Here is a 56,753-nt window from a genome sequence, read left to right as displayed (position 1 = left end):
GCCGCGCGAGTCGTTGACCACGATCGGCGTCTTGTCGATCTGCCGGACCAGGTCGAAGGCGCGGGCGAGCGCCTCGTCGCCGGTCTGCGGGCCGCGGATGATCTCGACCAGGCGCATCTTGTCGACCGGCGAGAAGAAGTGCAGGCCGATGAAGTCGCCGGTGCGCTGGACGCCTTCGGCGAGCACGCCGATCGGCAGGGTGGAGGTGTTGGAGCAGAGCAGCGCGTCGGGGGCGACCACGCCCTCGATCTCCTGGAACACCTTGTGCTTGAGCTCGGTGTTCTCGAAGACGGCCTCGATCACCGCGTCACAGCCGGCCAGGTCGGCGGCGTCGGAGCTGGGGGTGATCCGGGCGAGCAGGGCGTCGCGCTTGGCCGCGGTGGAGCGGCCACGGGCGATGGCCTTGTTCAGCAGGTTCTCGGAGTAGGCCTTTCCGCGCTCGGCGGCCTCGGCGCTGACGTCCTTGAGCACGACCTCGATGCCGGCCTTGGCGCAGGCGTAGGCGATGCCGGCCCCCATCATCCCGGCGCCGAGCACCGCGACCTTGCGGACCAGCCGCTTCTCGACGTCCTTGGGGCGCCCGGCACCGGAGTTGACCGTCTGCATGTCGAAGAACAGCGCCTGGATCATGTTCTTGCTGGTCTGCCCGCAGGCCAGCTCGGTGAAGTACCGGGCCTCGATCACCATCGCGGTGTCGACGTCGACCTGGCTGCTCTCCACGGCCGCTGCCAGCACGTTGCGCGGGGCCGGGTAGGGGGCGCCGTTGAGCTGCTTGCGCAGGTTGGCCGGGAAGGCCGGCAGATTGGCGGCGAAGGCGGGGGTGGCGGGGGTGCCGCCGGGGATCTTGTAGCCCTTGACGTCCCAGGGCTGGACGGCGGTCGGGTTGGCCTCGATCCAGGCCTTCGCCCGTGCGGTCAGCTCCTCCGGGGTGTCGACCAGTTCGTGCACCAGTCCGTGCTCCAGCGCCTGCACCGGGCGGTATTGGCGGCCCTGCAGCAGGAACTTCAGCAGGGCGTCGGTGATGCCGAACAGCCGCACCGTGCGGACCACACCGCCGCCGCCCGGCAGTAGGCCGAGGGTGACCTCGGGCAGGCCGAGCCGGCTGGCGGGGGTGTCCAGCGCGATCCGGTGGTGACAGGCGAGGGCGATCTCCAGTCCGCCGCCGAGGGCGCTGCCGTTGACGGCGGCGACGACGGGCTTGCCGAGGGTCTCCAGCGTGCGCAGCGAGCGCTTGATCCGCATGGACTTCTCGAAGACGGCCTCGGCGTCCTCGGGGCGGGCGGCGGAGAGCATGCGCAGGTCGCCGCCGGCGAAGAAGGTCTTCTTGCCGGAGGTGATCACCACGCCGCGCAGCGCGTCCCCCAGGCTGGTCAGCCGCTCGACCACGGCCTCGAAGTCGGCCGTGAAGGCCTCGTTCATGGTGTTGACGGACTGGGTGGGGTCGTCGAGGACGAGGGTGACCACGCCGTCCTGGTCCTGCTCCCAGCGGATGGTGGTGGTGTCGCTCATGAGTTCAAGGTCTCCAGGTCTACCGAGGGAGGGAGGGAGTCAGACGCGCTCGACGATGGTGGCGACGCCCATGCCACCGCCCACGCACAGGGTGATCAGGCCGTAGCGCAGGTCGCGCCGCTCCAACTCGTCGACGACGGTGCCGAGCAGCATCGCGCCGGTGGCGCCGAGCGGGTGGCCGAGGGCGATCGCGCCGCCGTTGACGTTCACCTGGTCGTGCCGGAAGCCGAGTTCGCCGATGAAGCGCAGGGCGACCGCCGCGAAGGCCTCGTTGATCTCGACCAGGTCGATGTCGGCGGCGGTGAGCCCGGCCTTGGCGAGTGCCTTGCGGGTGGCCGGGGCGGGGCCGGTGAGCATGATGGTGGGCTCGGAGCCGGAGACGGCGGCGGAGACGATCCGGGCGCGCGGGCGCAGCCCGTACCGCTCGCCGACCTCGCGGTTGCCGATCGCGACGAGCGCGGCGCCGTCCACGATGCCGGAGGAGTTGCCCGCGTGGTGGACGTGGTCGATGGCCTCGACCCAGTGGTACTTCTGCAGGGCGACGGCGTCGAAGCCGCCGGCCTCGCCGATCGCGGCGAAGGACGGCTTGAGGCCGGCCAGGGTCTCGACGGTGGTGCCGGGGCGGATGAACTCATCGCGCTCCAGCACGACCAGGCCGTTGCGGTCGCGGACCGGGACGACCGAGCGGTCGAACAGGCCGTCGGCCTGGGCCTTGGCGGCGCGGGCCTGGGACTCGGCGGCGAAGGCGTCGACATCGGTGCGGGAGAAGCCCCCGATGGTGGCGATGAGGTCGGCGCCGATGCCCTGCGGGGCGAAGTTGGTCTCGTACGAGGTCATCGGGTCGGCGAACCAGGCGCCACCGTCGGAGGCCATCTTGACCCGGGACATCGACTCCACGCCGCCGGCCAGGATCAGGTCCTCCCAGCCCGAACGGACCTTGGCGGCGGCCAGGTTGACGGCCTCCAGGCCGGAGGCGCAGAAGCGGTTCTCCTGGACGCCGGCCACCGTGTCGGGCAGACCGGCCGCGATGGCGGCGATCCGGGCGATGTCGGAGCCCTGGTCGCCGACCGGGCTGACCACGCCGAGCACGATGTCGTCGATCGCAGCCGGGTCCAACTCGGGGTAGCGCCGGCGCACTTCGTGGATCAGGCCGACGACCAGGTCGATCGGCTTGGTGCCGTGCAGCGAGCCGGTGGCCTTGCCGCGGCCGCGCGGGGTGCGGATCGCGTCGTAGACGTACGCTTCGGTGGTCACGATGGGAATGCCTTTCGGGGCGAGGGTTCCTGCGGGTCCGGGGGGAGGGTTCCTGCGGGCCCGGGGGCGGTTCCTGCAGGTCCGGGAGGGGAGGGTTCCTGCCGGTCCGGGGGCGGTTCCTGCCGGCCGCCGCCGGCGGGGCCTCCGCCTTCCGGGGGCCTGGAGAGCTGGGGTGCCGGGCGGCGGGGCTCAGCCGAGGATGGAGCGGCCGACGATCTCCTTCATGATCTCGGTGGTGCCGCCGTAGATCGTCTGGATCCGGCCGTCGGTGAACGCCCGGGCAACCGGGAACTCGCTCATGTACCCGTAGCCGCCGTGGAGTTGGAGGCACCGGTCGGCCGTGCGCTTCTGCAGTTCGGTGGCCCACCACTTGGCCATCGAGGCGTCGGCCGGGGTGAGCGCGTAGCGGTTGTGCTCGGTGATGCAGCGGTCGACGAAGGTCCGGGTGATCGCGCACTCGGTGGCCAGTTCGGCGATCTCGAAGCGGACGTGCTGGAGCTTGGCCAGCGGACGGCCGAAGGCCTCGCGCTGCTTGACGTAGTCGGTGGTGATCTCCACCAGGTACTCGGCGCCGGCGATCGCCGCGGCGGCGATGGCCAGCCGCTCCTGGGCGAGGTTCTGCATCAGGTGGACGAAGCCGCCGTTGAGCTCGCCGAGCAGGTTCTCCTTCGGCACCCGGACGTCCTCGAAGAACAACTCGGCGGTGTCCTGGGCCTTCTGGCCGATCTTGTCCAGGTTGCGGCCGCGCTCGAACCCGGGCGTGCCGCGCTCGACGGCCAGCAGGCTCAGCCCGTGCGCGCCGCCCTCGGGCGTGGTCCGGGCGACCACGATGACCAGGTCGGCCAGGATGCCGTTGGAGATGAAGGTCTTGGCGCCGTTGAGCAGGAAGTGGTCACCCTGGTCGACCGCCTGGGTGCGGATGCCCTGGAGGTCGGAGCCGGTGCCCGGCTCGGTCATCGCGATCGCGGTGATCAGCTCGCCGCTGCAGAAACCCGGCAGCCAGCGGCGCTTCTGCTCCTCGGTGGCCAGCGAGGTGAGGTACGGGCCGATGATGTCGTTGTGCAGCCCGATCGCCAGTCCGGAGGCCCCGGCCCGGGCGAACTCCTCGGCCAGCACGGCGGCGTAGCGGAAGTCCGGGGCGCCGCCACCGCCGAACTCCTCGGGCACGGCGATCCCGAGCAGCCCCTGTCGGCCGGCCGCCAGCCAGACCGAGCGGTCGACGATGCCCGCCTTCTCCCAGCGGTCGTAGTGCGGCAGCACCTCCTTGGCGAGGAAGGCCTTCACGGTGGCCCGGAAGTCCTCGTGCTGCTCGGTGAAGATCTCGCGCTGCAACGCTACTCCCCTTGTTCTGCTGTGGAGTTGACGGATTCGGTGTCGCCGGCCGCGGGGTGGAGCGCCGGAACGCCCCAGTCCCGGGCCACCTCGGCGGTGTCCACCCCCGGCCGGGCCGGCGGGCGGCGCAGCGCGGCGGGGGTGGCGGAGAAGCGCGGGGCGGGGGCGGGCTGGGTCACGCCACCCGCCTCGACGTACGTCCCACGCGCCAACAGGTGCTGTTCGCCCGCTGCTTGACGCATCGTCAGCACCGGCTCCACGCAGGCGTCCGAACCGGCGAAGACGGCCTCCCACTCGCCCCTGGTCCGGGTGGCGAAGCGGGCCGCGATCAGCGCGCGCAGTTCGGGCCAGCGGGCGAGGTCGTACTGGCCGGGCGCGTCCGGGCCCAGGTCCAGCAGTCGGGCGAACTCGGCGTAGAACCGGGGCTCCAGGGCGCCCACCGCGAGGTGGCCGCCGTCGGCGGCCCGGTAGATCGCGTAGAACGGCGCGCCGCCGTCGAGCAGGTTGACGCCCCGGCGGTCCTGCCAGTGGCCGGCCGCGAGCAGGCCCCACAGCATGCTGCCGAGGTGCGCCGCGCCGTCCACGATCGCGGCGTCGACCACCTGCCCGGCCCCGGTCGCGCGGGCGTGGTGCAGCCCGGCGAGCAGGCCGACGACCAGGTAGAGCGAGCCGCCCGCGTAGTCGCCGAGCAGGTTCGCCGGGATCCCGGGCGGCGCGTCGGCCCCGCCCGGCGAGGCGACCAGCCCGAGCACCCCGGCCACCGCCGCGTACCCGAGGTCGTGCCCGGCAGTGGCGGCCCGCGGCCCCTGCTGCCCCCAGCCGGTCATCCGCCCGTACACCAGCGCCGGGTTGCGCGCCAGGCACGCCTCGGGGCCCACCCCGAGCCGCTCCGCCACACCGGGCCGGTAGCCCTCGATCAGCAGGTCGGCCCGCTCGACCAGGTCCAGCACCAGGCCGGGCCCCTCGGGCGACTTGAGGTCGACCAGCACCGACCGCTTGTTCCGGTTGGTGAGGTCGTACGCCGGATCGGTGCCGAGCGGCGACGGCTCCGGGCGGTCCACCCGCACCACGTCCGCCCCGAGATCGCCCAACAGCATCGCCGCGAACGGCCCCGGCCCGATCCCGGCGAGCTCGACCACTCGCACACCCGCCAACGGCCCGGGGCCACCCGCACCGGCCGCTGGACCGCTTGTGTCACGCACTGGCCTGTCACGCACTGGCCGCAGAACCCTTCGGGGTTTGACAGTAAAGCTGTAACACTCGCGATGATAGGCAAGCGACCCGTCGGTAACAAGACCTCGGCCCCGGCCCCGTGTCGCCAATTCACCCGTGCCGAACCTCTGATGGAACCGGCGACTCCCAGTGCAACCGCCACCACGTAGGGTGCGTCGGCGTACTGACGGAGGGTGCCTGTACGGTCGTCATGCCGCGAAGGGCACACGAACCCTTTGCCGAGTCGGGGAGGACTGATTACACATGGGCAGCCCGTACTTCACCACCGGACCGGTCGCCCCGGCGACGGACCCGATGCCGAGCACGCCGAAGAAGTCGCCGTACGCCCCGCCGACGTCGGCCGATGGCGGCAGTACGGTGCCGCCGTTCCCACTGCTCCCCCCGGGCCGGCCCACCACCCGGCTGGACACCCCGTACGAGCTCACCGCATCGGCCGGGCTGGCCCGGCAGATCGCCACCGACCTCGACGACGCCAACGCCAAGGCGGGGCCCGGCGCGCACAGCCTCACCGAGTACGCGAGCACCGCGTCGACCCGGATCCGCGGCTTCTCCTTCGGCGGCGCCCTCACCGACAGCACCGAGCGGTGGCTGCAGCAGTGCAAGGCCCTGCACGGCAAGGTCGACAACGCCGCCACCAGCCTCGACCGGACCCGCGAGTACTACCACGGCAACGAGATCACCACCGTCGCCGATCTCCGCGCCACCCGCTAGCCAGCACAGGGGGAACACACCGATGGTGTCCTTCAAGGAACTGCACGAGGCCGACTTCTCCGGGGTCTCCGACGCCGCCGAGGCATGGGCCGGGGTCGCCAAGGCCCTCACCGCCCTCGACGGCCGGGTCGCCAAGGACCTCACCGGCACCGCCCAGCGGGCCGGTTGGAAGGGCGAGGCCGCCGACGAGGCGACCAAGGTGATGCAGGGCATCGACGGCGACTTCAAACAGGCCTCGGCCGTCGCCACCGCCCTCGCCGCGATCATGAAGACCGCCGCCGAGGACTTCGCCGCCGCCCGCCGCGACCTCGACACGGCTCTCCACGACGCCCAGACCGAGGAACTGACCGTCTCCGCTGACGGCGCCGTGAGCTGGAGCCTGCCGAAGGGCGCCAGGAACGACCCCGACAGCGCGACGCTGGCCCGGGACCTGGACGCCAAGGCCAAAGCCATCGCGGCCCGCCTCACCAAGGCCGTCGAGAAGGCCTCGCTCGCCGACCAGCGCGCCACCGTCGACCTCCGGGCCGACATCGGCACCAGCACCACCGCCTTCAACCCCACCCCGGGCGGCGGCGGCCCGGTCGCCGACGCCAAGCGGGCCACCGACCTGATGGCGAAGGGCGGCAGCCTCTCCGACGACCAGCTCAAGCAGCTCCAGACCCTGCTGGCCGCCAACGCGGAAAACAAGGACTTCGCCACCACCCTGCTCAACGGCCTCGACCACGGCGGCAAGACCGGCCCGGAAGCCTTCCTGGAGTACAGCAAGGCCTACGGCGACCTCGCCCACGGCAACCACAACGCCAAGGGCTACCAGGACGTCTACGGCAACCTGTCGGTGGCCCTCGCCACCGCCACCCGCGACGGCGGCATGGGCAAGGACTGGGAGGCCGGACTCCTGGCGGCCGCCCGCCGCCCGGGCGGCTCGGCGGCGGGGTGGAACGACAACTACCCGGCGCTGACGGCGCTGATGAACGCGAAGGGCAGTTTCGACAAGGGCTTCCTGATCAAGGTCGGTACGGATCTGGTCGACTACGAGCGCGGCAGCAAGCTGAAGGGCGAGCAACTCTGGGGCCCTGACTGGAACAACGTCGTCGGCCATCAGGGCGATCCGATGCGGGACCTCATGCAGGTCATGAGCCGCAGCCCCGAGGCCGCGAAGGAGTTCTTCGACCCGGCCGCCGGCAAGAATCTCGACTACCTGCTCAAGGCCCGCCGTTGGCCCGACCAGGGCAATGAGCACAACGAACTGGACACACTCGCCCGGGACACCGCACGCGGGGCGTTCGGTGACGCGCTGGAAGCCGCCACCACCGGTCGTGATCCGCACGGCGACCAACCGCCCGTCCGCCCGCACGACGCGGCCATGGCGCGCATCATGTCCGACACGATCAATCACTTCGGCGGAGATTCGGCCGGCCGTGCGACCGAACTCCCGGCCGCACTGCGCCGCCCGTTCGGCGACATGATCGCCGACTACTCGGCCGACACCTACGAGATCCTCGGCAAGGAACTCGTGGGACACTCCGAGACCAGTGGGTTGACCATCGACCGGGACAAGCTCATCCGGACCATCCGGGGCGTGGCCGAGGATCCGGAGGCGTTCAAGGCCATCCACTACGCCGAGAGTCGGGAACTGGCCCGGCGGCTCGACACCTACCCGGCCGACGCCTTCAAGCCGGACGTCACCGGTCGCCCCAACCCCGGGATCGAGGGCTTCGTCCAGGAGGCCGGACAGGTGCTGGGTGTCCTCAGCGGCACCCAGTCCGACGTCATGACCCGCCATCACGACGATGTGGTGTTCCAGACCAACTGGCAGGCGAAGATGGCCTACCACGCCATCGGCACCCCGCTGACCCCCGTACCGGTGGTGGGCGACCTGGTCCAGCGACTCGTCGACGTCGGCACGTCCGAGTGGGCGAACGGACTCAACTCCGCCCAGGACCAGCAGACCCAGGCGGACCTGTCCAAGATGTTCAGCTCGGGTGAACAACAGCTCAAGAGCATGATCACGGAGCGGGCCGAACAGGCCGGTCTGAGCAAGCCGGAGATCACCGACACCGGAAGCGTGCCGCAGAAGCTCCTCCGCGAGGTGTCCGGCAGCTACGGCACCGGCATCAACGAGACCTACCGGAACGCGCTGGGTGGGCGCTGAGTCGTGGTGAAGACACAACAGACGGCCAACCGGCCCGACGACGGAAGCGGCGACAGGAAGGGCTTCGGCAAGCGCATCGCATCCGCGGCCGACCGGCGCGGATTCACCACGCGGGGGCTGCGGATGCGGGCCGTGGCCGCGGCGTTGGCGCTCTCCCTCGTCCCGGTCGGAGCGGCGGGGTTCACGCTGTACCGGCTGACGAACCTCGGCGGGCCGGGCAGCGTGTGCGAGGGTGCGGCCACGGCGGACCAGGTGCACGATCTCCTGGGATCCGGGCGGATCAACGAGCACCGGGGCCGGAGCCTATCGGCGGCCGCCTCCGACTACAGCTGTTCCGCCTCGGTGAGCTCCGGCCTGTTCGAGAAGACCGAGAAGACCGTGTGGTTCTACCTCGAACGCGACACCAAGGACGGGCCGGGCAGGCTGGCCGCGTCGAACGCCCGGATGTTCTCCGGCGACTCGGCCGGCTCGGTCACCCCGGGCACGGCATGGGCTCTGCTTCCCGAAGGGTGTGAGAAGGGCCTGCGCGCCGAGGTGCACAGCACCGAGCAGGGAGGTGACGAGGCCAGGGCCCGGTTGGCCGTGGGGCTCGCCAACGCGGCCGCCAAGGCGAACCGGTGTGCGGGCGGGACACTGCCGGCACCGAAGGGCCTGTCGGCGGAGGGAGCCGAGACGGACCCGGACTGGACCAACCTCTGCGGCCTGCCCGGGTTCGCGCCCGCCAAGAACCCCGAGGCCCGGTGGCGCATGCCGCAGCAGGTCACCACCGTGTCCGGCCCGATCTGGTCCTGCAAGATCGGCGGGGATCCGAGGCACGACGCGCGGACGCAGGTCTTCGCGATCACGACCGATCCGCGGACCACCGCCCTGACCCGCCAGGACGGCTCCGGGCAGTCCGCTATCGGGCGGGCCCGATGGGTCGCCGCCGGGACACTCGTCACCAGCTGCCAGGGCAAGGACGTCTTCTTCACCGTCGACGGCGGGTACACCGACACCCTGGAAAAGCCCTTCCTCTTCCCCGACCAGAACGACCTGGTACGGCAGTTCCTCACCGCCGGGGGCAAGGCCATCGGCTGCGAGCCGATCCTGTAGGGAAATGGGCGGGCGACTGTCCGGGTAATGGTCTATCGTGCGGGCGAGCCATTACGTACGACATGGGGGAAGCGCCATGACCGCCACCGACCTGCCAGCCACCGACCTGCCCACCACCGACCGCACGATCGTCGCCGTCTCCGAGCGGCTGGTGCTGAGCCGGCCGCAGAACGGGGACGTGGAGGCGATGTTCGCGATCCACGGGGATCCGGAGACGAACCGGTACAACCCGGACGGGCCGCAGCGGGACATCGCGGCGGCGCAGAAGCAGTTGGACGGGTTCGTGGCCGACTGGCCGCGGGACGGGGTGGGGTACTGCATGGTGTCGACCCGGGAGGAGCCGGGGGTGGTCATCGGGGTCGCCGGACTGTTCCTGCACACCCTGGACGGGGAGCCGGTGTTCAACCTGTACTACCGGTTCCGGCCGTCCGCGTGGGGCCAGGGGTACGCGGCGGAGGCGTGCCGGGCGGCGATGGCGGAGGCGCTGCCGCGCTTTCCCGGGATTCCCGTGACGGCGCTGATCAGGGCGGACAACCTGCCCTCGCGTCGGCTGGCCGGGCGGCTCGGGCTGGTGGCGGACCCGGACGGACGGGTGGACCACGAGGACCGGCTGATCCACCGGATGGCCTGAGCTACGGGAGGATCCCCCGCCGGGGGGAGCGGGATCGCCCCCGGGACGGAGGTCACGGACCGGGGCGCGGCGGCAGCGTGGGGGCATGAGGCGCGGAGAAGACGTGGTGCGGGGGGTGGCGGCCGGGATCGCGATGGCCGCCACGGCGCCCTACCTGACCCTGAAACTACTGTGGTTGGCCGGCTCCCACGTGGGCACGCGCGACCCGAAGGCGCTGGACGGCCTGTGGGCGGTCAACCTGCTCACCGTCGGCATGGACGCGGTCGCGCTGCTGCTCGCGCTCGCCTTCCTGCGGCCGTGGGGGCGGCGGGCTCCGGCCGGGCTGGTGGCGTTCCCGATGTGGGTGGCGAGCGGGTTGCTCGGGACGGTCATGGTGGTGGTTCCGCTGGACGTGCTCGGCTCGCTGCTGCTCGGGCCGGAGCACCGGACGCCGGCGCAGCAGGCCGACGACGGCCTGGCGGGGTGGGTGTACGCCGTGGTCTACGGCGGCTTCGGGGTGCAGGGCGCCGCGCTGTTCACCGCGTTCGCGCTCTACGCCCGCCGACGCTGGGCGGGCCTGCTGCGCGGCCGGATCGGCGACCTGCCCGACTCCCCCACCGGCGGGGTGCAGCGGGCGTTCGCCGGGGTGGCCGCGCTGGTCGCGCTGGGGGTCGCGGCGGCCCGGGCGTACTGGGCGGCGGGCGGGACGACGGGACTGCCGCTGCGCCTGGCCGAGGAGTACTCCCGGTCGATGGCGACGATGGACGCGGCGACCGCCGTCACGGCGGTCGCCGCGGCACTGGCGCTGCTGGTGCTGGTGCTCCGGATCGGGCCGCGGCGGCGGCTGCGGGTGCCGCTGCTGGTGGCCTGGACGGGCGCGGGCTCGCTGTTCGGCTGGGGCGGTTTCCTGCTGGTGGCGTTCGGCACGTCGACGGCGGTGCCGGACCTGCCACGGGCGGTGCCGGGGTTCATGGCCCTGGTGGAGGCCGGGCAGTTCACGGCCGGGGTGCTGATGCTGGCCGCGGGCGCGGTGGCCCTGACCGCATGGGGGACCGGGCCCGGCGCCGCTGACGTAGAGTCGCCCGAATGAGGACGGGGGGCGGCCGGATCCGGCGGGTGGGAGCGGCGCTGGTCGGGCGGCGGGCCCGGCTGCGCTGGGTGCATCTGGTGCTGGGCGGCGCGCTGCTGACGCCGTACTACCTGTTGTCGGTGGTGGGGCTCGGGGCGCTCAACCCCAACCAGGGGCACGCGCGCCAACTGCTGCTGGAGCTGCTGGCGCTGTTCACCTCGCTGCCGATGGCCGCGGTCACCGCGCTGGTGCCGACGGTGCGCGGGCTGGAGGGCGCGGCCGCCCGGGCGCTGTGCGCGGTGGCGCGGCCGGAGGAACTGGCCACCGGGCCGTCCCGGTCCTGGGCGGCCCGTCGGCGCACCGCGCTCTTCTTCGTGCTGCACCTGTTCTCCGGCGGGGTGGTCGCCGGGATGACGCTGGCCGGGGCGCCGTTCGCGGTGGTGCTGCTGTTCGGCCTCATCGGGTCCGGGGAGCTCGCCGGCTACTGGACGGATCGTTTCCCCGGCTGGATGTTCACCGGCCCGGCGCTGGGCCTGGCCGTGCTGCTGCTGATCGTCGGGAGCAGTGCCGCCTGCGGTGCGCTGCTGGCCCGCTGGGCGCCCGTCCTGCTCGGGCCGACCCCGGAGGAGCGGCTGGCCGCCGCCGAACGCCGCGCCACCGTGCTGGCCCAGCGCAACCGGCTGGCCCGCGAGTTGCACGACTCGGTCGGGCACGCGCTCAGCGCCGTCGGCATCCAGGCCTCGGCGGCGGCCCGGGTGCTGCGCACCGACCTGGACTTCGCGGCCGAGGCGCTGCGGGCGATCGAGGAAACCGCGCGCGGGGCGGTCGCCGAACTGGACACCGTGCTCGGGCTGTTGCGCGAGGAGGAGGACAGCGGCACCGTCCCGGCCGGGCCGACGCTGGCCGGGCTGGACGACCTGCTGCGCCAACTCGCCCGCACCGGCGTGACGGTGGACGCCGAGCTGGCGCCCGGCCTGGGCGCGCTGCCCGCCGAGGTCTCCCGGGAGGCGTACCGGATCGTGCAGGAGGGCCTGACCAACGTGCTACGGCACGCCGGGGCCGCCCCGGCCGGGCTGCGGGTCCGGCTCGACGCGGGCCGGCTGGAGATCGAACTGACCAACCCGCTGGGCCCGTCCCGCCCGAGCCGCCCCGGCGGCGGGCGTGGGCTGCGCGGGATCGGGGAACGGGCGACGGCCCTGCGCGGCGGGAGCGCGGTGGGGCCGAGCGCGGACGGGACGACGTGGCGGCTGGCCGTCTGGCTGCCGGTGGGAGGGACTGCGGGATGAGCACGGAACGTACGGAGAGCACGGGCATCCGGGTGGTGATCGCGGACGACGAGCGGCTGGTCCGGATGGGCCTGCGGGTGGTGATCGACGCCGAACCGGACCTCTTCGTGGTCGGCGAGGCCTCCGACGGCGCCGAGGTCGTCCCGCTGGTGCGCGAACTGCGCCCGGACGTGGTGCTGATGGACGTCCGGATGCCCGGCATCGACGGGATCCGGGCCACCGAGCAGCTGGTCGGCGGGATGGCCGAGCCGCCGAGGATCCTGGTGGTCACCACCTTCGAGCACGACGACCACGTGTACGACGCGCTGCGCGCGGGCGCGGCCGGGTTCCTGCTGAAGCGGGCGCGGGCGGAGGAGATGGTCCAGGCGGTGCGGCTGGTCGCGCGCGGGGACTCGCTGCTGTTCCCGGCCGCGGTGCGCGAACTCGCGCTGCGGCACGGCGCGGACGGCCGGCGGGGCACCGCCGCGGACCGGGGGCCGATCGGCCGGCTGACCGAACGGGAGGGGCAGGTACTGCGGTTGATGGCCACCGGGCTCAACAACGGGGAGATCGCCCGGCAGTTGGTGGTGAGCCAGGAGACGGTGAAGACCCATGTCGGCAGTGTGCTGGCCAAGTTGGGTGCCCGGGACCGCACTCAGGCGGTGATCGCGGCCTATGAGTCGGGGTTCGTACTGCCGGGCTGATTCGGCGGTGGCGGGAGGGTTGGGAGGGGCGGGAGGGAATCGCACACGGGTTCCATGCCGCCACCCCCACGGAGTAGAGTGCGATATTCCGCTGATCTGTCCGATACCTCCCGTATCGCCTGGAACGAACTGGTGACCGCATGACCGTCCGGACCCGTCCCGCGCTGTGGTGGCGCATGGGCATCGTGCTCTCGGCGGGCCTCGGCCTGTCCCTCGGGACCGCCTCGCTGGTGTACTTCACGGTGCAGAGCAACGTCATCGTGCTCGGCTACTTCATCGGCGCGGTGTACTGGATGGTCAAGCGCGACACCGTGGACGCCCCCGCGCCCCGGCTGCGCGGGGCGGCGACGCTGTACATCCTGATCACCGGGCTGGTCTCGCACATCCTGCTCCAGCACGGCGCCAGCCCACTGCCCGGACTCGTCAGCGGGCCGGACCGGCTGGCGAACTGGTCCTCCTTCTTCCTGCACTACGTCACACCGGTGATGGTGCTGGTGGACTGGCTGGTGCTGAAGCCGCGCAACGCGGCGGCCTGGAAGGACATACCGCTCTGGCTGGCCTTCCCGCTCGGCTACGCGGCGCTCGTGCTCGCCCGCAACGCGCTGTTCGACGACTTCCCCACGCCCTACCCGTACTTCTTCTTCGACCCGACCAGCAAGGGCTACGGCTACGTCTGGGGCCAGATCGCCCAGCTGACGGTCGAGTTCGTCCTGCTCGGCGCCGCCGTCGTCGGGCTGGACCGGCTGGGCACCCGGATAGCCGCGAAGCTCGCCCGCGCATAGTCGACGCCCTCCCCGGCCGCGTGCGGCAGGATCGCGCCCTCGGCCGCTCACCGAGCCACTCCCCCGCGCCTCACCCGGCGAGCTCGTGCGGTGAGCTCGTGCGGTGAGCTCGTGCTCGATGTCCTCGATGTCGAGCGCAGGCAAGGCGCCGATGGCACGGCAGCGCACGGCGGTCGGAAGCGGCGCGACGGATTTCCACCCGCCGTCAAAACGGTTTGCCGTCCATCCCTCCCGAGGCTGTTCGGCCGGGCCGGCGAGTGGACCCACAGGAGGGTACGACGGCGACGCGTCGGATGACGCCCGGGCGGGGCCCGCGGCCGTAGCGTCGGTCGCGCGGCGGCGGAGGGGTTCCGCAGGGGGAGGCCGGGATTCGGCGGAGGCCGGAAATGACGCACAGGGGTATCGGCAGGGCGGTGGCCGCGACGGTCGTGACGGCGGTGCTGGCGACGACCGTCGCCGTGGCGGCGCCGGGAGCGGCCTCGGCGGAGGGGGCGGCCGGGGCACCGGGGCAGAACCGGGCGCAGGCCCAGGGGCGGCAGGGCGGTCCCCTGGAGGGGGTCTGGCGGATGGACGGCTACGGCACGGTGGTCTCCATCGACGGGGGTCGGCTGACCACCTACGACGTGACCGCGCACAGCTGCGTGCCCGGCTGGGTCACCGCGACGCAGGCCGGCCCGCCCGGGCCGGACGGCACCGTCCGCTACGTCATGGGCAACAACGCGGTGGCCCTCACCCCGAAGGGCCGGAACCGGGCCGTCGACCGCGAGGAGGGCGGGGTCGGCACCAAGGACCTGAACCGGATCCCCGCACTGCCACCGCTGTGCACGACCCCGGCGCCGAACGACCCGCTCGCGGTCTTCGACCGGTTCTGGGAGGACTTCGAGGAGAACTACCCCTTCTTCGCGGCCAAGGGGATCGACTGGCACGCCGTCCGGGACGAGCAGCGGCGCCGGATCACCCCGGCGACGACCACCGAGCAGTTGCAGGACGTCCTCGTCGACATGCTCCGGCCGCTCGGCGACGCCCACACCGGGCTGGCGCGGATCGTCGACGGGCAGCCGACCCCGGTGTTCGGCGGACGGCGGCCCGGCTCGACGGTGCGCACCAAGGAGCTGACCACCCGGGCCGGACAGGCCGTCGCCGCCCAGCTCACCGGCCCGGAGCAGCTCTTCGCGGGCGGGAAGCTCGGCGTGGGCCGGCTCCCCGACGACGTCGGCTACCTGCGGGTGGGCAGCTTCGACGGCTACACCGACGGCGACTACCGCAGCCAGGTCGCCGAGCTGGACCGGGCCCTCGACGCCCTGCTCGCCGACCCGGACCGGCTCAGCGGCCTGGTGGTCGACGTCCGGCTGAACGGCGGCGGCTCGGACGCGCTCGGGCTGCACATCGCCGCCCGGCTCACCGACCGCCCGTACCTCGCCTACCGGAAGGTGGCGCGCGACGACCCGGCCGACCCGACGAGGTTCACCCGGCCGGTGCCGGTCCCCGTACAGCCCTCGGACGGCGAGCACTTCACCGGGCCGGTGGCCCTGCTCACCTCCTCGATCTCGGCCAGCGCGGCGGAGACCTTCGCCCAGGCCCTGATGGGGCGGTCCCCGCACGTGACCCGGATCGGCGAGAACACCCAGGGCGTCTACTCCGACGTCCTGATCAAGCCCCTCTCACCGGAATTCGCGGTGGTGCTGCCGAACGAGGAGTACCTCACCCGGGACGGCACCACCTTCGACGGCCCGGGCATCGCGCCGGACCTCCGGACCCCGGTGTACAGCCCCGAGGAGCTGGCCGCGCTCAAGGACTCCGCCCTGAGCACGGCCCGCCGGGTGCTCGCCGAGGACGCCCGGGGCGAGGACGGGCGGTAGCGAGGACGGACGGTAGGGCATGTCCGACACGCCCTACGGGTCGGACACGCCCTACGGGTCCGACTCGCCCTACGGGTCCGACACGCCTCGGCCGCTACATCGGGTCCACCGCCCTCAGCTCGCCGTCCAGCTCCAGCCACCTGGTCAGGCCCAGGCCGCGCAGGAACGGCAGGTCGTGGCTGACCACCACCAGCGCGCCCTGGTAGGCGGCCAGCGCCTGGGTGAGCTGGCGGACGCTGGCGAGGTCCAGGTTGTTGGTCGGCTCGTCGAGCAGCAGTAGCTGCGGCGGCGGGTCGGCCAGCAGCAGGGCGGCCAGCGTCGCCCGGAACCGCTCTCCACCGGAGAGGGTGCCGGCCGGCTGGTCGGCCCGGCCGCCGCGGAACAGGAAGCGGGCCAGCCGGGCGCGGACGGCGTTGTCCCCGGCACCGGGGGCGAACCGCTTGACGTTCTCGGCGACCGTCAGCCCGTCGTCCAGCAGGTCGAGCCGCTGCGGCAGGTGGCGCAGCGGCACCTGGGTGGTGACCATGCCCTCCAGCGGGGCGAGTTCGCCCGCCATGGTGCGCAGCAGCGTGGTCTTGCCGGAGCCGTTGCGCCCGACCAGGGCGATCCGCTCGGGGCCGCGCAGGTCGAGGTCGACGGTGCCGCCGGTGGGCAGCCCGACCTTCTGCAGGGTGAGCACGGTGCGCCCGGCCGGCACGGCGGTGCGCGGCAGGTCGATCCGGATCTCGGCGTCGTCGCGCACCGCCTCCTCGGCGACGGTGAGCCGCGCCTTGGCCTCCTCCAGGCGCTCGGTGTGCATGCCGGTGAGCCGGCCCGCCGTCTCCTGGCCCTTGCGTTTGAGCATCCCGGCGAAGATGTGCGGGTCGTTGCGGGTGACCGAGCGCTTCTTGCCGTAACTGGCGCTGCGGTCCAGCCTGGTGCGGGCGTCGACCAAGTCCCGCTTCTGGCGCTGGACATCGGCCTCGGCGTTGCGCAGCAGCCGCTCGGCCGTCTCCTGCTGGGCCGTGAGGGTGCGCTCGTACTCGGCGAAGTTGCCGCCGTACCAGGTGACTCCGCCGTCCCGCAGGTCGGCGATCTGGTCGACGTGCTGGAGCAGCTCGCGGTCGTGGCTGACGATCACCATGACGCCCTGCCAGCCGGCCACCGTCTCGTAGAGCCGCTCGCGGGCGGCCCGGTCGAGGTTGTTGGTGGGCTCGTCGAGCAGCAGCACGTCGGGGCGGCGCAGCAGCAGGGCGGCGAGCCGCAGCAACACCGCCTCGCCGCCGGAGAGTTCGCCGGTGGTGCGGTCGAGGCCGAGGCTGTGCAGGCCGAGCCGGTCGAGGGTGGCACGGGCGCGCTCCTCGACGTCCCAGTCGTCACCGACGGCGTCGAAGTGCCGCTGGTCGGTGTCGCCGGACTCGATGGCGTGCAGGGCCTCGCGGGCGGCCCGGATGCCGAGCGCCTCGTCGACCCGCACGCCGGTGTCGAGCGTGAGGCCCTGCGGCAGGTAGCCGAGTTCGCCCGCGACCCGGACGGTGCCTCCGGTGGGGGTGAGTTCGCCGGCGATCAGCCGCAGCAGGGTGGACTTACCGGCGCCGTTCAGGCCGATCAGTCCGGTGCGGCCGGGGCCGACGGCGAGGTGGAAGCCGTCCAGGACGGGCTTGCCGTCGGGCCACTCGAACGCGAGGTCGGTACAGAGGACGGCGGTGGTGGGTTGTGCCATGCAAGGCCTCCCGGGTGGTTGCTGAAGGGGTGATGAGCAACACGGGGAGACACCGCGGGTGCGGAACCGGTACGGCCGAACGACAGGACGGCGGCGCTACGAGGCGCCACGGGGCCGTGACTGAGGTCGCACACTCGCACACCACGCGGCAAGCAGGGCCTGCGTGGCGGGGGCGGTGTCCCGGGACCTCAGTAGAGCAACGGCCTTCTCCTTGTCTGGCGGATGACACGGACCACGCTAGGCACCCCGGCGAACGCGTGCAACCGCTTTTCCGGGCCCGCACGGAGCGCCCGTCGGAGCCTGCCGGAGGCCCCGACGGAGGCCCCGTGCCGATCCCGTGCCGATCCGGTGACAGCCCCGTCCCGGCCGGGGCCAGGTGTAAGGAGTTCCTTATCCGCATGGCAGACTCCTCACCTGCCATACCTGCGACCCCGGGGGCCGTACCCGGGGGAACGGGCCGTATGGCGGTAGTCAACAGGGGGATTTGAACTCATGTCACCGATATCCCGGCCGAGCCGTGCCGTGCTGGGCGCTTCCGTCGCCGTGCTGACCATGGTGGCCGCCACCGGTTGCGGGCCGGACAACAGCGACCCGGCCGGTGCCCAGAGCGCCGCGCCGTCGGTCGCGGCCAGTGCCTCCGGGAAGCCGGGCGCGGCTCCGATCAAGCTGCCGACGGTCGAAGAGCTGAAGACCTGGAAGCTCGAGGACTGGGACAAGTGGGCCCAGGCCAACGTGATCACCCCGGCGGCCAAGGGCTACTGGACCCTGCAGAAGCTGCTGAACGCCAAGCCGAAGCCGCTGCCGCAGGCGCCGAGCCAGAGCCCCTCGCAGGCGCCGGCCCAGCCGACCGCGCAGCCGACCGGCGCGGCCCCGGCCCAGCCCACCGCCGCGCAGCCGCCGACCGGCCCGGACCAGCTGCCCTCGGTGGTCGCGGCGAAGCCGGTGGCGCACCCGTTCCCGAAGAACATGCACGTCAACGGCAAGATCTTCTTCAAGGACGGCAACGACGACTACGTGTGCTCCGGCACCGTCGTCTCCGACCCGGCCAACCCGGGCAAGAGCAACCTGGTGTGGACCGCGAGCCACTGCCTGCACGGCGGCAAGGGCAACAAGTACTACACCGACATCACCTTCGCCCCGGCCTTCAACAGCAACGGCGTGCTGAGCAACGGCAACAAGCAGAAGTCCAAGCTGGACGACGCCGAGCCGTACGGCGAGTGGGGCGCGACCGCCGGCATGGTCTCCCCGCAGTGGACCCAGGAGGCCGACCCGGAGCACGGCGGCCCGTGGAGCCAGTACGACTTCGGCATCATCAAGGTCGCCAACCCGGACCCGAACGGCAAGTCGCTGGAGGAGACCGTCGGCGGCTCGGTGCCGCTGTGGTTCAACGCCCCGCGCGACCAGCTCTCCTCCGTCGCCAACTACGGCTTCCCGGAGGCCAAGCCCTTCGACGGCGTCGAGCTGGAGCACTGCGACGGCGGCAAGCCGGCCGCCAAGCCCGGTGACCCGAGCCGTCCGGCGATGCTGATGATCGGCTGCAACATGACCGGCGGCAGCAGCGGCGGCGGCTGGTACGCCACCAAGGACGGCAAGCCGGCCCTGGTCAGCGACACCTCCGTCGGCAACGGCGCCAACACCTACGAGGCCGGCCCCTACCTGGAGGACGTCGCGGCGCACATGTTCGACTACTTCTCCAAGAAGGCCAAGTGACCCGCTGAGCAGGACTCCGGCGGTGCCGCGGCACTGATCGACGAGCGGCCCGGGGGTCGCGGCCACCACGGCCGCGGCCCCCGGGCTTTTCCGGCTCGGGGCCCGCTCCTCCTACAATCGGCCCCATCATGAGCGCCACACTCGTAGTCAAGGACCTCAGCGCCGGCCACGGCGAACGCACCCTCTTCTCCGGCCTGGACCTGGTCGTCGCCCCCGGCGACGTGGTCGGCCTGGTCGGCGTGAACGGCGCCGGCAAGTCGACCCTGCTGCGGCTGCTGGCCGGCCTGGACACCCCCGAGGGCGGCTCGCTGCGGCTCAGCCCGGCGAGCGCCAACGTCGGCCACCTGCCGCAGGAGCCCGACCGCCGCGAGGGCGAGTCGGTGCGCGACTTCCTGGCCCGGCGCACCGGCGTGGCCGCCGCCCAGGCCGCGCTGGACGAGGCCACCGAGGGCCTGGTCGAGGGCCGTCCGGGCGCCGACGACGCGTACGCGGCGAGCCTGGACCGCTGGCTGGACCTCGGCGGCGCCGACCTGGAGGAGCGGGCCGAGGAGGTGGCCGACTCGCTCGGCCTGAAGGTCTCCCTCGACCTGCCGATGACGGCGCTCTCCGGCGGCCAGGCCGCCCGCGCGGGCCTGGCCTCGCTGCTGCTCTCCCGCTACGACGTGTTCCTGCTGGACGAGCCCACCAACGACCTCGACCTGGACGGCCTGGAGCGGCTGGAGTCCTTCGTCAAGGGCCTGCGCGCCGGCACCGTGCTGATCAGCCACGACCGCGAGTTCCTGGCCCGCACCGTGACCAAGGTGCTGGAGCTGGACCTGCACCAGCAGCAGGTCAACCTGTACGGCGGCGGCTACGAGGCGTACCTGGAGGAGCGGGCGGTGGCCCGCCGGCACGCCCGCGAGGAGTACGAGGACTACGCCGACACCAAGGCCTCGCTGGAGGCCCGGGCGCAGATGCAGCGCAACTGGATGGAGCACGGCGTCCGCAACGCCCGCCGCAAGGGCAGCGACAACGACAAGAAGGCCCGCGCGACCCGCGCCGAGTCCACCGAGAAGCAGGCCTCCAAGGCCCGGCAGACCCAGCGGATGATCGAGCGGCTGGACACGGTCGACGAGCCGCGCAAGGAGTGGGAGCTGCGGATGGAGATCGCCGCCGCTCCGCGCTCCGGCTCGGTGGTGGCCACCCTGCGCGCCGCCGTCGCCAAGCGCGGGGACTTCTCCTTCGGCCCGGTGGACCTGCAGATCGACTGGGCGGACCGGGTCGCGATCACCGGGGCCAACGGCGCCGGCAAGTCCACGCTGCTGGCGGCCCTGCTCGGCCGGCTCGAACTCGACTCCGGCAGCGCGGTGCTGGGCTCCGGGGTGGTGGTCGGCGAGGTGGACCAGGCACGCGGATCGTTCCTGGGCGGGGAGCCGCTGGCGGACGCCTTCGCGGCCGCCGTACCGGAGCTCACCGAGGAGGAGGTGCGCACCCTGCTGGCCAAGTTCGGCCTTAAGGCGGTGCACGTGCTGCGCCCGGCGGGCACCCTCTCCCCCGGCGAGCGCACCCGGGCCGCGCTGGCGCTGCTGCAGGCGCGCGGGGTCAACCTGCTGGTGCTGGACGAGCCCACCAACCACCTGGACCTGCCGGCGATCGAGCAGTTGGAGTCGGCGCTCGGCTCGTACACCGGCACCCTGCTGCTGGTCACCCACGACCGGCGGATGCTGGACACGGTGACGGTGAACCGTCGGATCGAGGTCCGGGACGGACGGGTGCACGAGCGGTAGGCCACCCGTCGGACTCGATCGGCCGCTCCCGGAATTGGTCTCTACCTCTTCCCGGAGCGGCCGTCATGTGCTGTGCTGTCGGCCATGGTTGACATGGTTGACAGCGCAGTGGCGGGGACGCCCCACCCGACCGTCCCGCTCATCCCGATGACGGTGCCGGCCCACCAGGCCGAGGCCCGCGGCAAGGCCTTCCACGACGTGATGGCGCAGCGCCGGACCGTCCGCGACTACACCACCCGACCGATCCCGGACGGGGTGATCGAGTGGGCCGTGCGCACCGCGAACACCGCGCCCAGCGGCGCCCACGTCCAGCCCTGGCGGTTCGTGGTGATCACCGACCCGGAGCGCAAGCGGCGGCTGCGCGAGGCGGCCGAGGCCGAGGAGCGCGAGTTCTACGGGCACCGGGCGTCCGAGGAGTGGCTGGCCGCGCTGGCACCGATCGGCACCGACTGGCGCAAGCCGTTCCTGGAGGACGCGCCGGCCGTGATCGTGGTCTTCGAGGTCCACAAGGGCCCCAGCTCGCCGCGCCCGTACTACACCAAGGAGTCGGTGGGGATCGCGGTCGGGCTGCTGCTGGCCTCGCTGCACCAGGCCGGGCTGGCGACGCTGACCCACACCCCCAGCCCGATGCGCTTCCTCAACGAGGTGTGCGACCGCCCGGCGGAGGAGCGCGCCGCCTATGTGATCCCGGTCGGCTACCCGGCCGAGGGGGCGCGCGTGCCGGACCTGCGGCGCAAGGAGCTCGACGAGGTGATGATCCGGCTCTGACGCGCCGGGGCGCACCGGGGACGACCGGCCAGGCGCGCCGGTCCGCACCCGCCGGACGGAGGGTCCCCGGATGCGCCTCCGTCCGGATGTGGCAGGTCCGGGCCAAGGACATAATCGCCGCCATGAGCCCAGCACCGTCGCAGTCCTGCGAGCGCGCCCGGCCGCGGTTCCGCGAGCCCGCCCGGGCGGCGCCGGAGGTGACCGCCGGGCGGCCGCCCGAGCTGTTGCGGCTGCCCGGCGGCCTCTCCCTGCACCGTCGCCGCAGCACCCACGCACCGGCCCTGAACCGGGCCGTGTGCGCCAACCTGGAGCACCTGCGGCCCTGGCTGGAGTGGGCCGCCGAGGCCCCCAGCCGGGCCCGGACCGCCGAGCAGACCCGGGCCGGCACCGCCGCCTGGGAGGCCGGGACGGACTTCATGTACCTCGCCGAGCTGGACGCGGCGCCCGGCCGGGTGGTCGCGGCCCTCGGGCTGCACGGGCGGATCGGCCCGGGCGCGCTGGAGATCGGCTACTGGGTCGCTGCCCGGCACGTCGGCCGCGGCATCGCCACCGCGGCGGCCGGGGCGCTGACCGAGGCCGCGCTGGCACTGCCCGGGATCGCCCGGCTGGAGATCCGCTGCGACCAGGCGAACGGCGCCAGCGCGGCCGTCCCGCGCAAGCTCGGCTACCGGCTGGACCGGGTCACCGAGGCTGCCGTCCGGGCGCCGGGCGAGACCGGGCGGCAGCTGGTGTGGGTCATGGAGCGCCGGGGGCACTGACCCCCGGCGGCCCAGCAGCTCAGCGGCCCGACGGCCCGGCGGCTCAGCGGCTCGACGGCTCGGCGGCTCGGCGGCTCGGCGGGTCAGTAGTAGCGCCCGCCCTCCGCGGCCGGCAGCGCGTCCAGCTCGGCCAGGTCGGCCGTCGAGAGCTCGACGCCGGCCGCGCCCGCGTTGTCCAGCAGGTAGCGCGGCGTCTTGGTGCCCGGGATCGGGAAGACGTACCGGCCCTGCGCCAGCACCCAGGCCAGCGCGACCTGCGCGGGCGAGGCGCCGATCCGCTCGGCGACCGTCCTGACCCGCCCGACCAGCTCCAGGTTGGCCTGCAGCGCGTCCTGCTGGAAGCGCGGCAGCCGACGGCGGAAGTCGTCCTCGGGCAGCTCGTCGAGGGAGGTGATGCTGCCGGTCAGGAAGCCCCGGCCGAGCGGCGAGTACGGCAGGAACGCGATGCCCTGCTCCTCGGTGTACGGCAGCACCTCGGCCAGCGCGTCCCTGGTCCACAGCGACAGCTCGGACTGCACCGAGGCCACCGGGTGCACGGCCTGCGCCCGCCGGATCTCCTCGACGCCCACCTCGGAGAGCCCGATCCGGCGGACCTTGCCGGCCTGGACGGTCTCGGCGAGCGCGCCCCAGGTCTCCTCGATCGGGACGGCCGGGTCGACCCGGTGCAGCTGGTAGAGGTCGAGGTGGTCGGTGCCGAGGCGGCGCAGGCTGTCGTCGATCGAGCGCCGCACGTGCTCCGGGCTGCCGTCGCGGGCCGCGTCCTGGCCGCTGCCGCCGGGGACCATGCCGACCTTGGTGGCCAGGAAGGCGCGCTCGCGGTGGGGGCCGGCCAGCGCCGCGCCGACCACCTCCTCGTTGGTGTAGGGGCCGTACATGTCGGCGGTGTCGATCAGGGTGACGCCGAGGTCCAGCGCCTGGCGGATCACGCCGACGGACTTCTCGTCGTCCCGGCTGCCGACGTCGTAGGCGAAGGTCATCCCCATGCAGCCGAGGCCGATGACGCCGACCTCCGGGCCGTTGCTGCCGAACGGGGCGTTGCGCATGACGGTGCTCCTGTCTGGTTTCCGGCTGGTCCCGCGGCGGGCCGGTGCCCGCGATCGATCATCACTGACGCTCGGTCAATTCCGGTTCCGGTCCGGCCGTTTCCGGCCGGTCCCGGCCTCGTCGCCGAAGGATCGCCGGACGATTCGTATGGTCATCGGTCCACCGTGGAGGTGCGGACGGGGCGCGCGCCTCCAGGTTCACCACCGGGCTCCCGCACCAGGCCGTCAGCCCCGGACGTTCGCCCCCGGACGGCCCGCCGGGCGCCTGCGGACCTCGCCCCGCCAAACCGGCGCGCGGGAGCCCACCCGCGGGCGTTCCGCACCACCGGGCGCCGCCCGTCCGGTCTTGGCACGGCTCGCCGCGACGGTCGACGCTCTGTTCGCGACCGATCAACTCGGCCGCAGCGGAAGTGACCGAAAACGTCACGCAACTCGGGGAGGAACCCATGTCGCTCTCGCGTACCCGCACCGCCGCGCTCGCCCTGGCCGTCGCCGCCGCCACCACGCTGACCACCGCCGGCCTCGCCGCCCCGGCCCAGGCGGCCGGCCACCGCGCGCTCAGCCGCTTCGACGACGGCAGCTTCGAGACCCCCAAGGTCCCGGCGGGCAACTTCACCGAACTGAACGCCGGCCAGAGCATCGGCCCGTGGCAGATCACCGGCGGCAGCGTCGACCTGATCGGCGCGGGCTTCTGGCAGGCCGCCGAGGGCGACCAGTCCATCGACCTCAACGGCGCCGACTCCGGCACCATCGCCCAGACCTTCACCACCGTCCCCGGCACCACCTACTCGGTGACCTACGCCCTGGCCGGCAACCCCGGCGGCGGGCCGGCCGTGCGCACCGGGAAGGCGCTCATCGACGGGCAGGACTTCCAGGACTTCAGCTTCGACGTCACCGGCAAGACCAGGGCCGCGATGGGCTACGTGGGGCGGCAGTTCAGCTTCGTCGCGTACAACTCCTCGACCACGCTGACCTTCCGGAGCACGGTGGGCGGTGCGTTCGGGCCGGTGCTCGACAACGTCCAGGTGAAGGAGTGCAAGCCCTGTTGCGGGAGCTGATCCGCTGATCGGCGGGCCTCCTTAAACCCGCCCTAAAACCTGCCCTCGGAAGGCTTCCGGCAGCCGGGAAGTGCTTGACGTGCACAGCTGGTCTAGTCCAGTTTGATCCTCAGCACCGCGCTCCTCCCCGCACCGGACCAGCCCCCATGCTGCCGCCCGCCCCGCGTCTCCCCCCTTCGCGGCGCGGGCGGCCCCACGTCCCGAGAGGCACCCCCATGCCCAGCGCGCTCCAGCACACCCCCACCCACCGCCGCCCCGCCGGCCGGACCACACTGCTGAGCCTCGCCGCCGCCACCGTGCTCGCCGCCGGCGGCCTCGCCGCCCTCGCCGGGAACGCCGGCGCCGCCGACGCCGACCTGCTCGCCAACGGCGGGTTCGAGAGCGGCGCGCTCGATCCGTGGAGCTGTTCCGCCGCCACCGGCGGCATCGTCAACTCCGGTGCGCACAGCGGGACGTACGCGCTCAAGGGCGCGGTCAGCGCGAGCGACACCGCGCAGTGCGGCCAGACCGTGAGCGTCCAGCCCAACACCACCTACCACCTCAGCGCCTGGGTGCAGGGCCAGTACGTCTACCTCGGCGTCACCGGCAACGGCGTCACCGACCCCGCCGTGTGGACCCCCGGCGGCTCCAACTGGCAGCAGCTGTCCGCCGGTTTCACCACCGGCCCGAGCACCACCAGCGTCACCGTCTACCTGCACGGCTGGTACGGGCAGGGCGCCTACCTCGCCGACGACGTCACCCTCACCGGCCCCGGCGGCGGCCCGACCACCCCGCCGACCGGCACCCCGACCGGAACGCCGACCGGCACGCCCACCGGCGGCCCGACCACCCCGCCGCCGAACGTCGCGCTCCCGGTCGCCCCGTACATCGACATGGGCGCCTGGCCCACCCCGTCCATGCCCGACATGGCCAAGGCCGGCGGCGTCAAGGGCTACAGCATGGGCTTCGTCACCGGCGTCGGCTGCAAGGCCAGCTGGTTCAACGCCTACGACCCGCGCAGCGGCTGGGCCAAGGACCAGGTCGACGCGCTGCGCGCGGCCGGCGGCGACGTCAAGCTCTCCTTCGGCGGCGCCAGCGGCACCGAACTCGCTGCCGCCTGCACCTCGGTGGACTCGCTGTTCAACGAGTACGACGCGGTCGTCAACGCCTACAACCTGCGCTACGTCGACTACGACATCGAGGGCGCGGCCATCGCCGACACCGCCTCCAACGACCGCCGCTCCGCCGCCCTCGCCAAGCTCCAGCAGGCCCACCCCGGCCTCAAGGTCTCGCTCACCCTGCCCGTCCTGCCCGAGGGCCTGACCAGCGAGGGCGTCGCCATCGTCAAGTCCGCCCGGGACGCCGGGGTGAACCTCGACCTGGTCAACGTCATGGCGATGGACTACTACCGCTCCGGCAGCGACTACGGCAACGCCGCCGTCCAGGCCGCGCAGGCCACCTTCGGCCAGCTCAAGGCGCTCTACCCGGCGAAGACCGACGCCCAGCTGTGGGCCATGGTCGGCGTCACCCCGATGATCGGCGAGAACGACGACCACCAGATCTACAACCAGTCCGCCGCCCAGCAGTTGGTGACCTTCGCCAAGCAGAACCACCTCGGCCTGCTCGCCTTCTGGGACGCCACCCGGGACGCCAACGCCTGCACCGGCGGCTCGCTGGCCAAGTGCACCAACATCCCGCAGCAGCCGTACGAGTTCGCGAAGATCTTCAGCCAGTACGCGGGCTGACGCCACGGCGGACCGGGGTGCCGGCGGACCGGGAGGCCGCCGGCACCCCGGCACAGGTGGCGCGCGCCCGTGGAGCGCGTGGGTGCGGACCGTTCGCCTGGAGCCGCCGATCTTCCCGCGTTCGGCCGTCGACCCGCTCCCGGACGACTTCGGCTGCATCATCCGGCTGAACGACCAGCCCCGCTTCGCCGGTGACGAGCAGGAGCTCAACGGCTTCGGCCCGCACCAGCTGGACGGCCGCCGGGTCGGCTCGCTCACCACCGACTGCGGCTGAGCCGCCCGGCCGGTACGCCGGAGGAAATTGGCATCTCATCCTCCCGGGCCGTCAACTACAGTCCCTCCCACCTGCAAGGAACGAGGGAGCGGACATGACGGTCCGGGACGACCACCACCAGCTGACCATCAACACCGTGACCAGCGAAGCCGCCTGCGCAGCGGGCCTCACCCCCGAGGAACTCAGCGCGTTCAGCCGCACCCTCGGCCGACTGCGCGCCCTCCCCTCCCAGGACCGCACCCGGCTGGTCGCCGAACGGCAGCTCAGCTCCTTCGTGATGGAGAGCCGCAAGCGCCGCCGCCAGGAGGCCAAGGAGGCCGTCCGGCAGACCGACGCCGCGCTGCTCGCCGCCACCGCGACCGGCGCCCGGCACCGCCGCGAGGACACACCGCTCGCCCCGGCCCCCGGCGGGCCGGTCGGCGACCTGCTCGTCCCGCGCAAGTGCTACGTCTGCAAACAGGCCTACCGCCAGGTCGACGGCTTCTACCACTCGCTCTGCCCGGACTGCGCGACCGACAACACCGCCCGCCGAGCCCTCGGCACCGACCTGCGCGGACGCCGGGCGCTGCTCACCGGCGGGCGGGTGAAGATCGGCTTCCAGCTCGCACTCATGCTGCTGCGGGACGGCGCCGAGCTGATCCTCACCAGCCGCTTCCCACAGGACACCGTCCGCCGCTTCCGCGCCGTCGAGGGCAGCGAGCAGTGGTGGGAGCGGCTGACCGTGGTCGGCATCGACCTCCGTGACCCGCGCCAAGTCCTCGGCCTGACCGAGCAGTTGCGCACGGACGGACGGCCGCTGGACATCCTGGTCAACAACGCCGCGCAGACCCTGCGCCGCCCGCCGGAGTCCTACGCCCTGCTGGCAGCCGGGGAGTCCACCGCCCTGCCCGGCGCCGACCGCCGGGCCGTCACCCACGCACCCGGGTTCCGTCCGCTCACCGACCTCGCCCAACTGCCCTCGGGCGCAGGCTCCCTGCTGGACCTCACCGACGAGGCCGGCCTGCTGCCCGACCTCGCGCCCGCCAACTCCTGGTCCACCACGCTCGGTTCGCTCGACCCGGCGGAGGTGCTGGAGACCCAGCTGGTCAACGCCCTGGCGCCGGCCCTGCTCTGCGACCGGCTGCTGCCGCTGCTGCTCGCCTCCCCGCACCCCGCCCGCTACATCGTCAACGTCACGGCGGTGGAGGGCCGGTTCGCCGTCCGCAACAAGACGGCGCGCCACCCCCACACCAACATGGCCAAGGCCGCGCTCAACATGCTCACCCGCACCAGCGCCGCCGAACTCGCCCCGCAGGGCGTCCACATGTGCGCCGTCGACACCGGCTGGATCACCGACGAGAATCCGGCACCCAAGAAGACCCGGATCGCCGCCCGGGGCTTCCGCACCCCGCTGGACATCGTCGACGGCGCCGCCCGGGTCTACGACCCGATCGTCCGCGGCGAGGCCGGGCACCCGGTGTCGGGGGTGTTCCTCAAGGACTACCGGGTGGCGGAGTGGTGACGCCTCGGGTGGCGTGACGCCCGCCCCGGGGCGCGTGGGAGCCGAGGCCGCCCACCTGCCCGACGCCACGACGCCGCGATGCTGCGACGGACGGCCCGGCCCGGGAGTGCTCCCGGGCCGGGCCGTCCGCGTATGGGGGCAGGGAGTGGCCTGCGACCGATCGGCCAACGACCAGTGAGTCAGCGACCAGTGGGTCAGCGGCCGGTGGGGAGGTTGGCACCGCCGGTGCAGTCGAGCACCACGCCGGTGACGAAGGTGTTGGCGGCGAACATGTGGATCGCGCGGGCGACGTCCTCGGGGCGGCCCACCCGGCCGGCCGGGGTGGTGGCGGCCAGGCCGTCGAAGAGGGCGGTGCGCTGCTCGGTGGGGACGCGGTCCCACCACGGGGTGTCGATGACGCCGGGCGAGACGGCGTTGATCCGCAGCGGGGCGAGTTCGACGGCCAGCGGCGGGACCATCGCCTCCAGGGCGCCGTTGATCGCGGCCAGTCCGGCGGTGCCGGGGAAGGCGGCGCGGGCCGAGGCGGCGGTGATCAGGGTGACCGAGCCGTCCTTGCGCAGGTGCGGCAGGGCCGCCTGGAGCACCCGGACCTGCGGCCAGAACTTGGCGTCGAAGCCGTGGGCGAGGTCGGCGAGGTCCAGTTGGGCGAACGGGCCGCTGCCGGCCGCGCCGCTGACCGCGACGACCAGGTGGTCGACGGTGCCGGCCTCGGCGAAGAAGGCGGCGAGCGCGGCCGGGTCGGTCGCGTCGAGCCGGGCACCGCTGGTCTTGCCGCCGATCCGGGCGACGGCGGCGTCCAGCTTCTCGCGGTCGCGGCCGGTGATCACGACCTCGGCACCGTCCGCCGCGAAGGCGGTGGCGGTGGCCTCGCCGATGCCCGAGCTGCCGCCCATGACGACGACGTGCTGTCCGGCGAAGAGGTTCGATGCAGTGCTCATGGTGTTGCCTTTCCGGCTGGTACGAGAACTTGTCGAGACCGGCAGTTCCGGTAATGATGATTGTCGAGACTGCTAGTCTTGTCAAGCGGGGACAGGGAGAAAGGGACCCACGATGAACGACGCCGAAGACCTCCAGGCCGACCCGGCCGACCCGGCCACGCGCCCGCACACCGGCCGTCGGCGCAACGAGGCCGCCCACCGGGCGATCCTGGACGCGGCACTGCACCTGCTCGCCGACTCCGACGGCACGCCCGTCACCATCGACGCCATCGCCCGCACGGCCGGCGTCGGCAAGCAGACCGTCTACCGCTGGTGGCCCTCCAAGGGCGCCGTCCTGCTGGACGCCCTCACCGACCGCGCCGGCCAGGACGTCTCCGACCACTCGGACACCGGCGCCCTGCGCACCGACCTGCGCGCCTTCATCGGGACCACCTTCGACGCGGCCCAGCGCGGCACCACCGCATCCGCGCTGCGCACCGTCGTCCGCGAGGCCGCCCGCGACCCGCACCTGGCCGACCTGATGCAGACCTTCACCGCCACCCGGCGCACCGCGCTGCACGAACTCCTCACCCGCGGCCGCGAGCGCGGCGAACTGGCCGACGACGCCGACCTGGACCTGATCACGGACCAGGTCTACGGGGTGTTCTGGTACCGCTTCCTGCTCGGCCACGGCCCGCTGGACGCGGCCGTCGCCGAGCGACTGGCCGACACCCTGGTCACCGGGAACGCCTCACCGGGACCGACCGAGGACTGAGCCCCCCCCTTTTCCGCCCTAGCCGGCCGCCCCCCGGCGCCGCACCAGCGGCAGGTACACCTCGTCCACGATCTCCACCAGCACGTCGTCCGGCGCGCTCGGCACCCCGCGCACCACGAACTCGTTGCGCAGCAGCACCACCGCCACCGTCGCCACCCGGGGGTGCAACACCTCGGGCGCCGCCTCGCCGCGGGCGACGGCCCGGCCCAGCACGGTGAGCCAGGGGGCGGCCGCGGCGTCGCCGGACTGGTCCTGCAGCTGTGCCAGGAACTCCGTCGCGCCGCCCGCCGCGGCCAGCAGTTCGCGCAGCACGCCGCCCAGCGGGGAGCTCCAGTGCCGGTTCGCCTGGCGCAGCAACTCCAGGGCATCGCCGCGCAGTTCACCGGTGTCGGGGAGCGGGGCGGCCTTGGCGAGCTGCTTGTAGCCGGCGATGCCGAGGGCGAGGCGGTTCGGCCAGCGCCGGTAGATGGCGTTCTTGTTGGTGCCCGCGCGGGCGGCGACCTTGTCCATGGTCAGCCCGGCGAACCCGGACTCGGTGAGCTCCGCGACCGCCGCGTGCAGGATCGCCTCCTCCAGCGCCGCCCCGCGCCGCCGTGTCTGCCCGGCCATGGTCCCGTCCTCTCCTGTGTGCCGCCCCATCCTTCTTGCCATCCTGCGGCCACGGCAACTACGGTACTGCCAGTACCGTAAAGTTCCGATCCGCCATCGAAGGCAGGGGCCATGCGCGCCAAGGGAATCAGTTACGACACCGGCTTCGTCAGGGACGGGGCCTGCTCCCGCAAGCGGTTCGACCCGGAGCTCGTCAAACGGGAGTTGCGCATCATTCGGGACGAACTGCACTGCACCGCCGTCCGGATCATGGGCGGCGACCCGGACCGGATCGAGCTCGCCGCCGGGTACGCCGCCGAGCTGGGCTTGGAAATCTGGTACTCACCGTACCCTCTGGAGCTGGACGAGGAGGCGATCCTGGAGCTGTTCGCCGACTGCGCCGAGCGCGCGGAACGGCTGCGGCGGAACGGGGCCGAGGTGGTGTTCCTCGCCGGCGCCGAGCTGAGCCTGATGAACCCGGGCTTCCTGCCCGGTGACAGCACGGACGAGCGGGTCGCGCTGCTCGCCCGGCCGGAGGCGGTGCGCGAGCACCTCGGCGCGGTCAGCACCAAGGTCAACGCCTTCCTCCGTACGGCCGTGGCCACCGTCCGCGCGCACTTCACCGGGCCGGTCAGCTATGCCGCCGTCCCGCTGGAGCGGGTCGACTGGACGCCCTTCGACCTGGTCTCCCTCGACCTGTACCGGGATGCCTCGACCGCCGAGCGCTTCGCCGACGGCGTCCGCGAGCTGACCGCCCAGGGCAAGCCGGTCGCCGTCACCGAGTTCGGCTCCGCCACCTACCGCGGCGCGGGCGACCGGGGCGCCCTCGGCCTGGAGGTCGTCGAGTACGACGCCGAGGGCCCGGTGCGCCTCAACGGCCGCTACGAACGCGACGAGCCCGGCCAGGCCGGGTACCTGCGCGAGCTGCTGGAGGCCTTCGACGCCGGCGGCATCGACGCCTCATTCGTCTTCACCTTCGCCCTGTACGACTTCGTCCACCGCCCCGACGGCGACCCACGCGAGGACCTCGACCTCGCCAGCTACGGCCTGGTCAAGGTGTACGAGGACCGTCCCGGCCTGCCCTGGGAGCCGAAGGAGGCCTTCGCGGCCGTCGGCGAGTACTACCGGACCCACTGAGCAGCCGGCGGCGTGGGAAGTCGGCCGGTCCGACTTCCCGCGTCCGGTGCGGTTCAGGCAGTTCAAGCGGTACAGGCGGTTCAGGCGGTTCAGGCGGTACAGGCGGTACAGGCGGTTCAAGCCGTACGACGGCGGTAGTACGCGATACCGAGGACGATGGTGATCGGTCCCCAGAGCATCGCCGGGCCGATGCAGGCCCGGGCCAGCGCCTCCCACCACCCGCTGCTGAAGCCGACCTCGTCCAGGACCCCGATCCAGGCGAGCGGCTGGAGCCCGAAGAGGCCGAACAGCACCAGCCCGCCCAGCAGCGTGCCGAGGAGCGGCCCGATCGGCGGCACCCGGCGGCCCCGCAGGACCGGCACCCAGCGGGGGAACACCTCGCCCCAGCCGCTGACCAGCCCCAGGGTGAGCAGCGCCAGAGCCTCGGTGACCAGGCTCAGCCCGAACACGTACGGGGTGGCCCACCAGGTGAGGGGCGGGCGGCTCGACTCGACCGTGCCCATCTCGAAGCCGAAGGCGAACGGAAGCCGCCACAGGCAGTGCGGCAGGAGGACGAGCGGCAGGGCTTTGGCTAGGCGCAGGGCCCACGCGGGGACGGGGCGTTCGGTGTCACCGACCGGGATGTTCATCAGCATGCGTCCACCGTCGCGGACCCACCCCGCCGCCGCCTCCACCCCGCGGCCCGACCCCCTCCCCCGCGAGAGCCAACTGCGGCTCGCCGCAAGGGAGGAGGAGACGCGGCCCCGGCTCCGCCCCGGTCCGACTTGACGTCGAGGACGCGTCAGACCACCGAGCTCAGACCGAAGGAGGCGGCCACCAGCCCGAGGACGTACGGCATCTCGTCACCGTTCAGGGCGGTCGGATCGACGGAGTACACGACCTTGCGGGAGAGGTCGCGGGTGGCGAAGACGCCGCTGGTGGAGCCGGGGCGGGAGCCGGTCTTGCCCCAGGCCGTGATGCCGTGGGACTCCAGGCGCTCCAGGCCCATGCTCATGCACGCCTTGCCGTCCGGGCAGTGGCCGCCGTGGGCGGCGACGGGCACGTCGGGGACGGTGAACAGCTTCTCCTGCTCGACGGCGGGGAGCAGGCGACCGCGGAACAGCGCGGTCATGAAGCGGTCCAGGTCGGCGGCGCTGGAGATCATGCCGCCCTCGGCCCAGGGCCAGGGGCTCTGCTCGGTCACGTCCGCGCGGTGGGTGCCGCCGTCGGCGTCGGGGACGGTCAGGTAGGGGTGGGTGGCGGGGTGCCGCAGCTCGGGGTCGTCGCCGTCCGGGAGGGCGGTGTCATGCAGGCCGAGCGGTCGGATGATCCGATCGCGCAGCTCGTCGGCGAAGCTGCGGCCGGTGACTTTCTCGACGATCAGCCCGGCGACGAAGGTGTTCATGCCGTTGTACTGCTGCTCGGTGCCAGGCTGGAAGCCCAGCGGGGCACCCTGCATGGTGGCGATGACCTGCTCGGGGGTGAACGAGTCGAGGCGGTGGGCCTCGAACCAGGTGGTGGTGCCGTCGCCCCAGGGCGCGTTGGAGCCGTTGGGCAGTCCGCTGGTGTGGTTCAGCAGCTGGCCGACCGTGACCCCCTCGTAGGGGAAGTCCGGCAGGTACTGCCGTACGGTGCCGTCCAGGTCGATCCGGCCCTCGGCGGCGAGCTGGAGGACGACGGTGGTGGTGAAGACCTTCGAGACCGACCCGATCCGGAACCTGCCGTGCGGGTCCACCGCCATGCCGTCCTCGGCCGAACTGCCCTCGAACCGCCCGCTGGAGCCGGTGATCCGGACGAAGGCGGCGGAGACGTCGGCGGCCGGCCGCTTGGCGAGCGCGGCCCGGACGGCCGCCCGGTCCAGCGGCTGCGGCGCGGCCGTTGTCGCCGCCACGGTCGCCGCCACGGACGTCGGCGTCCCAGCGGACACGGGCGTCGCGGCGAGGGCGGGCGTGCCCGCGCCGGCCGTCAGCGCGACCGCCAGGGCGCCGGCGGCGGCGACAACGGCCCAACGGGTGCGGTGGGTAGAGGCGTTCACGGCGCTGCGGCTCCAGACTGGTCGTCATCGGACCGGAGACGTCCGGCCCGATGACGAGTCTGCCGACCAGCCGCGCCCCGATCATCAGGGCCGGCGCCCCGACGGTCCCTGATCTTCCCTCAGGGTGCACCCCGGAGAGCACCCCGGGTCACGGCGGTCCCGGGCGGCGGGACGACGGCCCGGCCGCCGAAGGCCGACAGGCCCAGCCCGTCCAGGTACGCCGTCACCCGCCCCGGTCCGCAGCCGAGGTCGGCGACCTCGCCGCCGCCCGACTCCCGGACCAGCTCCGCGAAGGCGGCGAGCATCGCGCGCGAGACCGGGTCCATGCCCTCGGGCGGGACGACGAGGCGCAGGTAGTCGGCGGCGACGGTGTCGTAGGACTCACGGACGGCGGCGAGTTCAGCGGGCTCGGTCACCGCGTCACCCCCCGGGACCGTCTTCAAACCCCTTCCTGCGGGGCGGCGTTGGGGCACGCACCTAGCCGAGCTTCGCGGCCTTGGCGGCGCGCTCGGCGAACACCTTCTCCCGGCGGTCGGCGGTCTGCTTCATCATCCGCTTGCGGTCGCGGGCCGAGAGCCGGTCGAGGTAGAGCCCGCCGTTCAGGTGGTCGGTCTCGTGCTGGAGGCAGCGGGCGAAGTAGCCGGCGCCCTCGATGGTGACCGGCTCGCCGTACTGGTCGACACCGTGCACCACCGCGCGCGCGGGGCGGACGAGTTGGGTGTTGGCGCCGGGTACGGACAGGCAGCCCTCGGCGTCCTCGGCCAGCCGGCGGCCGGGCTCCTGCTCCTCGACCACCGGGTTGAGCACGTGCCCGACGTGCCGGACGCCGTCCTCGTCGGTGCAGTCGTAGACGAACAGCCGCAGGTCCACGTCCACCTGGTTGGCGGCGAGGCCGCAGCCGTCGGCGACGTACATGGTGGCGAACATGTCGTCGATGAGCCGGGCCAGTCGCTCGCTGCCGAAGTCCTCCTCGGTCGCCGGGCGGCAGGTGCGGCGGAGGATCTCCTCCCCCACCTCGGTGATCCGCAGGACGGCCGGACGCTCGCGCAGCTCGGACACGGGTGGTCCCCCTTCGATGGACTTGCTGTCGACTTTGCAAAGTAGCAGACTTTGCAAAGTGACCGAAGAGACCGAAGAGACCGAAGACCTCGTCAGATCCGGTGCCCTCCCCGAACACGCCGTCCGCACCGCACTGCTGGAGCTGCTCGCCGAACGCGGCACCCTCACCTCCACCGAGGCCGCCGCCCGACTCGGCCACAGTTCCGGGCTCTGCTCCTTCCACCTGCGCCAACTCGCCCGGTACGGCCTGATCGAGGAGGCCCCGGCTGTCGACGGGCGGGCCCGGCCGTGGCGTCTGCCCCGGGAGCGACCGGCCGCACCGAACGACGGGTTCGGCGAACTGGCGCGGGGCCTGGAGGACGAGAGCTACCAGCGCTGGCTCGCCAGGCGCGCCGAGGCCCCGGCCGCGTGGCAGCAGGACGAGGCGTTCAGCACCGTCGTCCACCTCACCCCCGAGGAACTGACCGCCGTCGGCGCCGCCGTACGGCAGTTGCTCGCCCGCTACCGCGACCGGGACACCGACCCGGGTGCCCGGCCCGCCGGGGCCCGTCCGGTCGCCGCCGTGGCCCGGCTGTTCCCACTGCTCGACCGCTGAGACGTGTCTGACAAGGCCTGGGCCCCAGGGCGTTCCGACCACCTGGGTCAGACCGCCGCGCGGGAACGCAGAGCCCGTACCGCCGGCCCGACCACCAGGCCCACCGCCGCCCCCAGCACGACGCCCTGCACGCCGTCCCAGACGTCCTGCACATCGCAGGCCCGCCCGATCACCGGCACCGCGTACTGCAGCGTCGACACCGCGAACGGCAGCACGGCCGTGCCCAGCAGCGCCACCGCCGCCCGCCGCCGGGTCCCGGCCAGGGCGGCCGCGAAGCCCACCGGTGCGTAGGTGGCCAGCTTGAGCTCGATGTGCCGCACGTGCAGCAGCTCGTACGGCGAGCGCGGCCGGGCACCCGCCACCGTGCAGTGCCGTACGGCGTCCCTCGACAGCTGGAACGCCTCCGGCAGCAGCGTCGCCACCACCACCCCGCCGAGCCCGAGCAGCAGCAGGAAGCCCACCACCCAGTGGGCCCGCAGCAGCCGCCCCACCGGCCGGTTCAGCAGCGCCGCCGGCACGAGGGAGAGCAGCAGCCCGGGCCAGAAGTTCGGCATCCCGCCGAGCACCCCACTGATCACGCCTCAACGGACGCCCCGAACACCCGCCCGGTTCTCCCCGCGGCCACTTCCCGGGCGACCCGCACGCAGTGCACGGCGAGGAGTACAGAGCAGAGGAGTACAACGGAGTGCACCCACGCGGAGTACAGCGGAGTACAAAGGAGGCATGGCAGGCAAGACGATCGCCGTGGTCTACGTGCTCGCGATGGTGGCCGTCGTGGTCGGCGTGGACATCCTGTGGTTCCGGCAGCACTTCTGGGGGCGACTGGCGGTGAACGTCGGGATCGTCCTGGTGTTCACGGCGTTCTACCTCCGGTTCCTCAAGCGTTCCTGAGCACCCGCGGTCCGGTCCGCGCTACTGCACGATCAGGTACCGTTGCTCGCTCCCCGCGCTGACGCAGACCCCGTTGGTGGTCGGCCCGCCGGTGCAGTTCCCGGGCCCCGAGCTGGAGACCATCCAGATGTAGATGCCGGGCGTCTTCGGCGTGTACGTCAGGCTCCGCCCGGTCTGCCAGGGCAGGGACTCCCAGTCCTTGTCGCCCGGGGCCAGGACGCTCACCTCGGAGCTGGTGCCGGAGGTCGCCCAGCTGAGCTCGACCGGCTGGCCCGCCCGGACCACCTGCTGGTCCTTCGGGAAGACCGGGAGCGGGGCCGAGGGCGCGGACTGGACCGGGTTCGGGCTCTGGTTCTGGGCCGTCCGCACGTTCAGGTAGCGCAGGGCGCTCCAGCCGCTGCCGATGCTGTCGGCGGAGGTGTTGGCGCCGACCACGGCCCAGCGGTAGAGCCCGGCCTCGGTGGGCCTGAAGGTGCATTCGGCGGTGGTGAGCCAGCCGGATTCCTGCCAGGGCTGGTCAGCGCGCTTGGTGAAGACCTTGGTCGTCGAGCCGGTCTTGACCCAGCGGAGTTCCAGTGACTGGCCCAGCGTCAGGGAGTCCTTGTCTCCCGGGGCGACCAGGCCGGGCGGGTGCGCGGTGCCGCTGGGGACGGTCAGCGGCGGGCCCTCGGTGGGGTAGGCGGCCTCGGGGGTGCCGCCGACGCCCTTGAACGTCGTCCCGCCGGTCACGCAGTCCGGCGGGCTGCCGTCGTCCTTGGCGGCCACGAAGCCGCCGTTGTCCAGCCCGGTCCTGCCCTTGTCGCGGGTCAGGTACATCGGCACCAGCACCGCCGCCGCGACCAGCGCCAGCAGGCTCGGCACCAGCACCCACAGCCGCCGGACCCGACGGCTCCGGGCGGCCTGGGCCGACTCGGTCGGCGCCCAGCCGGCGACCGCGTACGGGTCCCCGCTGAGCATGGTCGGCACCCTGGTGGGCTGCGCCGCCCGCACCACCGGCACCGCCGGCAGCGGAGCGGGCGGCCCGAAGGCCCCCGTGACCGGTGCCACCAGCGGCGCCTCCGGCACCGCGGGCTTCACCCGCAGTGGCTCCGGCAGCCAGGAGCCGGTCGGCCCGTCGTACCCGGGCGGCCCGAGCCGCTCCACCAGTTCGGCGGGGGTGGGCCGGTCCTCCGGGCGGCGGGCCAGGCAGGCGGCGACCAGCGGGCGCAGCGCCTCGGGCACGTCGGCGAGGTCCGGCTCGGTGTGCATGATCCGGTAGAGCAGCACCTGCGGGTTGCCGCCGCCCCCGTACGGGTCGCTGCCGGCCGCGTGGCAGAGCACCCGGCCGAGGCTGTAGAGGTCGCAGGCGGGGGTCAGCGGCTCGCCGGCGATCTGTTCGGGGGCCATGTAGCCGGGGGTGCCGATGACGGTCTGGGTGCGGGTGATCGAGGCGCCGTCGAGGGCGCGGGCGATGCCGAAGTCGATGACCCGTGGCCCGTCGTCGGCGAGCAGGACGTTGGAGGGCTTGAGGTCGCGGTGGACGAGTCCGACGGCGTGGATCGCCTCCAGGGCCTCGGCCAGGCCGGCGCCGAGCACCCGCAGGACCGGTTCGGGCAGCGGGCCGTGGGTGGCGACGGCCGCCTCCAGGGAGGGCCCGGGGATGTAGGCGGTGACCAGCCAGGGCGGGTCGCCGTCCGGGTCGGCGTCGACCACCTGGGCGGTGTGGAAGCCGCCGACCCGCCGGGCGGCCTCCAACTCCTGGGTGAAGCGGAGCCGGAAGCTCGGGTCGGTGGCGAGGTCCCAGTGCACGCACTTGACCGCGACCAGGCGCCCGCCGGGCGAGCGCCCCAGGTAGACGACCCCCATCCCGCCGCTGCCGAGCCGGGCGAGCAGCCGGTAGCGGCCGCCGACCGTCGTCGGATCGGTGGGTCTCAGCGCCTCCACGTCCACCCCCGGCGTGACCGTTCCACTCGTCGACGTCGCTTGACGAGACGTCAACTGCCTTCCCCCGTGGCCGGAATCATCTCAGCTGGAGGCGCGGCGGAACAGTTCGCGGAGGAAAAGAGATCACCCCGTGCCCGAACCTCAGTGCGGGATCGAGGCGATCAGCTCCTGCGCCCCCTGCCGCTTGAGCGCCAGCGCGACCGAGGTGCCGAGGTCCTCCGGGCTGAGCACACCCGCCCACTCGTGGGCGTCCAGCACCCGCTTGCCGTCCGGGGTGAAGACCCGGCCGCGCAGCGAGAGCCGGCCGTCCGCCTCGGCCCTGGCGAAGCCGGAGATCGGGCTGTTGCAGTGGCCCTGCAGCACGTGCAGGAACATCCGCTCGGCCGCGGCCTCCCGCCAGGTGTCGTGGTGGCCGAGGCCGGTCACCGCCTCGATGGTGGCCTCGTCGTCCTCCCGGCACTGCAGCACCAGGATGCCGGCACCGATCGGCGGGCACATCTCGTCGACGCCGAGGATCTCGGTGATCCGGGCCCGCTCGCCGATCCGCTCCAGGCCGGAGACGGCGAGCAGCAGCGCGTCCACGTCCCCGGCCGCCAGCTTGGCGAGCCGGCTGTTGGCGTTGCCGCGGATCGGGACGCACTCCAGCTGCGGGTGGGAGGAGGCGAGTTGGGCGGTGCGGCGGACGGAGGAGGTGCCGATCCGGGTGCCGGGCGGGAGTTGGGCCAACGTCAGCCCGCCGGGGTGGACGAGGGCGTCGCGGATGTCGTCCCGGCGCAGGTGGGCGGCGAAGACGGTGCCGGCGGGCAGCGGGCGGTCGGCGGGCACGTCCTTGAGGCAGTGCACGGCGACGTCGGCCTCCCCGGCGAGCAGCGCCGCGTCGACCTCCTTGGTGAACGCGCCCTTGCCGCCGAGGTCGGCGAGGTCTCCGGTCCAGCGGTCGCCCGAGGTGGTGACCGGCACCACCTCGGTCCGCAGCCCCGGGTGCAGCGCGGCGAGTTCGGCGCGGACCCGGTCGACCTGGGCGAGCGCCATGGGCGAGGAGCGGGACACGATGCGGATCAGCTCAGCGGTGGCCATGGCGCGATGATAGGCGCTCCTACGCTCACCACTGAGGGCACCTCACGCGCCCGGCCTAGCGGCGCGGCCCCAGCGCGCCGACTGGATGTCCCGCATCAGCGGACCGACCGCGCCGAGCGCCGCACCGGCCGCCACCAGCAGGCTCGCGCCGCTGAAGCCGTACCCGTCCGCCGCGCCGACGGCGGCCAGGGCGAGCGTGGGCAGCACGGCGACCAGTCCGGTGCCGGGCACCTCCGCGACGGCGAGCCGCCCGCGCACGTAGGCCAGGTAGGCGACGGTCGGCCGGCCGGAACGGATCCCGGGGATGAACGCCCCCTCGCGCTTCATCACCTCGGCCTCGGCGAGCACCGACCGCCCGGCCAGTACGGCCAGCCAGGCGCCGACGGCGGCGAGCGTGAACAGCAGCACCAGGTACAGCGGCCGGGGCAGCGGGAAGGGGGCGAGCAGCAGGGCGGCCGCCACCGCCGGGACGAACCCCCGGTGGCTGAGCACCAACGGGAGGTAGCGGGTCTCGCCGCCCCCCGACCGCCGAACCCCGATCATGCGCCGCGCGTACTGCACCGGGACGCGCCGCGCGCCCTGGCGCCCGGCGGTCACCAGCGCGGTCGTCGCCACCAGGCCGAACAGCGCCGCCGCCAGCACCAGCGCGTAGCCGCCCGGCCCGGACTCCCGCTCCACCGCCCACAGTTGGCCCGGCAGCACGGCGAGGACCTGGGCCAGCAGCAGCACCGAGACCCCGTCGCCGAGCCCGTACCGGCTCATCCACCGGGCGAGCCACAGCACCGCCGGCGCGCTCACCGCGACGCAGCCGGTGATCACGGCGACGGCGGGCGCGCCGTGCCACCGCAGCACGCCGTCCCCCGCGGCCGGGCCGGGCAGCAGCCGGCCGGCGTCGGCGGCCAGTCCGAGCGCCAGCCCGCCGAGCAGGCCGAGGGCGAGCGTGGTCCAGGCTTCGAGCCGCCGCATCCCGGCGCGGCCGGCCGGCCCTTCGCGGCGCAGCGCGGCGAGCCGGGGGTGCAGCCGGGTGAGGGCCTGCACCAGCGGGCGGGCGAGGAAGACCACCAGGACGCCGAACGGGAGCAGCGCCAGCCGGTACAGCCCGCCGCCGGTCACCAGGTCGGCCAGGCCGCGCAGTTGGTCGCCCGGCAGGGTGCGGTCCGCGACCCGCCGCAGCACGGCCGGGTCGACGCCGGGCAGCGGCAGGCTCTGCCCGAGCCGGAACAGCACCACCCCGCCGAGCGTGACGGCCGCTTTGAAGCCCGGGCCCGTACGGCTGACGGCCACCCGCCTCACCCCTTCTCCCCCGATGTCGGCGGGAGTTGGGACGCGACGGACGGCCGGGCGGTTCCCCGCCCGGCCGTCCGTGTGCCCCGCGGGCTCACTCGTTGTGCAGCACCTCGGCGATCGGCAGCCGGGCCGCCGAGCGGGCCGGGACGAGCGCGCCGACGACCGCGATCGCGACGCCCGCCAGGGCGAGGCCGGCCAGCAGCGGGGCGCCCCAGACGTCGATCATCGAGTCCGTGAAGTGGATGGTCCGGACGTTCTCGACGATCAGCCGGTGCACCAGGATCCCGACCGGGATGCCGATGATCCCGCTGGCCACACCCTGCCAGGCCACCGAGGTGACGGTCATCGCGACGACCTGCCGGGGCGTCATCCCGATCGACTTCAGCATGCCGAGGTCGCGGCGGCGCTCGCGGATGGTGAGCAGCAGGGTGTTGAAGACGCCGAGCGCGGCGACCACCGACAGCAGGACGGTGAAGACCGTGCTGAAGGTCTTGATCGCGACGACCGGCCCTGTCGAGCCCGCCGTGACCACCGAGGTCGACAGGCTCGGGTCGGCGGCCGAGACCGCGTCCTGGTAGGCCCTGGCGTCGGTGCCGGCGGCGAGCCGTACGTCGTACTCGACCACGTGCCGGTCAGGGGTGAGCAGGGCCCGGGTCGCGTCGTTGGAGGTGATCGCGTTGGGGTTGCCCTGGACCTCCATGCCGACGATGGTGACGGTGGTCTGCCGGTCGTCCAGGAGCAGGGTGATCCGGTCGCCGAGCTTGAGCCCGTGCTGGTCGAGGAAGCCCGGACCGGCCTCGGCCTCGCCCACTCCGGTCGCCGGTCGCCCCTCGACCACGTTGAGCCGCCGGTGGTCGACCATGGCGTCGCCGCCGTAGAAGTCGGCGAAGACCAGCTGGGGCTGGCCCGCGATGCCGACCCGGACCAAACCGCGGACGGAGACCTGGTCGGCGCCGGGGGTGGCGTGCAGCATCGCCTCGGTCTGCTCCTGGGTCAGCCGGGGCGCGATCTTGTTCTCGGAGAAGGAGCTGGTCAGCACGTCGATGTGGGTGTACGTGTCGGGCGCGGTCATGGACTTGGCCAGGGTGCCGGTCACCCCGGTGGTCACCGTCACGGTGACCACGCCGAGCACGATCGCCGCCATGGTCAGCGCGGTGCGGGCCGGGCGGGCGAAGGGCTGGCCGAGGCCGAGGCTGACGGCGCGCGGCAGCCGGGTGCCGCTCAGCCGGCGCTGGACCTTCAACCCGCGGCCGGTGCGCGGGGCGCTGCCGGCCGAGATGGCCTCGGCGGCGGACAGCCGGCGGGCCTTCGAGGCGGGCACCAGCGCGGCGAGGGCGACCAGCAGCGGAACGCTGACCAGGGTGGCGACGGGCAGCCAGCCGGCCGGCTCGATCACGGCGGTGCCGGTGGCGATCCCGGTGAACGCGGTCCGCAGGATCGGGTACGCGGCCGCCCAGCCGGCCGCCGTGCCGAGGACGGTGCCGACGACGGCGGGCACCGAGACCATCGTCAGGTAGACCGTGACCACCTGGCGCGGGGTGAAGCCGATCGACTTCAGCACCCCGATGTGCCGGTAGCCGGAGACCACCGCGCCGCTCACCACGTTGCCGACGATCAGCGCAGCGACGATCAGGCCGAGCACGCCGAAGACCGTCATCAGCGGCAGGTAGGCGTCGGCGCCCGCCGAGAAGGCCTGCTTGAGCACCAGGTAGGACTGGCCGCTGGCGACGGCGTCCTTGGGCAGGCCCTCGGTGGCGTTGTCGAGCGAGGAGGTGAGCTGCCGGGCGGTGGCCGCGTCGGTGAAGCGGTAGAGCATCTGCCGGCCGGTGGGGTGCAGGGCGGCCGCCTGCTCGGGCGTGACCCAGCCGCCGGCGGACTGGCTCATGTCGGTCGCGAAGCCGACGATGGTGAGCTTGAGCCCGGTGCTGGTGGTGATCGACGTGCCGATGAACCTTTCGCTGCCGCCCCCGGGGGTGTCGATGACCACCTCGCCGGGCGCGGTGGCCCAGCGGCCCGCCAGCAGGTCCACCCGGTCCACCGGCGCGGCCGCCGGGTCGGGCCGCCCGACCAGGGTCAGCGGGCCCGGCGGGCGGCCGACCCAGTCGGCGGGGATGGTCACCACGGCCTGGTCGAAGGGCCCGGCGGCCGCCTCGACGCCCGGTCGGTGGGCGGTGGCGGCCAGTTGCTCCGCCGAGGCCTTGGCCGGGTCGAAGACGGCGCTGACGTGCGCACCGCGCTCGGCCTCGAAGGCGTCGTCGAAGGGGGCCCGGGCGGCGCTGATCACCGCGAGGGCGAGCAGCACGGTCGCGGTGGAGCAGAACACCACCAGGCCGATCACGAAGGTCTGCACCCGGCGGCGCTTCACCGCGGCCCGCGAGGCCCTCCAGACAGCACCGTTCATGCGCCCACCTCGCCGCGCTCGGCGGGCGCTTCGCGCAACGCGCACCTCTGGACGGTTCGCTCGCTTCGCTCACTTGCGCCCACCTCGCCGCGCTCGGCGGGCGCTTCGCGCAACGCGCACCTCTGGACGGTTCGCTCGCTTCGCTCACTTGCGCCCACCTCGCTGCGCTCGGCAGGCGCTTCGCGCAACACGCACCTCTTGACGGTTCGCTCGCTTCGCTCGCTCACGACTGGCTCTCCAGCATCCGCTCGCGCGCCACCTTGCCGTCCTCGACCTCGACCAGCCGGCTGGCGCAGCGGGTGGCCAGGTTGGGGTCGTGGGTGACGATCAGCAGGGTCTGCCCGATCTGGTTGAGGTCGATCAGCAGGTCCATCACCTGCTCGCCCGAGCGGCTGTCCAGCGCGCCGGTCGGCTCGTCGGCGAGCAGCAGCGCCGGACGGTTCATCAGGGCGCGGGCCACCGCGACCCGCTGGCGCTCGCCGCCGCTGAGGGTGGCCGGGTAGACGTCCTTGCGGTGCGCGACGCCGAGTTCGTCCAGCAGCTCCAGGGCCCGGCGACGGGCCTGGCGGGCGCTGGTGCCGGTCAGCTGGGCGGCCAGGGCGACGTTGTCGAGGGCCGGGAGGTCGTCGATCAGGTTGAAGAACTGGAAGATCATGCCGATGTGGCGGCGGCGGAAGAGGGCCAGGCCGTTCTCGTTCAGCCCGCCGAGGTCCTGCCCCTGCACCCGTACGGTGCCGGAGCTGGGCCGGTCCAGCCCGGCCACCATGTTCAGCAGGGTGGACTTGCCGCACCCCGAGGGGCCCATCACGGCGACCGCCTCACCTGCACGGATCCGCAGGTCGACGCCGTCGAGCGCCTTGGCGTCGCCGAACTCCTTGTGCACCCCGGACAGCTCGACGACGTACGGCGCGTCGTCGGGCCGGGTGGTCCCGTCGTGGTCGTTGCTCATGGTCGACGACGGTAGGCGCGGCGGCCCGGGCCCGACGTCCCACCCCGGGTGTAACCGCAGGTGGCCGTAGTACCGGGGATGTACGGCGGCGGCACCCCCGGATGATGTGGATCAAGGGCCGACCTGGGAGGCTGGGTTCCGTGTGGGGAACGGGGACTGAGGTGATCGCGCTCGCGGTGGCGGGCGCCGCCTGCGCGGGCGCCGGCTGGCTGGGCATCGCGCTGGTACGGGCACGCCGGCTGTACCGGGCCGCCATCGGCGAGCGCGGCTGGCTGCTGGAACGGGAGCGGGAGAGCGCCGCGAGCGCCGCCGTGGACGCCGAACGGGCGCGGATCGCCGCCGAGTTGCACGACATCGTGAGCCACAACGTGAGCCTGATGGTGGTGCAGGCCGGGGCCGCCCGCGAGGTGCTGGCCACCATGCCGGAGGAGGCGGCGGCCGCGATGGGCGCGGTCGAGGCGGCCGGCCGCGACACCATGACCGAACTGCGGCACCTGCTGGGGCTGCTCGCCCCGGCGGCCGACGGCAGTGAGGAGCCGGAGCGGAACGACTTCACGCCGCAGCCCAGCCTGAGCCGGCTGGGCCCGCTGATCGACCGGTTCGCCTTCGCCGGGCTGCCGGCGGAGGTGCGGATCTCCGGCGAGCCGCGGCCGCTGCCCGGCGGCATCGACGTGACGGCCTACCGGATCATCCAGGAGGCGCTGACCAACGCGCTCAAACACGGGGACGGGGTGACGGCGACGGTGACGGTGCGCTACGCGGACCACTACCTGCGGGTGGAGGTGCTGAACAGCGGCCCGAGCGTGCTCGCCGGGACGCCCGCACCCGCGCCCAGGCAAGCGGACAGCGCTGCGCCCAGGCAGGCGGACGGCGCCGGGCGAGGGCTGCTCGGCCTGCGCGAGCGGGTCGCGGTGTACGGCGGGGACCTCGACGCCCGGCGCCGGATCGGCGGCGGCTACCGCGTCCGCGCCCGCATCCCGCTGGACCGGCCGTGAACGCCCCCGACGCTCCGCCGGAGCGCCGTCCCCGGGTGGTGATCGCCGACGACCAGGAGCTGGTCCGCACCGGCTTCCGGATGATCCTCACCGCGCGCGGCATCGACGTGGTCGCCGAGGCCACCGACGGCGCCGAGGCGGTGGCCGCCGCCACCCGGCACCGGCCCGACGTGGCCCTGCTGGACATCCGGATGCCCACCATGGACGGCCTGGAGGCCGCCCGCCGGATCCTGGCCACGGTGCCCGGCTGCCGGGTGATCATGCTGACCACCTTCGACCTGGACCACTACGTCTACTCGGCGCTGTCCGCCGGTGCCAGCGGCTTCCTGCTCAAGGACGTCACCTCGGCCCATCTCGCCGCCGCGGTACGGCTGGTGGACACCGGCGACGCCCTGCTCGCCCCGTCGATCACCCGCCGGCTGGTCGAGCGCTTCGCGGCCGGCGCCCCGCACCCCGCCGCGCGCGGCGCCGACGCGCCACGGCTGCACCGCGACCTCGCCCCGCTCACCCCGCGCGAGGCGGAGGTGCTCGGACTGCTCGGACGCGGGCTGTCCAACACCGAGTTGGCGGTCGAACTGACCCTCAGCGAGTCGACCGTGAAGACCCATGTGGCCCGGATCTTCTCCAAGTTGAACCTGCGCGACCGGGCCCAGGCGGTGGTGCTCGCCTACGAGACCGGACTGGTCGCACCGGGCGCGAACGACTGACCGTCAACTTCCTTATCGGAAAAGATGATTCGCATGACCATCAGCTATCTCACTCATTAGGGGGAACAGCTCCGGGGATTCACATCTTTGCCAGTCCATGGGGGAACATCTGCGTGTCCGCGCCCGAACCACCGACAACCGTCCGGGCCCCAGCACCTGCGGCACCACCCCGCACGACGAACACCATTGGACAGGCCCGTGACCACCAGCCCCCCCGTGTGGGACTGCCCCTTCCACCACACCGACGGCCTGGAATTCGACCCCCTCCTCAAGCGGCTGCTCACCGAGGCCCCGATCGCCAGGATCCGACTGCCGCACGGCGAGGGCGAGGCCTGGCTGGCCACCCGCTACGAGGACGTCAAGGCGGTCACCACCGACCGCCGGTTCAGCCGCGCCGCCGGCATCGGGCGCGACCTGCCCCGGATGACACCCGCCGCGATCGCCCAGGCCGAGTCGATCAACCTGATGGACCCGCCCGAGCACAACCGGCTGCGCCGGCTGGTCGCCCAGGGCTTCACCAACCGCCAGGTCGAGCGGATGCGCGCCCGCACCCAGGGCATCGTCGACGGCTACTTCGACGAGATGGAGGAACACGGCGCCCCCGCCGACCTCGCGCACTTCCTCTCCAACCGGCTGCCGCTCACCACCATCTGCGAACTGCTGGAGATCCCCGAGCAGGACCGCGACCGGCTGCGCGGCTGGGCCGTCGCGATGATGCGGATGGGCCCCGGCAGCCGCGAGGGCCAGGAGGCCGCCAAGGCCGGCCTGCGCGCCTACTTCGCCGCACTCACCGCCGAACGCCGCGCTACCCCCGGCGAGGACCTGATCAGCGCGCTCGCCACCGCCCGCGACGGCGAGGACCTGCTGGACGCCGACGAACTCGCCGTCATGGCGATGGTCCTGCTGGTCACCGGCCACGACACCAGCACCTACCAGCTCAGCAACATCGCCTACACCCTGCTCACCCACCCCGAGCAGCTCGCCAAGCTGCGCGCCCAGCCGGACACCCTGCCGCGCGCCCTGGAGGAACTGCTGCGCTTCATCCCGTTCCGCCAGGGCGTGGGCATCGCCCGGGTCGCCACCGAGGACGTCGAACTGGGCGGGGTGCTGATCCGGGCCGGCGAGGCCGTGCACGTCTCCTACCTCACCGCCAACCGGGACGCCTCGGTGTACGAGCGCCCCGACGAGCTGGACCTCGACCGCACCGCCGGGCCCGTCAACATGACCTTCGGCCACGGCCAGCACCGCTGCCTCGGCTCGCACCTCGCCCTGATGGAGCTGCAGGTCGCCGTCGGCACCCTGCTGCGGCGCTTCCCCGCACTGCGGCTGGCCGTCGACCCGGCCGAACTCGACTGGAACTCCGGCTCGATCTGGCGCTTCCCGCGCACCCTGCCGGTCGCCTGGTAACCCACCGTCCCCCAGGAGACCCCCTCATGGCCACACTCTGCCGCCCCGCCATCGCCGTACCCGAGCACGTCATCACCCTCGACGAGACCCTCGACCTGGCCCGCACCCTGCACGCCGGCCACCCCCAACTCGGCCTGGCCCTGCGGCTCATCGAGAACACCGGGGTGCGGACCAGGCACCTGGTCCAGCCGATCGAGCAGACCCTCACCCACCCCGGCTTCACCCACCGCAACCAGGTGTACGAGCGGGAGGCCAAGCTCCGCGTCCCCGAGGTGGTCGAACGCGCCCTCGGCCACGCTGAGTTGGGCGCCCAGAACATCGACCTGATCATCTACGTGTCCTGCACCGGCTTCATGATGCCGTCCATGACCGCCTGGCTGATCAACACCATGGGCTTCCGCTCCGACACCCGCCAGGTGCCGATCGCCCAGCTCGGCTGCGCCGCCGGCGGCGCGGCCGTCAACCGCGCCCACGACTTCTGCCGCGCCTATCCGGGCGCCAACGTGCTCATCGTCGCCTGCGAGTTCTGCTCGCTCTGCTACCAGCCGAGCGACCTCGGCGTCGGCTCGCTGCTCTCCAACGGCCTGTTCGGGGACGCGATCGCCGCCGTGGTGATGCGCGGCCACGGCGGCAGCGGAGTGCACGTCGAGCGCAACGGCTCGCACCTCGTCCCGGACACCGAGGGCTGGATCTCGTACGGGGTGAGGGACACCGGCTTCCACTTCCAGCTGGACAAGCGGGTGCCCGGCACCATGGAGATGCTCGCCCCCGCGCTGCGCACCCTGGCCGGGCAGCACGGCTGGGACGTCTCCGGGCTCGGCTTCTACATCGTGCACGCCGGCGGCCCGCGCATCCTGGACGACCTCAGCCACTACCTCAACCTGGAGCCATCGACGTTCCGCTACAGCCGGGCCACGCTCACCGAACGCGGCAACATCGCCAGCGCCGTCGTCTTCGACGCCCTCGCCCGGCTGTTCGCCGACGGCGAGGTGCCGGAAGGCACCACCGGGCTGATCGCCGGATTCGGACCGGGCATCACCGCCGAGATCTCCCTGGGTAGTTGGGTCGACGCCCCGGTCGAACCGACGCGCCGGCGGCCGCGCGCCATCTCCACCTCCGACATCGCCCTCGTCCATCAGGGCGTCCCCCGCCGTTTCCCGGCCGGCACTACGATCACCGATTGACTTCCTCTCCCTCCCCGAAGGGCGGGGGAGTCCCCCCTCAGCCTCGCGGCTGAGCCGCTGCGCGTGAACGCTGCGGTGGGACGACTTCCTGCTTCATCGACGACTGCCCGCCCGGAGTGCTCCGTTGAGGTCTTACACCGTCTCCACAGGCTGCAACCGCCAGCCCGGCGGCCAGAATGTTGCGTGCCGCGTTCACGTCCCGGTCATGGACTGCCCCGCAGTCGCACTCCCACACGCGGACGTTGAGCGGCATCCTGTCGCGGATCCTTCCGCAGGCCGAGCACAGCTTTGAGCTGGGGAACCACCGGTCGATGGTTACCAGGTCACGGCCGTACCACTGGGCCTTGTACTCCAGCATGGTCCGCAGCTCGGTCCAGCTCGCGTCACTGATCGCACGGGCCAGCGTCTTGTTCTTGAGCATGTTGCGGACGGTCAGGTCCTCGATCACGACCGTTTGGTTTTCACGGACGAGTCGAGTGGTGAGCTTGTGGAGGAAGTCCCTGCGCCGGTCGGCGATCCGCGTATGAACGCGGGCAACCTTGTGCCGGGCCTTCTCCCGGTTGGCCGATCCCCTGGCCTTGCGGGCGAGATCCCGCTGAGCTCTGACGAGCAGTTCCCTGTCACGGCGTTCATGCCGGGGGTTCGCGACCTTCTCCCCCGTGGAGAGCGTCACCAGGCTGGTGATTCCGGCGTCGATCCCCACAGCCGTGTCGATTTCCGGCAGGGACTTGACGCCGGGGTCGTCGCACAGCATCGAGACGAACCACCGACCTGCGGCGTCCCGGCTCACGGTCACCGTGGACGGCGACTGCCCCGCGGGCAGCGGCCGGGACCACACGATCGCCAACGGCTCGACCATCTTCGCCAAGGTGAGCCGTCCGTCCCGGAACCGGAACGCGGACGTGGTGTACTCGGCGCTGTCGCGGGACCTCTTCTTCGACTTGAATCGCGGATACCTCGCCCGCTTCGCGAAGAAGTTCGCAAAAGCCACTTGGAGATGACGGAGCGCCTGCTGCAGCGGCACGGACGAAACCTCGGACAGGTAGGACAGTTCCGCGGCCTTCTTCCATGCCGTCAGCATCGCCGACGTGGCGTTGTAGTTGATCCGCTCACCCCGAAGCGACCACGCCTCGGAGCGGGCCTGCAGCGCCATGTTGTAGACCTTCCGCACGCACCCGAACGTGCGCGACAGCTCAGCCGCCTGCGCTTCGGTCGGATAGAAGCGGAACTTGTAAGCCCGCTTCACCTGGGCGGTCACCATAGTTGACAAGATACGTCGTCAGGTTGCGAAAAGTCACAGGTGGTTGCCCGCCGGACCGCCGGTCCCACCCGGCGGCAAGCCGGCCGACCCCGCCCCCGGCTGGAGCCGGGGCATCCACGAAGGAGTCATGATGACCGACACCACGGACCGCACCGACGCCTCCGGCAGAGCCGCCGACGACGAGCACGCCGAACTCGCCGCCCTGTTCCCGGCGTTGCACGCGCCGCAGTACTGGAAGTGGGGCCGCTACGACGCGCTGTTCTCCACCGTGCTGCCGCCGGACGAGCTGGTCACCAACATCCACCTGGTCGGGTTCGCGGACGGCGGCGTGGTGCTCTGCCGGGACGACCGCAACCACTGGTTCCTGCCCGGCGGCACCCGGGAGCAGGACGAGTCGGTCACCGACTGCCTGGCCCGTGAGCTGCGCGAGGAGGCCGGCGCCCGGCTGCTCGGCGAGCCGGGCTGGCTCGGCGCGCACCGCTGCCACACCGAGGACCCGGTGCCGTACCGGCCGTGGCAGCCGCACCCGGACAAGGCCTGGCTGTGGGGCTGGGGCGAGGTCGAACTGGACTCCACGCCGACCAACCCGGCGGACGGCGAGCAGGTGGTCGAGGTCCGGGCCGTCCCGGTCGCCGAGGCGCAGCGGCTGCTGCTCACCGGGCACGACGCCTGGTGGGGCGAGCTGATCGGGCTGGCCGTGGAGCTGCGGCGCCGGGCCGGTCGGGGCTGACCGGCGGGGCTGACGGACGGGGCTGCCGGACGGGGCCTGCCAGGCAGAGCCTCCCCGCGCGATATTCCCGCTGAGGCGGAAGATCACTGGAATGGCGGAGCATCGGGCGCCATTGTCCGTTTTGCGGTGATATGACTCATTTCATGGACACCAACGCCTTGGCTGCTTCACTGGCAGTGGACTACCCGGTGCTCAACATCTTCTGGACGATGTTGGAGCTGTTCCTGTGGATCCTCTGGTTCTTCCTGTTGTTCAAGATCATCTCCGACATCTTCCGCAGCCATGACCTGAGTGGCTGGGGCAAGGCCGGCTGGCTGGTCCTGGTGATCTTCCTGCCGCTGATCGGCATCCTGGTGTACCTGATCGCCCGCGGCCAGAGCATGGGGATGCGGGACGTCGAACAGGCCCAGCAGGCCGACGCGGCGGTCCGGGCGTACATCCGGGACGCCGCCGCGACACCGGCGGAAGGGGGCGGTGGCGGCGGCGCGGGCGGCGGCCACGGCCACGTCGAGGACCTGGCCAGACTGGCGGACCTGAAGGACCGGGGCGCCATCTCCGACGAGGAGTACCAGAAGGCCAAGGACAAGCTCCTGACCTGACCCTCCTGCTCCGGGCCTTCAGCTCCGGGCCTCCTGCTCCGAGCCTCCGGCTCCGGGCCTCCTATCCGGGCAGCACGACGACGGGGCCGGCGGACGCGTCACACGTCCGCCGGCCCCGTCGTCGCGGGCAGGGGGCTCAGCGCCGTCCGGAGCGCCGCTCCTTGGAGCCGCCGTCGCCGCCACCGGTCAGGCCGGCCCGGCGCAGCGCGTCCGCCATGGCACTGTTCGCCAGCGGGGCGTTGCCGCCGGAGCCACCGCCGCGCCGGTCCTGGCCGCCCCGGCCACTCTGGCCGCCCCGGTCACCGCCCTGGCCGCCCGGGCCGCCCCGGTCACCGCTGCGCCGCTCCTGGCGCGGCGGGCGGGCCTGCCGCTCGCCCCGGTCACCCCGGTCACCGCCCCGCTCCCGGCCGCCGCCGACCTCGTCGTCCAACCGCAGGGTCAGCCCGATCCGCTTGCGCGGCACGTCCACCGTGAGCACCCGGACCTTGACGATGTCGCCGGGCTTGACCACCTCGCGCGGGTCCTTGACGAAGTTCCGGGACAGCGCCGAGACGTGCACCAGCCCGTCCTGGTGGACGCCCACGTCGACGAAGGCGCCGAAGGCGGCCACATTGGTCACCACGCCCTCCAGCACCATGCCGACCTCCAGGTCGCCGATCTTGTCGACGCCCTCCTTGAAGGTCGCGGTGCGGAAGGCCGGGCGCGGGTCACGGCCGGGCTTGTCCAGCTCGCCGAGGATGTCGGTGACGGTCGGCACGCCGAAGGTGTCGTCGGCGAAGTCGGCCGGGCGCAGCGCCCGCAGCCGCTCGCCGTTGCCGATCAGCTCCCGCAGCTCCCCGCCGGTGGAGGCCAGGATGCGGCGCACCACCGGGTAGGCCTCGGGGTGCACGCTGGAGGCGTCCAGCGGGTCGTCGCCGCCGGGGATGCGCAGGAAGCCCGCGCACTGCTCGAAGGCCTTGGGGCCGAGCCGGGAGACGTCCTTGAGCTGCTTGCGGGTGCGGAACGGGCCGTTGGCGTCGCGGTGCGCCACGATGTTGTCGGCCAGCGTGGTGGTGATGCCGGAGACCCGGGTGAGCAGCGGCGCCGAGGCGGTGTTGACGTCGACGCCGACGGCGTTGACGCAGTCCTCGACCACGGCGTCCAGCGAGCGGGAGAGCTTCACCTCGCTCAGGTCGTGCTGGTACTGGCCGACGCCGATCGACTTGGGGTCGATCTTGACCAGTTCGGCCAGCGGGTCCTGGAGGCGGCGGGCGATCGACACCGCGCCGCGGATCGACACGTCCAGGTCCGGCAGCTCCTGGGAGGCGAACGCGGAGGCCGAGTAGACGGAGGCGCCGGCCTCGCTGACCATCGCCTTGGTGAGCTTCAGCTCGGGGTGGCGCTTGAGCAGGTCCTCGGCGAGCTTGTCGGTCTCCCGGGAGGCGGTGCCGTTGCCGATCGCCACCAGGTCGACGTCGTGCTTCTTCGCCAGCGCGGCCAGGGTGTTCAGCGCCGCGTCCCACTTGTTGGCGGGCTGGTGCGGGTAGATGGTCTCGTACGCGACGACCTTGCCGGTGGCGTCCACCACGGCGACCTTCACCCCGGTGCGGAAGCCCGGGTCCAGGCCCATGGTGGCGCGGGTGCCGGCCGGGGCGGCGAGCAGCAGGTCGCGCAGGTTGGCGGCGAAGACCCGCACCGCCTCCTCCTCGGCCTCGGCGCGCAGCCGGCTGCGCAGGTCGATGCCGAGCCGCACCAGGATCCGGGTGCGCCAGGCCCAACGGACCGTGTCGCCGAGCCATTTGTCGGCCGGGCGGCCGCGGTCGGCGATGCCGAAGCGGGCCGCGATGCGCTGCTCGTAGTCGTTCTCGCCGGGCAGGTCGCCCTCGGAGTCGCCGTCGTAGGGGGAGAGTTCGAGGTCCAGCACCTCCTCCTTCTCGCCGCGCAGCATCGCCAGGATGCGGTGCGAGGGGAGCTTGGTGAAGGGCTCGGCGAAGTCGAAGTAGTCGGCGAACTTGGCGCCGTCGGCCTCCTTGCCGTCCCGCACCGTCGCGACCACCCGGCCGCGGGTCCACATCCGCTCGCGCAGCGAGCCGACCAGGTCGGCGTCCTCGCCGAAGCGCTCGACCAGGATCGCCCTGGCCCCCTCCAGCGCGGCCGCACCGTCCGCCACCGACTCGTTCAGGTACTGCGCGGCCAGGGTGGCCGGGTCCTGCTCCGGGTCGGCGAGCAGGGTGTCGGCCAGCGGCTCCAGCCCGGCCTCGCGGGCGATCTGCGCCTTGGTCCGCCGCTTCGGCTTGAACGGCAGGTAGATGTCCTCCAGCCGCGCCTTGGAGTCGGCGGCCAGCACCTGGGCGCGCAGCGCGTCGTCCAGCTTGCCCTGGGACTCGATCGACTCCAGGACGGCCGCCCGGCGCTCCTCCAACTCCCGCAGGTAGCGCAGCCGCTCCTCCAGGGTGCGCAGCTGGGCGTCGTCCAGCGAGCCGGTGACCTCCTTGCGGTAGCGGGCCACGAACGGCACGGTCGAGCCGCCGTCGAGCAAGTCGACGGCCGCCTTCACCTGCCCCTCGCGGACGCCCAGTTCCTCGGCGATCTTGCGCTCGATCGCCTGCTGGGCCTGCCGGGCCACCTGTTCGACTGGCGTGGTCACGAAGCCGGTCACCTTCTCCTTCAGTGCTTTCGCCGTACGCCCTGCATTCTGGCAGGTACCGGTGACGGCTCCCGGCCGCACCCGGGGCAGCGGGCGTGGCGCGGATCGGCCCCGGCGCCAATCGGGTTTGAGCGGGGCCCAGTTGCGGCTTCCCGGGCTGACGGGCACGGACACCGTGGAGACTTCGAAGCCTGCACCGCGCTCGACCCGGGGCGCACCTCCGCCTCCCCCGTCTACCGTCGCCTACCGCCGGGCCGCGTCGCGCGTACGGGCCGCTGTGCGCGGTGGCGCCGGCCGGGAACGTCGGGAACGTGCTGCGGTACGGCCGGGGGTGGCGCCGTCGGGGTGCGGATCGCCCTCGGCCGAGCTCCGGGCGCCCCGGCCGGTCGCAAGGATGTGCGCAGTTCGCCAATCCGGCTGATCCCCGGCGATCTGCGCTGTACGCTGCCGGGCATGTGCGCTGCCGCCCGGATGCACCCCGATGGACCGGTCGTCGACGCGGCCCTGGTACGGCGGTTGATCTCCGCCCAGTTCCCGCAGTGGGTGGGCCTGCCGGTCACCCCGGTCGGGTCCGCCGGGACGGACAACGCGATGTTCCGGCTCGGGCCCGAACTCGCCGTCCGGCTGCCCCGGGTGGAGTGGGCCGCCGGGGACGTCCGCCGCGAGCACCAGTGGCTGCCCCGGCTGGCACCGCGCTTGCCACGGCCCGTCCCTGCCCCACTGGCCGTCGGCCGCCCCGCCGCGGGCTACCCGTGGGAGTGGTCGGTGCTGCGCTGGCTCGACGGCGTCAATCCGGCGGTCGGCGTGCTCGCCGCGCCCGAGGCGCTCGCCCGCGACCTGGCCGGCTTCGTCAACGCCCTGCGCGCCGCCGACCCGGCCGGCGCCCCGGCCGGCCACCGCAGCGTGCCGCTCGCCTCCCGGGACGGCTCCACCCGCGCGGCGATCGCCCAGCTGGCCGGCACGATCGACACCGCGGCCGCAACCGCCCTGTGGGACAAGGCACTCCGCCTCCCCGACCACGCCGGCCCACCGGTCTGGATGCACGGCGACCTCACCCCCGGCAATCTGCTGGTGAACGGATCCGGCCGGCTCGCCGCCGTCATCGACTTCGCCCTGATGGGCGTCGGCGACCCCACCGCCGACCTGATGCCCGCCTGGAACCTGCTGCCCGCCGCCGCCCGCCCCGCCTTCCGCGCCGCCCTGCGCGCCGACGACGCGATGTGGGCCCGCGGCCGCGCCTGGGCCTTCTCCATCGCCCTGGTGACGATCCCGTACTACCGCCACACCGACCCGGCCCTGACCTCCCACGCCCGCCACGTCGTCCGCGAGGTGCTCGCCGACCGCAGCGGCTAAGTCTTGCCCTGCCCGGTGATGGCGAGCAGGTGGTCCACCAGCGGGCTGCGGTCGTCGGCCCGCCAGGCGACGGCGGCGCGGGTGCGGGCGGTGCCGGGGTCGATCCGGCGGAAGGCGACGCCGCGTAGCCGGATCCGCCGGATGCTCGCCGGGGCCAGCGAGACGCCGAGGCCGGCCCCGACCAGGGCGCACACCGTCTGCCACTCCACCGCCTGCTGCCCGATCCGCGGGGTGAAGCCCGCCCCGGCGCACAGGCCGGTGAGCTGGTCGTACAGCTGCGGCCCCTCCTCCCGGGGCAGCAGCACGAACGGCTCGTCCGCCAACTGCCTGAGCCGGACGGACCGTTGGGCGGCCAGCGGGTGGTTCGCCGGGAGCACGGCGACGAACGGCTCGCTGAGCACCGTCCGGAACCGCAGCTCCGGCGCGTCCGCGGGCGGCTCGCGCAGCAGGCCGACGTCGATGCCGCGGTCGCGCAGGGCGGCGAGCTGCGGCGCGCTGGTCATCTCCCGTACGTCCAGCCGCACCCCGGGGTGCCGCTCCCGGAAGGTGCGCAGCAGGCCGGGCAGCACGGTCAGGGCGAGCGAGGCGGAGAACCCGATCCGCAGCCGGCCCGCCTCGCCGCCGCCGACCGCCCGGGCGGCGGCCAGCCCGTCCGCGAGGTCGGCCAGGGCCCGGCGGGCGGCGGGCAGCAGCTCGTGCCCGGCCGGGGTCAGGGTGGCGCCGCCGGGCTCACGCCGGAACAGCGGGTGGCCGACCTTCTCCTCCAGCCGGCGGATCTGCTGGCTCAGCGGCGGCTGGGCGATGCCGAGGCGGGCGGCGGCCCGGCCGAAGTGCAGTTCCTCGGCGAGCACGGTGAAGGCGTGCAGCTGCGGCAGGGGGAGTTCGGGGCGCTCCATAGGCGTAGGGATATCAGATCGGCGCGGTACGGGTATTGGACGTATCCCCGCAGGCCACCTAGCGTTCGGCGCATGACGAACACGACCCGGCGACGCGCCGTCCTCAGCGGTTCCACCTTCGAGGAGCAGATCGGCTACGCCCGCGCCGTGGTGGACGGCGACTGGGTGCACGTGTCCGGGACGACCGGGTTCGACTACGCCACCATGACCATCTCCGCGGACGTGGTGGAGCAGGCCGAGCAGTGCCTGCGCAACATCGGGGCCGCGCTGACCGAGGCCGGCAGCGGCTTCGCCGACGTGGTGCGGGTGCGCTACCTGCTGCCCGAGCGCGCGGACTTCGAGCCCTGCTGGCCGGTGCTGCGGCGCTGCTTCGGCGACGTCCGGCCGGCCGCGACGATGCAGGTGTGCGGGCTGGCCGACCCGCGGATGCGGATCGAGATCGAGGTGACCGCCCGGCGCTCGGCAGCGTGACGGCCCGACTGATCCACCGGCACCCGTCCCCCTGTCCGCGACCATTGCTATGGTTCTCCCCGCACGAGCGGCAGGGGGAGCGGACTTGGCACGGAACGTGATCGACGTCAGGGTGAGCCGGCGGGTGCTGTGGATCGGCGGGGACGCGTACCCGCTGCAGCACATCGCCCGGGCACGGCAGTTGGTGTGGTGGCCGCCCAAGCGCTCGCGGACGATCATCAGGTTCGTCCGGCAGGTGGTCGGGCTGCTGTTCGCCGTCTCCTTCCTGAGTGCGGTCACCCACAACGCGGCGGACAAGATCCAGGCGGCCCTCCCGGCCGTGCTGCTGCTGATCGGCTTCCTGTTCCTCCTCTACCGGCTGGTCACCCGGCTGCGGTTGAAGGCGCTGTACAAGCTGGTCATCGAGACCTCGAACGCCGCGACCACCGCCGTGGTGAGCCACAACGAGTGGCAGATCACCAACCTGATCCAGATGATCATGGAGGCGATCGACAACCCCCAGGCGGAGTTCGCGTTCCAGGTCGAGAACCTCCACGTCGGCGACAAGATCACCCAGTACGGCGACCACAACACCGGAAAGCGGGTCGGACTGTGAGCAACTCCTTCCACTTCGGCGACTCCGTCACCCAGCACGGCAACCACAACATCGGCATCGTCAAGAACCAGGGCCCGGTCGACCCACAGGCCGCGCTGCGCGAACTCGTCACCGCCGTGCGGCAGTTGCGCGACCAGGTGCCGGCCGAGGACCGCGAGGTGCTGGACGAGTCACTGGAGGCCATCGGCGACGGCGCCGAGGCCTCGCCGTCCGCCCTGCGGCGGGCGCTGCGCAACATCTCGGGGGTGGCCTCGCTGGTCCGGGCGGGGGCTCCGGTGGTGGAGTCGGTCCGCAGGATCCTGGACTCGCTCAGCTCCTGATTTTCATACCGGGTCAGAAATCTGTCCCGGTCAATCCCGACTGCTAGCCTGGGGTGCATGAGCGAGCGCAGCGAGCGAATCGGCGGAAGGTGCGCGTCCCGGTCATCGGCTGCCGAGCGA

At 73.0% G+C, this 56,753-nt stretch carries 51 protein-coding genes and 1 pseudogene (1 of these 52 cut by a window edge); 31 read left to right on the top strand and 21 right to left on the bottom strand.

Going from position 1 to position 56,753, the window contains the following annotated elements; genetic code table 11:
- From ACZ3YL_RS25365 to ACZ3YL_RS25350, 4 genes are all read right to left on the bottom strand, one after another.
- Positions 1–1,509: the 5' portion of a 3-hydroxyacyl-CoA dehydrogenase NAD-binding domain-containing protein gene (locus ACZ3YL_RS25365; protein ID WP_465659956.1), read on the bottom strand. Its footprint begins 723 nt before the window's first position; 1,509 of the gene's 2,232 nt are visible here — the first part of the coding sequence; its start codon is at positions 1,507–1,509; the stop codon falls past the left edge of the window.
- Positions 1,510–1,548: 39 nt separating this feature from the next.
- Positions 1,549–2,763, bottom strand: coding sequence for an acetyl-CoA C-acetyltransferase (locus ACZ3YL_RS25360; protein ID WP_188309084.1), 1,215 nt, complete (start codon positions 2,761–2,763; stop codon positions 1,549–1,551).
- Between the two features lie 189 nt (positions 2,764–2,952).
- Positions 2,953–4,095: an acyl-CoA dehydrogenase family protein gene (locus ACZ3YL_RS25355; protein ID WP_188309083.1), complete on the bottom strand. Its 1,143-nt coding sequence runs from the start codon at positions 4,093–4,095 to the stop codon at positions 2,953–2,955.
- A gap of 2 nt (positions 4,096–4,097) precedes the next feature.
- Entirely contained in the window at positions 4,098–5,297 is a 1,200-nt protein-coding gene (locus ACZ3YL_RS25350; protein WP_465659955.1) for a CaiB/BaiF CoA transferase family protein, read from the bottom strand.
- Between the two features lie 274 nt (positions 5,298–5,571).
- Here ACZ3YL_RS25350 and ACZ3YL_RS25345 point away from each other — a divergent pair, with 274 nt between their 5' ends.
- From ACZ3YL_RS25345 to ACZ3YL_RS25305, 9 genes are all read left to right on the top strand, one after another.
- Positions 5,572–6,039, top strand: a complete 468-nt coding sequence (locus ACZ3YL_RS25345; RefSeq protein ID WP_465659954.1) for a hypothetical protein — start codon at positions 5,572–5,574, stop codon at positions 6,037–6,039.
- A gap of 22 nt (positions 6,040–6,061) precedes the next feature.
- Positions 6,062–8,191: a hypothetical protein gene (locus tag ACZ3YL_RS25340; RefSeq protein WP_465659953.1), complete on the top strand. Its 2,130-nt coding sequence runs from the start codon at positions 6,062–6,064 to the stop codon at positions 8,189–8,191.
- A gap of 6 nt (positions 8,192–8,197) precedes the next feature.
- Positions 8,198–9,283: a hypothetical protein gene (locus ACZ3YL_RS25335; RefSeq protein ID WP_465659952.1), complete on the top strand. Its 1,086-nt coding sequence runs from the start codon at positions 8,198–8,200 to the stop codon at positions 9,281–9,283.
- Between the two features lie 76 nt (positions 9,284–9,359).
- The gene (locus tag ACZ3YL_RS25330) at positions 9,360–9,914 is read left to right on the top strand and encodes a GNAT family N-acetyltransferase (protein WP_465659951.1); all 555 of its coding nucleotides are present in this window, start codon (positions 9,360–9,362) and stop codon (positions 9,912–9,914) included.
- Between the two features lie 85 nt (positions 9,915–9,999).
- Positions 10,000–10,983, top strand: a complete 984-nt coding sequence (locus ACZ3YL_RS25325; RefSeq protein ID WP_465659950.1) for a hypothetical protein — start codon at positions 10,000–10,002, stop codon at positions 10,981–10,983.
- A complete protein-coding gene (locus ACZ3YL_RS25320; RefSeq protein ID WP_465659949.1) occupies positions 10,980–12,248 on the top strand; it encodes a sensor histidine kinase in 1,269 nt (422 codons plus the stop codon). Before ACZ3YL_RS25325 ends, ACZ3YL_RS25320 begins: the two co-directional genes overlap by 4 nt.
- A complete protein-coding gene (locus tag ACZ3YL_RS25315) occupies positions 12,245–12,931 on the top strand; it encodes a response regulator (RefSeq protein ID WP_188309075.1) in 687 nt (228 codons plus the stop codon). Before ACZ3YL_RS25320 ends, ACZ3YL_RS25315 begins: the two co-directional genes overlap by 4 nt.
- A gap of 140 nt (positions 12,932–13,071) precedes the next feature.
- Entirely contained in the window at positions 13,072–13,713 is a 642-nt protein-coding gene (locus ACZ3YL_RS25310) for a Pr6Pr family membrane protein (RefSeq protein ID WP_188309074.1), read from the top strand.
- A 386-nt stretch (positions 13,714–14,099) separates the two neighbouring features.
- The gene (locus tag ACZ3YL_RS25305; protein WP_465659948.1) at positions 14,100–15,572 is read left to right on the top strand and encodes a S41 family peptidase; all 1,473 of its coding nucleotides are present in this window, start codon (positions 14,100–14,102) and stop codon (positions 15,570–15,572) included.
- Positions 15,573–15,666: 94 nt separating this feature from the next.
- Here the strand turns inward: ACZ3YL_RS25305 and ACZ3YL_RS25300 are convergent, their stop codons facing one another.
- Positions 15,667–17,274 carry an ABC-F family ATP-binding cassette domain-containing protein gene (locus ACZ3YL_RS25300; RefSeq protein WP_465659947.1) on the bottom strand — a complete coding sequence of 536 codons (1,608 nt, stop codon included), beginning with the start codon at positions 17,272–17,274 and terminating at the stop codon, positions 15,667–15,669.
- A 492-nt stretch (positions 17,275–17,766) separates the two neighbouring features.
- Here ACZ3YL_RS25300 and ACZ3YL_RS25295 point away from each other — a divergent pair, with 492 nt between their 5' ends.
- The 4 genes from ACZ3YL_RS25295 (at position 17,767) to ACZ3YL_RS25280 (ending at position 22,276) form a co-directional block, all read left to right on the top strand.
- On the top strand, positions 17,767–18,984 hold the full coding sequence (locus ACZ3YL_RS25295) for a trypsin-like serine peptidase (protein ID WP_188309072.1): 1,218 nt from the start codon (positions 17,767–17,769) through the stop codon (positions 18,982–18,984).
- 128 nt (positions 18,985–19,112) lie between these two features.
- Positions 19,113–20,750 (top strand): ABC-F family ATP-binding cassette domain-containing protein, encoded by a 1,638-nt coding sequence (locus tag ACZ3YL_RS25290; RefSeq protein WP_465659946.1) that lies wholly within the window; start codon positions 19,113–19,115, stop codon positions 20,748–20,750.
- Positions 20,751–20,843: 93 nt separating this feature from the next.
- Positions 20,844–21,518, top strand: a complete 675-nt coding sequence (locus ACZ3YL_RS25285) for a nitroreductase family protein (protein WP_188309070.1) — start codon at positions 20,844–20,846, stop codon at positions 21,516–21,518.
- 122 nt (positions 21,519–21,640) lie between these two features.
- Positions 21,641–22,276 carry a GNAT family N-acetyltransferase gene (locus ACZ3YL_RS25280; protein ID WP_465659945.1) on the top strand — a complete coding sequence of 212 codons (636 nt, stop codon included), beginning with the start codon at positions 21,641–21,643 and terminating at the stop codon, positions 22,274–22,276.
- A gap of 83 nt (positions 22,277–22,359) precedes the next feature.
- On the opposite strand, the gene ACZ3YL_RS25275 is transcribed toward ACZ3YL_RS25280, so the two are convergent.
- The gene (locus ACZ3YL_RS25275) at positions 22,360–23,319 is read right to left on the bottom strand and encodes an aldo/keto reductase (RefSeq protein ID WP_188309068.1); all 960 of its coding nucleotides are present in this window, start codon (positions 23,317–23,319) and stop codon (positions 22,360–22,362) included.
- A 446-nt stretch (positions 23,320–23,765) separates the two neighbouring features.
- On the opposite strand from ACZ3YL_RS25275, the gene ACZ3YL_RS25270 reads away from it, so the two are divergent.
- The 4 genes from ACZ3YL_RS25270 to ACZ3YL_RS25255 all read left to right on the top strand — a co-directional run bounded on the left by ACZ3YL_RS25270 (position 23,766) and on the right by ACZ3YL_RS25255 (position 27,876).
- Positions 23,766–24,377 carry a choice-of-anchor C family protein gene (locus ACZ3YL_RS25270; RefSeq protein WP_465659944.1) on the top strand — a complete coding sequence of 204 codons (612 nt, stop codon included), beginning with the start codon at positions 23,766–23,768 and terminating at the stop codon, positions 24,375–24,377.
- Between the two features lie 215 nt (positions 24,378–24,592).
- Positions 24,593–26,101, top strand: coding sequence for a carbohydrate binding domain-containing protein (locus ACZ3YL_RS25265; RefSeq protein WP_465659943.1), 1,509 nt, complete (start codon positions 24,593–24,595; stop codon positions 26,099–26,101).
- Positions 26,102–26,183: 82 nt separating this feature from the next.
- The gene (locus ACZ3YL_RS25260; RefSeq protein ID WP_465659942.1) at positions 26,184–26,375 is read left to right on the top strand and encodes a hypothetical protein; all 192 of its coding nucleotides are present in this window, start codon (positions 26,184–26,186) and stop codon (positions 26,373–26,375) included.
- 94 nt (positions 26,376–26,469) lie between these two features.
- Positions 26,470–27,876, top strand: a complete 1,407-nt coding sequence (locus ACZ3YL_RS25255; protein WP_188309064.1) for an SDR family oxidoreductase — start codon at positions 26,470–26,472, stop codon at positions 27,874–27,876.
- A gap of 194 nt (positions 27,877–28,070) precedes the next feature.
- Here ACZ3YL_RS25255 and ACZ3YL_RS25250 read toward each other — a convergent pair whose 3' ends face one another.
- On the bottom strand, positions 28,071–28,814 hold the full coding sequence (locus ACZ3YL_RS25250) for an SDR family oxidoreductase (RefSeq protein WP_465659941.1): 744 nt from the start codon (positions 28,812–28,814) through the stop codon (positions 28,071–28,073).
- 112 nt (positions 28,815–28,926) lie between these two features.
- On the opposite strand from ACZ3YL_RS25250, the gene ACZ3YL_RS25245 reads away from it, so the two are divergent.
- On the top strand, positions 28,927–29,568 hold the full coding sequence (locus ACZ3YL_RS25245; RefSeq protein ID WP_188309063.1) for a TetR/AcrR family transcriptional regulator: 642 nt from the start codon (positions 28,927–28,929) through the stop codon (positions 29,566–29,568).
- 18 nt (positions 29,569–29,586) lie between these two features.
- Here ACZ3YL_RS25245 and ACZ3YL_RS25240 read toward each other — a convergent pair whose 3' ends face one another.
- Positions 29,587–30,177 carry a TetR/AcrR family transcriptional regulator gene (locus tag ACZ3YL_RS25240; protein ID WP_188309062.1) on the bottom strand — a complete coding sequence of 197 codons (591 nt, stop codon included), beginning with the start codon at positions 30,175–30,177 and terminating at the stop codon, positions 29,587–29,589.
- A 111-nt stretch (positions 30,178–30,288) separates the two neighbouring features.
- Here ACZ3YL_RS25240 and ACZ3YL_RS25235 point away from each other — a divergent pair, with 111 nt between their 5' ends.
- Positions 30,289–31,293, top strand: a complete 1,005-nt coding sequence (locus tag ACZ3YL_RS25235; protein WP_465659940.1) for a hypothetical protein — start codon at positions 30,289–30,291, stop codon at positions 31,291–31,293.
- Positions 31,294–31,409: 116 nt separating this feature from the next.
- On the opposite strand, the gene ACZ3YL_RS25230 is transcribed toward ACZ3YL_RS25235, so the two are convergent.
- From ACZ3YL_RS25230 to def, 4 genes and pseudogenes are all read right to left on the bottom strand, one after another.
- Positions 31,410–31,928 carry a hypothetical protein gene (locus ACZ3YL_RS25230; protein WP_188309060.1) on the bottom strand — a complete coding sequence of 173 codons (519 nt, stop codon included), beginning with the start codon at positions 31,926–31,928 and terminating at the stop codon, positions 31,410–31,412.
- Between the two features lie 146 nt (positions 31,929–32,074).
- Positions 32,075–33,307 (bottom strand): serine hydrolase domain-containing protein, encoded by a 1,233-nt coding sequence (locus tag ACZ3YL_RS25225; protein ID WP_465659939.1) that lies wholly within the window; start codon positions 33,305–33,307, stop codon positions 32,075–32,077.
- 185 nt (positions 33,308–33,492) lie between these two features.
- Positions 33,493–33,723 (bottom strand): annotated as a pseudogene (locus ACZ3YL_RS25220) (SAM-dependent methyltransferase); the annotation flags it as partial.
- A 61-nt stretch (positions 33,724–33,784) separates the two neighbouring features.
- Complete coding sequence (gene def / locus ACZ3YL_RS25215; protein WP_465659938.1) at positions 33,785–34,366, bottom strand: peptide deformylase; 582 nt, start codon at positions 34,364–34,366, stop codon at positions 33,785–33,787.
- Between the two features lie 58 nt (positions 34,367–34,424).
- Here def and ACZ3YL_RS25210 point away from each other — a divergent pair, with 58 nt between their 5' ends.
- On the top strand, positions 34,425–34,961 hold the full coding sequence (locus ACZ3YL_RS25210; protein ID WP_465659937.1) for a helix-turn-helix domain-containing protein: 537 nt from the start codon (positions 34,425–34,427) through the stop codon (positions 34,959–34,961).
- 47 nt (positions 34,962–35,008) lie between these two features.
- On the opposite strand, the gene ACZ3YL_RS25205 is transcribed toward ACZ3YL_RS25210, so the two are convergent.
- Positions 35,009–35,539: a hypothetical protein gene (locus ACZ3YL_RS25205; protein ID WP_188307026.1), complete on the bottom strand. Its 531-nt coding sequence runs from the start codon at positions 35,537–35,539 to the stop codon at positions 35,009–35,011.
- A gap of 145 nt (positions 35,540–35,684) precedes the next feature.
- Between ACZ3YL_RS25205 and ACZ3YL_RS25200 the strand changes: the two genes are divergently transcribed.
- Positions 35,685–35,852, top strand: a complete 168-nt coding sequence (locus ACZ3YL_RS25200) for a hypothetical protein (protein WP_465659936.1) — start codon at positions 35,685–35,687, stop codon at positions 35,850–35,852.
- Between the two features lie 21 nt (positions 35,853–35,873).
- Here ACZ3YL_RS25200 and ACZ3YL_RS25195 read toward each other — a convergent pair whose 3' ends face one another.
- From ACZ3YL_RS25195 to ACZ3YL_RS25175, 5 genes are all read right to left on the bottom strand, one after another.
- Positions 35,874–37,829, bottom strand: coding sequence for a serine/threonine-protein kinase (locus tag ACZ3YL_RS25195; protein ID WP_465659935.1), 1,956 nt, complete (start codon positions 37,827–37,829; stop codon positions 35,874–35,876).
- A gap of 87 nt (positions 37,830–37,916) precedes the next feature.
- On the bottom strand, positions 37,917–38,852 hold the full coding sequence (gene hemC / locus ACZ3YL_RS25190) for a hydroxymethylbilane synthase (protein WP_188307024.1): 936 nt from the start codon (positions 38,850–38,852) through the stop codon (positions 37,917–37,919).
- Positions 38,853–38,894: 42 nt separating this feature from the next.
- Positions 38,895–40,136, bottom strand: a complete 1,242-nt coding sequence (locus ACZ3YL_RS25185; protein WP_465659934.1) for a hypothetical protein — start codon at positions 40,134–40,136, stop codon at positions 38,895–38,897.
- A 94-nt stretch (positions 40,137–40,230) separates the two neighbouring features.
- Positions 40,231–42,540, bottom strand: coding sequence for an ABC transporter permease (locus tag ACZ3YL_RS25180; RefSeq protein WP_465659933.1), 2,310 nt, complete (start codon positions 42,538–42,540; stop codon positions 40,231–40,233).
- Between the two features lie 223 nt (positions 42,541–42,763).
- Complete coding sequence (locus ACZ3YL_RS25175; protein ID WP_188306172.1) at positions 42,764–43,489, bottom strand: ABC transporter ATP-binding protein; 726 nt, start codon at positions 43,487–43,489, stop codon at positions 42,764–42,766.
- Positions 43,490–43,650: 161 nt separating this feature from the next.
- Here ACZ3YL_RS25175 and ACZ3YL_RS25170 point away from each other — a divergent pair, with 161 nt between their 5' ends.
- The 4 genes from ACZ3YL_RS25170 (at position 43,651) to ACZ3YL_RS25155 (ending at position 47,782) form a co-directional block, all read left to right on the top strand.
- Complete coding sequence (locus tag ACZ3YL_RS25170; RefSeq protein ID WP_465659932.1) at positions 43,651–44,484, top strand: sensor histidine kinase; 834 nt, start codon at positions 43,651–43,653, stop codon at positions 44,482–44,484.
- Positions 44,481–45,191, top strand: coding sequence for a response regulator (locus tag ACZ3YL_RS25165; RefSeq protein WP_465659931.1), 711 nt, complete (start codon positions 44,481–44,483; stop codon positions 45,189–45,191). Before ACZ3YL_RS25170 ends, ACZ3YL_RS25165 begins: the two co-directional genes overlap by 4 nt.
- Before the next feature lie 198 nt (positions 45,192–45,389).
- A complete protein-coding gene (locus tag ACZ3YL_RS25160) occupies positions 45,390–46,598 on the top strand; it encodes a cytochrome P450 (protein ID WP_465659930.1) in 1,209 nt (402 codons plus the stop codon).
- A 26-nt stretch (positions 46,599–46,624) separates the two neighbouring features.
- Entirely contained in the window at positions 46,625–47,782 is a 1,158-nt protein-coding gene (locus ACZ3YL_RS25155; protein WP_188306169.1) for a type III polyketide synthase, read from the top strand.
- Between the two features lie 37 nt (positions 47,783–47,819).
- On the opposite strand, the gene ACZ3YL_RS25150 is transcribed toward ACZ3YL_RS25155, so the two are convergent.
- Positions 47,820–49,043 (bottom strand): RNA-guided endonuclease InsQ/TnpB family protein, encoded by a 1,224-nt coding sequence (locus ACZ3YL_RS25150; RefSeq protein WP_465659929.1) that lies wholly within the window; start codon positions 49,041–49,043, stop codon positions 47,820–47,822.
- 130 nt (positions 49,044–49,173) lie between these two features.
- On the opposite strand from ACZ3YL_RS25150, the gene ACZ3YL_RS25145 reads away from it, so the two are divergent.
- Together ACZ3YL_RS25145 and ACZ3YL_RS25140 are read left to right on the top strand one after the other, a co-directional pair.
- A complete protein-coding gene (locus ACZ3YL_RS25145; RefSeq protein ID WP_188306167.1) occupies positions 49,174–49,773 on the top strand; it encodes an NUDIX hydrolase in 600 nt (199 codons plus the stop codon).
- A 143-nt stretch (positions 49,774–49,916) separates the two neighbouring features.
- Positions 49,917–50,372: an SHOCT domain-containing protein gene (locus ACZ3YL_RS25140; protein WP_465659928.1), complete on the top strand. Its 456-nt coding sequence runs from the start codon at positions 49,917–49,919 to the stop codon at positions 50,370–50,372.
- Between the two features lie 136 nt (positions 50,373–50,508).
- On the opposite strand, the gene ACZ3YL_RS25135 is transcribed toward ACZ3YL_RS25140, so the two are convergent.
- Positions 50,509–52,998, bottom strand: a complete 2,490-nt coding sequence (locus ACZ3YL_RS25135; protein ID WP_465659927.1) for a Tex family protein — start codon at positions 52,996–52,998, stop codon at positions 50,509–50,511.
- 453 nt (positions 52,999–53,451) lie between these two features.
- Between ACZ3YL_RS25135 and ACZ3YL_RS25130 the strand changes: the two genes are divergently transcribed.
- On the top strand, positions 53,452–54,351 hold the full coding sequence (locus ACZ3YL_RS25130) for an aminoglycoside phosphotransferase family protein (protein WP_465659926.1): 900 nt from the start codon (positions 53,452–53,454) through the stop codon (positions 54,349–54,351).
- On the opposite strand, the gene ACZ3YL_RS25125 is transcribed toward ACZ3YL_RS25130, so the two are convergent.
- On the bottom strand, positions 54,348–55,247 hold the full coding sequence (locus ACZ3YL_RS25125) for a LysR family transcriptional regulator (RefSeq protein WP_465659925.1): 900 nt from the start codon (positions 55,245–55,247) through the stop codon (positions 54,348–54,350). The genes ACZ3YL_RS25130 and ACZ3YL_RS25125 overlap by 4 nt on opposite strands.
- A gap of 72 nt (positions 55,248–55,319) precedes the next feature.
- Between ACZ3YL_RS25125 and ACZ3YL_RS25120 the strand changes: the two genes are divergently transcribed.
- The 3 genes from ACZ3YL_RS25120 (at position 55,320) to ACZ3YL_RS25110 (ending at position 56,633) form a co-directional block, all read left to right on the top strand.
- Positions 55,320–55,718, top strand: coding sequence for a RidA family protein (locus ACZ3YL_RS25120; RefSeq protein WP_188307544.1), 399 nt, complete (start codon positions 55,320–55,322; stop codon positions 55,716–55,718).
- A gap of 85 nt (positions 55,719–55,803) precedes the next feature.
- Entirely contained in the window at positions 55,804–56,313 is a 510-nt protein-coding gene (locus ACZ3YL_RS25115; protein WP_188307545.1) for a DUF6232 family protein, read from the top strand.
- Entirely contained in the window at positions 56,310–56,633 is a 324-nt protein-coding gene (locus ACZ3YL_RS25110) for a hypothetical protein (protein ID WP_188307546.1), read from the top strand. The genes ACZ3YL_RS25115 and ACZ3YL_RS25110 overlap by 4 nt, the downstream gene beginning before the upstream one ends.
- Positions 56,634–56,753 lie beyond the last annotated feature (120 nt).

This window comes from Kitasatospora sp. NPDC023176 (assembly GCF_055560495.1).
The sequence above is the reverse complement of the archived record's forward strand: the minus strand, read 5'-3'. Positions and strand labels throughout refer to the sequence as shown.

Bases quoted from the DNA above. Each gene is read 5' to 3' on its own strand.
- ACZ3YL_RS25280 (WP_465659945.1), top strand. From the start codon at position 21,641: ATGAGCCCAGCACCGTCGCAGTCCTGCGAGCGCGCCCGGCCGCGGTTC.
- ACZ3YL_RS25265 (WP_465659943.1), top strand. From the start codon at position 24,593: ATGCCCAGCGCGCTCCAGCACACCCCCACCCACCGCCGCCCCGCCGGC.
- ACZ3YL_RS25250 (WP_465659941.1), bottom strand. From the start codon at position 28,814: ATGAGCACTGCATCGAACCTCTTCGCCGGACAGCACGTCGTCGTCATG.
- ACZ3YL_RS25180 (WP_465659933.1), bottom strand. From the start codon at position 42,540: ATGAACGGTGCTGTCTGGAGGGCCTCGCGGGCCGCGGTGAAGCGCCGC.
- ACZ3YL_RS25140 (WP_465659928.1), top strand. From the start codon at position 49,917: ATGGACACCAACGCCTTGGCTGCTTCACTGGCAGTGGACTACCCGGTG.
- ACZ3YL_RS25120 (WP_188307544.1), top strand. From the start codon at position 55,320: ATGACGAACACGACCCGGCGACGCGCCGTCCTCAGCGGTTCCACCTTC.
- ACZ3YL_RS25320 (WP_465659949.1), top strand. From the start codon at position 10,980: ATGAGGACGGGGGGCGGCCGGATCCGGCGGGTGGGAGCGGCGCTGGTC.
- ACZ3YL_RS25315 (WP_188309075.1), top strand. From the start codon at position 12,245: ATGAGCACGGAACGTACGGAGAGCACGGGCATCCGGGTGGTGATCGCG.
- ACZ3YL_RS25245 (WP_188309063.1), top strand. From the start codon at position 28,927: ATGAACGACGCCGAAGACCTCCAGGCCGACCCGGCCGACCCGGCCACG.
- ACZ3YL_RS25125 (WP_465659925.1), bottom strand. From the start codon at position 55,247: ATGGAGCGCCCCGAACTCCCCCTGCCGCAGCTGCACGCCTTCACCGTG.
- ACZ3YL_RS25275 (WP_188309068.1), bottom strand. From the start codon at position 23,319: ATGCGCAACGCCCCGTTCGGCAGCAACGGCCCGGAGGTCGGCGTCATC.
- ACZ3YL_RS25270 (WP_465659944.1), top strand. From the start codon at position 23,766: ATGTCGCTCTCGCGTACCCGCACCGCCGCGCTCGCCCTGGCCGTCGCC.
- ACZ3YL_RS25340 (WP_465659953.1), top strand. From the start codon at position 6,062: ATGGTGTCCTTCAAGGAACTGCACGAGGCCGACTTCTCCGGGGTCTCC.
- ACZ3YL_RS25145 (WP_188306167.1), top strand. From the start codon at position 49,174: ATGACCGACACCACGGACCGCACCGACGCCTCCGGCAGAGCCGCCGAC.
- ACZ3YL_RS25325 (WP_465659950.1), top strand. From the start codon at position 10,000: ATGAGGCGCGGAGAAGACGTGGTGCGGGGGGTGGCGGCCGGGATCGCG.
- hemC (WP_188307024.1), bottom strand. From the start codon at position 38,852: ATGGCCACCGCTGAGCTGATCCGCATCGTGTCCCGCTCCTCGCCCATG.
- ACZ3YL_RS25345 (WP_465659954.1), top strand. From the start codon at position 5,572: ATGGGCAGCCCGTACTTCACCACCGGACCGGTCGCCCCGGCGACGGAC.
- ACZ3YL_RS25240 (WP_188309062.1), bottom strand. From the start codon at position 30,177: ATGGCCGGGCAGACACGGCGGCGCGGGGCGGCGCTGGAGGAGGCGATC.
- ACZ3YL_RS25175 (WP_188306172.1), bottom strand. From the start codon at position 43,489: ATGAGCAACGACCACGACGGGACCACCCGGCCCGACGACGCGCCGTAC.
- ACZ3YL_RS25290 (WP_465659946.1), top strand. From the start codon at position 19,113: ATGAGCGCCACACTCGTAGTCAAGGACCTCAGCGCCGGCCACGGCGAA.
- ACZ3YL_RS25130 (WP_465659926.1), top strand. From the start codon at position 53,452: ATGTGCGCTGCCGCCCGGATGCACCCCGATGGACCGGTCGTCGACGCG.
- ACZ3YL_RS25150 (WP_465659929.1), bottom strand. From the start codon at position 49,043: ATGGTGACCGCCCAGGTGAAGCGGGCTTACAAGTTCCGCTTCTATCCG.
- ACZ3YL_RS25310 (WP_188309074.1), top strand. From the start codon at position 13,072: ATGACCGTCCGGACCCGTCCCGCGCTGTGGTGGCGCATGGGCATCGTG.
- ACZ3YL_RS25235 (WP_465659940.1), top strand. From the start codon at position 30,289: ATGCGCGCCAAGGGAATCAGTTACGACACCGGCTTCGTCAGGGACGGG.
- ACZ3YL_RS25295 (WP_188309072.1), top strand. From the start codon at position 17,767: ATGTCACCGATATCCCGGCCGAGCCGTGCCGTGCTGGGCGCTTCCGTC.
- ACZ3YL_RS25305 (WP_465659948.1), top strand. From the start codon at position 14,100: ATGACGCACAGGGGTATCGGCAGGGCGGTGGCCGCGACGGTCGTGACG.
- ACZ3YL_RS25330 (WP_465659951.1), top strand. From the start codon at position 9,360: ATGACCGCCACCGACCTGCCAGCCACCGACCTGCCCACCACCGACCGC.
- ACZ3YL_RS25155 (WP_188306169.1), top strand. From the start codon at position 46,625: ATGGCCACACTCTGCCGCCCCGCCATCGCCGTACCCGAGCACGTCATC.
- ACZ3YL_RS25285 (WP_188309070.1), top strand. From the start codon at position 20,844: ATGGTTGACAGCGCAGTGGCGGGGACGCCCCACCCGACCGTCCCGCTC.
- ACZ3YL_RS25255 (WP_188309064.1), top strand. From the start codon at position 26,470: ATGACGGTCCGGGACGACCACCACCAGCTGACCATCAACACCGTGACC.
- ACZ3YL_RS25200 (WP_465659936.1), top strand. From the start codon at position 35,685: ATGGCAGGCAAGACGATCGCCGTGGTCTACGTGCTCGCGATGGTGGCC.
- ACZ3YL_RS25230 (WP_188309060.1), bottom strand. From the start codon at position 31,928: ATGCTGATGAACATCCCGGTCGGTGACACCGAACGCCCCGTCCCCGCG.
- ACZ3YL_RS25300 (WP_465659947.1), bottom strand. From the start codon at position 17,274: ATGGCACAACCCACCACCGCCGTCCTCTGTACCGACCTCGCGTTCGAG.